Origin of the sequence: Streptomyces sp. ICC4 (genome assembly GCF_003287915.1) — a bacterium.
Lineage (GTDB): Bacteria > Actinomycetota > Actinomycetes > Streptomycetales > Streptomycetaceae > Streptomyces > Streptomyces tritrimontium.
The window spans coordinates 6489407-6545123 of record NZ_CP030286.1 but is presented as its reverse complement, the minus strand read 5'-3'; the positions used below and the strand labels follow the sequence as shown (position 1 = coordinate 6545123).

At 72.3% G+C, this 55717-nt stretch carries 55 protein-coding genes, 1 tRNA gene and 5 pseudogenes (1 of these 61 only partly in view); 36 read left to right on the top strand and 25 right to left on the bottom strand.

Annotation, left to right across the window (positions count from 1 at the left end):
- The 3 genes from DRB89_RS30585 to DRB89_RS30575 form a co-directional block, all read left to right on the top strand.
- Positions 1-608: the final stretch of an MFS transporter gene (locus DRB89_RS30585; RefSeq protein WP_112450829.1), read on the top strand. It extends 931 nt beyond the left edge of the window; the window shows 608 of its 1539 coding nt (coding positions 932-1539); the start codon falls outside the window, past its left edge; the stop codon is at positions 606-608.
- Positions 609-736: 128 nt separating this feature from the next.
- Complete coding sequence (locus DRB89_RS30580) at positions 737-1498, top strand: class III extradiol ring-cleavage dioxygenase (RefSeq protein ID WP_112453738.1); 762 nt, start codon at positions 737-739, stop codon at positions 1496-1498.
- Positions 1491-1889 (top strand): hypothetical protein, encoded by a 399-nt coding sequence (locus DRB89_RS30575; RefSeq protein WP_162688792.1) that lies wholly within the window; start codon positions 1491-1493, stop codon positions 1887-1889. The genes DRB89_RS30580 and DRB89_RS30575 overlap by 8 nt, the downstream gene beginning before the upstream one ends.
- On the opposite strand, the gene DRB89_RS30570 is transcribed toward DRB89_RS30575, so the two are convergent.
- Together DRB89_RS30570 and DRB89_RS45090 are read right to left on the bottom strand one after the other, a co-directional pair.
- Complete coding sequence (locus DRB89_RS30570; protein WP_112450827.1) at positions 1861-2499, bottom strand: Uma2 family endonuclease; 639 nt, start codon at positions 2497-2499, stop codon at positions 1861-1863. The genes DRB89_RS30575 and DRB89_RS30570 overlap by 29 nt on opposite strands.
- Before the next feature lie 138 nt (positions 2500-2637).
- Positions 2638-2844 (bottom strand): annotated as a pseudogene (locus DRB89_RS45090) (GNAT family N-acetyltransferase); the annotation flags it as partial.
- A 216-nt stretch (positions 2845-3060) separates the two neighbouring features.
- Between DRB89_RS45090 and DRB89_RS30565 the strand changes: the two are divergent.
- The 8 genes from DRB89_RS30565 (at position 3061) to DRB89_RS30530 (ending at position 11741) form a co-directional block, all read left to right on the top strand.
- A complete protein-coding gene (locus DRB89_RS30565; protein WP_112450826.1) occupies positions 3061-4038 on the top strand; it encodes a sigma-70 family RNA polymerase sigma factor in 978 nt (325 codons plus the stop codon).
- Positions 4039-4162: 124 nt separating this feature from the next.
- Positions 4163-5857 (top strand): ABC transporter substrate-binding protein, encoded by a 1695-nt coding sequence (locus tag DRB89_RS30560; RefSeq protein ID WP_239516403.1) that lies wholly within the window; start codon positions 4163-4165, stop codon positions 5855-5857.
- On the top strand, positions 5854-6813 hold the full coding sequence (locus tag DRB89_RS30555) for an ABC transporter permease (protein WP_112452189.1): 960 nt from the start codon (positions 5854-5856) through the stop codon (positions 6811-6813). Before DRB89_RS30560 ends, DRB89_RS30555 begins: the two co-directional genes overlap by 4 nt.
- Positions 6810-7664 (top strand): ABC transporter permease, encoded by an 855-nt coding sequence (locus DRB89_RS30550; protein WP_112452190.1) that lies wholly within the window; start codon positions 6810-6812, stop codon positions 7662-7664. The genes DRB89_RS30555 and DRB89_RS30550 overlap by 4 nt, the downstream gene beginning before the upstream one ends.
- The gene (locus DRB89_RS30545) at positions 7661-8707 is read left to right on the top strand and encodes an ABC transporter ATP-binding protein (protein WP_112452191.1); all 1047 of its coding nucleotides are present in this window, start codon (positions 7661-7663) and stop codon (positions 8705-8707) included. The genes DRB89_RS30550 and DRB89_RS30545 overlap by 4 nt, the downstream gene beginning before the upstream one ends.
- Positions 8704-9522: an ABC transporter ATP-binding protein gene (locus DRB89_RS30540; protein WP_112452192.1), complete on the top strand. Its 819-nt coding sequence runs from the start codon at positions 8704-8706 to the stop codon at positions 9520-9522. The genes DRB89_RS30545 and DRB89_RS30540 overlap by 4 nt, the downstream gene beginning before the upstream one ends.
- A 121-nt stretch (positions 9523-9643) precedes the next feature.
- Entirely contained in the window at positions 9644-10789 is a 1146-nt protein-coding gene (locus DRB89_RS30535; RefSeq protein ID WP_112452193.1) for an agmatine deiminase family protein, read from the top strand.
- Positions 10790-11003: 214 nt separating this feature from the next.
- On the top strand, positions 11004-11741 hold the full coding sequence (locus DRB89_RS30530) for a pyridoxamine 5'-phosphate oxidase family protein (protein WP_112452194.1): 738 nt from the start codon (positions 11004-11006) through the stop codon (positions 11739-11741).
- Positions 11742-11845: 104 nt separating this feature from the next.
- Here the strand turns inward: DRB89_RS30530 and DRB89_RS30525 are convergent.
- A tRNA-Leu gene (locus DRB89_RS30525) sits at positions 11846-11933 on the bottom strand.
- A 235-nt stretch (positions 11934-12168) separates the two neighbouring features.
- Between DRB89_RS30525 and DRB89_RS30520 the strand changes: the two genes are divergently transcribed.
- Positions 12169-12543: a hypothetical protein gene (locus DRB89_RS30520; RefSeq protein ID WP_162688791.1), complete on the top strand. Its 375-nt coding sequence runs from the start codon at positions 12169-12171 to the stop codon at positions 12541-12543.
- Here the strand turns inward: DRB89_RS30520 and DRB89_RS30515 are convergent.
- On the bottom strand, positions 12527-13468 hold the full coding sequence (locus DRB89_RS30515; RefSeq protein ID WP_112452736.1) for a beta-ketoacyl-ACP synthase III: 942 nt from the start codon (positions 13466-13468) through the stop codon (positions 12527-12529). The genes DRB89_RS30520 and DRB89_RS30515 overlap by 17 nt on opposite strands.
- Positions 13469-13673: 205 nt before the next feature.
- Between DRB89_RS30515 and fdhD the strand changes: the two genes are divergently transcribed.
- Positions 13674-14507, top strand: a complete 834-nt coding sequence (gene fdhD / locus DRB89_RS30510; protein ID WP_112452735.1) for a formate dehydrogenase accessory sulfurtransferase FdhD — start codon at positions 13674-13676, stop codon at positions 14505-14507.
- 115 nt (positions 14508-14622) lie between these two features.
- On the opposite strand, the gene DRB89_RS30505 is transcribed toward fdhD, so the two are convergent.
- From DRB89_RS30505 to DRB89_RS30495, 3 genes and pseudogenes are all read right to left on the bottom strand, one after another.
- A complete protein-coding gene (locus tag DRB89_RS30505; protein WP_112452734.1) occupies positions 14623-14904 on the bottom strand; it encodes a hypothetical protein in 282 nt (93 codons plus the stop codon).
- Positions 14905-15028: 124 nt separating this feature from the next.
- The gene (locus DRB89_RS30500) at positions 15029-15460 is read right to left on the bottom strand and encodes a (2Fe-2S) ferredoxin domain-containing protein (RefSeq protein WP_112452733.1); all 432 of its coding nucleotides are present in this window, start codon (positions 15458-15460) and stop codon (positions 15029-15031) included.
- Between the two features lie 9 nt (positions 15461-15469).
- A pseudogene (locus tag DRB89_RS30495) lies at positions 15470-16551 on the bottom strand (bile acid:sodium symporter family protein).
- A 43-nt stretch (positions 16552-16594) separates the two neighbouring features.
- Between DRB89_RS30495 and DRB89_RS30490 the strand changes: the two are divergent.
- A pseudogene (locus tag DRB89_RS30490) lies at positions 16595-16942 on the top strand (helix-turn-helix domain-containing protein); the annotation flags it as partial.
- Between the two features lie 48 nt (positions 16943-16990).
- Here DRB89_RS30490 and DRB89_RS30485 read toward each other — a convergent pair.
- Entirely contained in the window at positions 16991-17821 is an 831-nt protein-coding gene (locus tag DRB89_RS30485) for a class I SAM-dependent methyltransferase (RefSeq protein ID WP_112451507.1), read from the bottom strand.
- A gap of 106 nt (positions 17822-17927) precedes the next feature.
- A complete protein-coding gene (locus DRB89_RS30480; RefSeq protein WP_162688790.1) occupies positions 17928-18092 on the bottom strand; it encodes a hypothetical protein in 165 nt (54 codons plus the stop codon).
- Between the two features lie 171 nt (positions 18093-18263).
- On the opposite strand from DRB89_RS30480, the gene DRB89_RS30475 reads away from it, so the two are divergent.
- Both DRB89_RS30475 and DRB89_RS30470 read left to right on the top strand, forming a co-directional pair.
- Positions 18264-19052 (top strand): GNAT family N-acetyltransferase, encoded by a 789-nt coding sequence (locus tag DRB89_RS30475; protein WP_204357857.1) that lies wholly within the window; start codon positions 18264-18266, stop codon positions 19050-19052.
- 176 nt (positions 19053-19228) lie between these two features.
- Complete coding sequence (locus tag DRB89_RS30470) at positions 19229-20641, top strand: amidase (protein WP_112451504.1); 1413 nt, start codon at positions 19229-19231, stop codon at positions 20639-20641.
- Between the two features lie 54 nt (positions 20642-20695).
- Here the strand turns inward: DRB89_RS30470 and DRB89_RS30465 are convergent, their stop codons facing one another.
- Positions 20696-21364 carry a deoxynucleoside kinase gene (locus DRB89_RS30465; RefSeq protein ID WP_112451503.1) on the bottom strand — a complete coding sequence of 223 codons (669 nt, stop codon included), beginning with the start codon at positions 21362-21364 and terminating at the stop codon, positions 20696-20698.
- Positions 21365-21690: 326 nt separating this feature from the next.
- Here DRB89_RS30465 and DRB89_RS30455 point away from each other — a divergent pair, with 326 nt between their 5' ends.
- Positions 21691-22683 (top strand): hypothetical protein, encoded by a 993-nt coding sequence (locus DRB89_RS30455; protein WP_112451501.1) that lies wholly within the window; start codon positions 21691-21693, stop codon positions 22681-22683.
- A 40-nt stretch (positions 22684-22723) separates the two neighbouring features.
- Positions 22724-22972 carry a hypothetical protein gene (locus tag DRB89_RS43255; protein ID WP_162688789.1) on the top strand — a complete coding sequence of 83 codons (249 nt, stop codon included), beginning with the start codon at positions 22724-22726 and terminating at the stop codon, positions 22970-22972.
- Between the two features lie 26 nt (positions 22973-22998).
- On the opposite strand, the gene DRB89_RS45080 is transcribed toward DRB89_RS43255, so the two are convergent.
- The gene (locus tag DRB89_RS45080; RefSeq protein ID WP_239516402.1) at positions 22999-23502 is read right to left on the bottom strand and encodes a hypothetical protein; all 504 of its coding nucleotides are present in this window, start codon (positions 23500-23502) and stop codon (positions 22999-23001) included.
- Here DRB89_RS45080 and DRB89_RS45075 point away from each other — a divergent pair.
- The 7 genes and pseudogenes from DRB89_RS45075 to DRB89_RS45070 all read left to right on the top strand — a co-directional run.
- On the top strand, positions 23453-23716 hold the full coding sequence (locus DRB89_RS45075; protein ID WP_343234624.1) for a hypothetical protein: 264 nt from the start codon (positions 23453-23455) through the stop codon (positions 23714-23716). The genes DRB89_RS45080 and DRB89_RS45075 overlap by 50 nt on opposite strands.
- A gap of 140 nt (positions 23717-23856) precedes the next feature.
- Positions 23857-25068, top strand: coding sequence for a cytochrome P450 (locus tag DRB89_RS30445; RefSeq protein ID WP_112451499.1), 1212 nt, complete (start codon positions 23857-23859; stop codon positions 25066-25068).
- A gap of 47 nt (positions 25069-25115) precedes the next feature.
- On the top strand, positions 25116-25865 hold the full coding sequence (locus DRB89_RS30440; protein ID WP_112451498.1) for a GNAT family protein: 750 nt from the start codon (positions 25116-25118) through the stop codon (positions 25863-25865).
- Complete coding sequence (locus DRB89_RS30435; protein WP_112451497.1) at positions 25862-26638, top strand: isocitrate lyase/phosphoenolpyruvate mutase family protein; 777 nt, start codon at positions 25862-25864, stop codon at positions 26636-26638. Before DRB89_RS30440 ends, DRB89_RS30435 begins: the two co-directional genes overlap by 4 nt.
- A 91-nt stretch (positions 26639-26729) precedes the next feature.
- Entirely contained in the window at positions 26730-27026 is a 297-nt protein-coding gene (locus tag DRB89_RS30430) for a hypothetical protein (protein WP_112451496.1), read from the top strand.
- A 200-nt stretch (positions 27027-27226) separates the two neighbouring features.
- Positions 27227-28147: a dienelactone hydrolase family protein gene (locus tag DRB89_RS30425; RefSeq protein ID WP_112451495.1), complete on the top strand. Its 921-nt coding sequence runs from the start codon at positions 27227-27229 to the stop codon at positions 28145-28147.
- 240 nt (positions 28148-28387) lie between these two features.
- Positions 28388-28834 (top strand): annotated as a pseudogene (locus DRB89_RS45070) (ATP-binding protein); the annotation flags it as partial.
- 276 nt (positions 28835-29110) lie between these two features.
- Here the strand turns inward: DRB89_RS45070 and DRB89_RS30415 are convergent.
- The 5 genes from DRB89_RS30415 to DRB89_RS30400 all read right to left on the bottom strand — a co-directional run bounded on the left by DRB89_RS30415 (position 29111) and on the right by DRB89_RS30400 (position 33427).
- Positions 29111-30799, bottom strand: coding sequence for a PKD domain-containing protein (locus tag DRB89_RS30415; protein ID WP_112463493.1), 1689 nt, complete (start codon positions 30797-30799; stop codon positions 29111-29113).
- A gap of 347 nt (positions 30800-31146) precedes the next feature.
- On the bottom strand, positions 31147-31293 hold the full coding sequence (locus tag DRB89_RS43855; protein ID WP_204357794.1) for a hypothetical protein: 147 nt from the start codon (positions 31291-31293) through the stop codon (positions 31147-31149).
- A 112-nt stretch (positions 31294-31405) separates the two neighbouring features.
- Complete coding sequence (locus tag DRB89_RS30410) at positions 31406-31780, bottom strand: hypothetical protein (protein WP_112463492.1); 375 nt, start codon at positions 31778-31780, stop codon at positions 31406-31408.
- Between the two features lie 134 nt (positions 31781-31914).
- Positions 31915-32619, bottom strand: coding sequence for a class F sortase (locus DRB89_RS30405; protein WP_112450109.1), 705 nt, complete (start codon positions 32617-32619; stop codon positions 31915-31917).
- Between the two features lie 526 nt (positions 32620-33145).
- The gene (locus DRB89_RS30400) at positions 33146-33427 is read right to left on the bottom strand and encodes a hypothetical protein (protein WP_112450110.1); all 282 of its coding nucleotides are present in this window, start codon (positions 33425-33427) and stop codon (positions 33146-33148) included.
- Positions 33428-33711: 284 nt separating this feature from the next.
- On the opposite strand from DRB89_RS30400, the gene DRB89_RS30395 reads away from it, so the two are divergent.
- A complete protein-coding gene (locus tag DRB89_RS30395; protein ID WP_112450111.1) occupies positions 33712-34407 on the top strand; it encodes a hypothetical protein in 696 nt (231 codons plus the stop codon).
- Here the strand turns inward: DRB89_RS30395 and DRB89_RS30390 are convergent.
- Positions 34404-35423, bottom strand: coding sequence for an AraC family transcriptional regulator (locus tag DRB89_RS30390; protein WP_112450112.1), 1020 nt, complete (start codon positions 35421-35423; stop codon positions 34404-34406). The genes DRB89_RS30395 and DRB89_RS30390 overlap by 4 nt on opposite strands.
- 82 nt (positions 35424-35505) lie before the next feature.
- Between DRB89_RS30390 and DRB89_RS30385 the strand changes: the two genes are divergently transcribed.
- The gene (locus DRB89_RS30385; RefSeq protein WP_343234561.1) at positions 35506-36471 is read left to right on the top strand and encodes an NADP-dependent oxidoreductase; all 966 of its coding nucleotides are present in this window, start codon (positions 35506-35508) and stop codon (positions 36469-36471) included.
- 36 nt (positions 36472-36507) lie between these two features.
- Here DRB89_RS30385 and kdpC read toward each other — a convergent pair whose 3' ends face one another.
- Genes kdpC through DRB89_RS46090 form a run of 5 tightly spaced genes read right to left on the bottom strand, consistent with a single transcriptional unit; the run spans position 36508 to position 41122 of the window.
- Positions 36508-37143, bottom strand: coding sequence for a potassium-transporting ATPase subunit KdpC (gene kdpC, locus DRB89_RS30380; RefSeq protein ID WP_112450114.1), 636 nt, complete (start codon positions 37141-37143; stop codon positions 36508-36510).
- A 3-nt stretch (positions 37144-37146) separates the two neighbouring features.
- The gene (gene kdpB / locus DRB89_RS30375; RefSeq protein WP_112450115.1) at positions 37147-39246 is read right to left on the bottom strand and encodes a potassium-transporting ATPase subunit KdpB; all 2100 of its coding nucleotides are present in this window, start codon (positions 39244-39246) and stop codon (positions 37147-37149) included.
- Positions 39243-40907, bottom strand: coding sequence for a potassium-transporting ATPase subunit KdpA (kdpA, locus tag DRB89_RS30370; protein ID WP_112450116.1), 1665 nt, complete (start codon positions 40905-40907; stop codon positions 39243-39245). The genes kdpB and kdpA overlap by 4 nt, the downstream gene beginning before the upstream one ends.
- Positions 40908-40913: 6 nt before the next feature.
- Positions 40914-41003 carry a K(+)-transporting ATPase subunit F gene (gene kdpF / locus DRB89_RS30365; RefSeq protein ID WP_112450117.1) on the bottom strand — a complete coding sequence of 30 codons (90 nt, stop codon included), beginning with the start codon at positions 41001-41003 and terminating at the stop codon, positions 40914-40916.
- Entirely contained in the window at positions 41000-41122 is a 123-nt protein-coding gene (locus DRB89_RS46090; protein WP_275432009.1) for a hypothetical protein, read from the bottom strand. Before DRB89_RS46090 ends, kdpF begins: the two co-directional genes overlap by 4 nt.
- Before the next feature lie 130 nt (positions 41123-41252).
- Between DRB89_RS46090 and DRB89_RS46085 the strand changes: the two genes are divergently transcribed.
- The 3 genes and pseudogenes from DRB89_RS46085 to DRB89_RS30350 all read left to right on the top strand — a co-directional run bounded on the left by DRB89_RS46085 (position 41253) and on the right by DRB89_RS30350 (position 44816).
- A complete protein-coding gene (locus tag DRB89_RS46085; protein WP_112450118.1) occupies positions 41253-41708 on the top strand; it encodes an SDR family oxidoreductase in 456 nt (151 codons plus the stop codon).
- A gap of 90 nt (positions 41709-41798) precedes the next feature.
- A pseudogene (locus tag DRB89_RS30355) lies at positions 41799-42793 on the top strand (IucA/IucC family protein); the annotation flags it as partial.
- Positions 42794-42845: 52 nt separating this feature from the next.
- Complete coding sequence (locus tag DRB89_RS30350) at positions 42846-44816, top strand: ATP-dependent DNA helicase (protein WP_112451529.1); 1971 nt, start codon at positions 42846-42848, stop codon at positions 44814-44816.
- 150 nt (positions 44817-44966) lie between these two features.
- Here the strand turns inward: DRB89_RS30350 and lexA are convergent, their stop codons facing one another.
- On the bottom strand, positions 44967-45758 hold the full coding sequence (lexA, locus tag DRB89_RS30345; RefSeq protein ID WP_112451530.1) for a transcriptional repressor LexA: 792 nt from the start codon (positions 45756-45758) through the stop codon (positions 44967-44969).
- Between the two features lie 478 nt (positions 45759-46236).
- On the opposite strand from lexA, the gene nrdR reads away from it, so the two are divergent.
- Positions 46237-46749, top strand: coding sequence for a transcriptional regulator NrdR (nrdR, locus tag DRB89_RS30340; protein WP_112451531.1), 513 nt, complete (start codon positions 46237-46239; stop codon positions 46747-46749).
- A 141-nt stretch (positions 46750-46890) separates the two neighbouring features.
- Positions 46891-49794 (top strand): vitamin B12-dependent ribonucleotide reductase, encoded by a 2904-nt coding sequence (locus DRB89_RS30335; protein WP_112451532.1) that lies wholly within the window; start codon positions 46891-46893, stop codon positions 49792-49794.
- 147 nt (positions 49795-49941) lie between these two features.
- Here DRB89_RS30335 and DRB89_RS30330 read toward each other — a convergent pair whose 3' ends face one another.
- A complete protein-coding gene (locus DRB89_RS30330) occupies positions 49942-50901 on the bottom strand; it encodes a DUF1152 domain-containing protein (protein ID WP_112453930.1) in 960 nt (319 codons plus the stop codon).
- Positions 50902-50971: 70 nt separating this feature from the next.
- Between DRB89_RS30330 and DRB89_RS30325 the strand changes: the two genes are divergently transcribed.
- From DRB89_RS30325 to DRB89_RS30310, 4 genes are all read left to right on the top strand, one after another.
- Positions 50972-51796 (top strand): arylamine N-acetyltransferase, encoded by an 825-nt coding sequence (locus tag DRB89_RS30325; protein WP_112451533.1) that lies wholly within the window; start codon positions 50972-50974, stop codon positions 51794-51796.
- A gap of 32 nt (positions 51797-51828) precedes the next feature.
- On the top strand, positions 51829-52434 hold the full coding sequence (locus DRB89_RS30320; RefSeq protein WP_112451534.1) for a YdbC family protein: 606 nt from the start codon (positions 51829-51831) through the stop codon (positions 52432-52434).
- A 101-nt stretch (positions 52435-52535) separates the two neighbouring features.
- Positions 52536-53195 carry a histidine phosphatase family protein gene (locus DRB89_RS30315; protein ID WP_112451535.1) on the top strand — a complete coding sequence of 220 codons (660 nt, stop codon included), beginning with the start codon at positions 52536-52538 and terminating at the stop codon, positions 53193-53195.
- 11 nt (positions 53196-53206) lie between these two features.
- Positions 53207-54118: an ADP-ribosylglycohydrolase family protein gene (locus DRB89_RS30310; RefSeq protein ID WP_112451536.1), complete on the top strand. Its 912-nt coding sequence runs from the start codon at positions 53207-53209 to the stop codon at positions 54116-54118.
- Positions 54119-54191: 73 nt separating this feature from the next.
- On the opposite strand, the gene DRB89_RS30305 is transcribed toward DRB89_RS30310, so the two are convergent.
- The gene (locus DRB89_RS30305) at positions 54192-55484 is read right to left on the bottom strand and encodes an AMP-binding protein (RefSeq protein WP_239516399.1); all 1293 of its coding nucleotides are present in this window, start codon (positions 55482-55484) and stop codon (positions 54192-54194) included.
- Between the last annotated feature and the right edge of the window lie 233 nt (positions 55485-55717).

The window sequence follows — 55717 nt, the reverse complement described above, 5'->3', positions numbered from 1 at the left end:
AGACCGGCTTCGCCTTCCTCCCGATGATCGTGGGCATGATCGCCGGCTCCACCCAGATCGGCGCCCGCCTGATGACGCGGGTTCCGCCGCGCCTGCTGATGGGCCCCGGCTTCATGGTCGCCGCCGGCGGCATGCTGCTGCTGACGCAGCTCGAGGTCGGCTCCTCCTACCCGGCGCTGATCCTGCCGGCGCAGCTGCTGCTGGGCCTCGGCATGGGCACCGCGTTCATGCCCGCCATGTCCCTGGCCACGTACGGGGTGAACCCGGCCGACGCCGGTGTCGCCTCCGCGATGGTCAACACCTCGCAGCAGGTGGGCGGCGCGATCGGCACCGCCCTGCTGAACACGATCGCCGCCTCGGCGACGACCGCGTACCTGACCGACCACGCGGCCGAGGCCGCGGCGGGCGGCCCGGCCGGGCAGCTGATCCAGGCCCAGGCCATGGTGGAGGGCTACGCCTCCGCGATCTGGTGGGCCGTCGGCATCCTGGTCGCCAGCTCGCTCATCGCCCTGACCCTCATCACCACGGGCAAGCCGGGTGCGGGCGGCCCGGTCGCCGAGGGCGCGGACGGCGAGGCCGACCTGAAGGTTCCGGTGATCGCCCACTGACCCGGCCGGATCCCGGGTCCTCCCGGGTGCGGGAATGACTGATGGCCCCGCGTTGTTCAAATTTGAACGACGCGGGGTTAGTCTTTTCCCGGCGGACCGCCCGAACACCTCTGGAGCTCCCGATGACGATGCCGGCGCTGTACCTGAGCCACGGAGCCCCGCCGCTGGCCGACGACCCGGTGTGGCCCGGCGAGCTGGCCGCCTGGTCCGCGGACCTGCCCCGCCCCCGGGCGATCCTGATGGTCTCCGCCCACTGGGAGGAGGCCCCGCTCGCCCTCGGCGCCACGGAGCCCGTCCCGCTCGTCTACGACTTCTGGGGCTTCCCCGAGCACTACTACCAGGTCCGCTACGGGGCTCCGGGCGCCCCCGAGCTGGCCGCGGCGGTACGAAAGCTCCTGAAGGCCCCCGGCACCCCGGTCCAGGACATCCCCGACCGGGGCCTGGACCACGGCGCGTACGTCCCGCTGGTGGAGATGTTCCCGGCGGCCGACATACCGGTGCTCCAGATCTCCATGCCGACCCTGGACCCGCGCCGCCTGATGGAGATCGGCCGCAAGCTCGCCCCGCTGCGCGACGAAGGCGTCCTGATCGTGGGCAGCGGCTTCTTCACCCACAACCTCGCCGCCCTGCGGCACACCGGCCCGGGCGTCCCCGGCTGGTCCGCGGAGTTCGACGCGTGGGGCCACGAGGCGCTGGCCGCCGGCGACGTGGACTCCCTCCTGGACTTCGAGGCCAAGTCCCCGGCGGGCCGCCTGGCCCACCCGCGCACGGAGCACTTCGCCCCGCTGTTCGTCACCCTGGGCGCGGCCGAATCCGAGCTCTCGACGGCGTCCACCCCGGTCTCGGGCTTCTGGATGGGCCTGTCGAAGCGCTCGCTGCAGTTTGGCTAGCGGCGACGGGTCCGGCCCCCGGACCCTCTGGTGCCCGAGCGGCTCGGCGTACGCGGCGGAGTCGGTGGTCCTGGCGGTCCGCGAAGGCCTCGACGGACCCCCGGTCTACCTCCCGGCCCCGCGCCCGGCGGCCGAGGCCCTGGCCGGACTCCCGCCCGGCACCGAACCGCGCCGCCTGCTGCGCCTGGCCTCCCACTGCGTCCCGCACTGCCTGAACCGCGCGGGCGAGACCTGCACCCTGGCCACCCGCCTGGCGGCGTCCGCACCCGCCGGGACCTCCGTCCCGTCCTGCCACCTCCGCCCGGCGTGTACGTGGTGGGCCCAGTCGGGCCCCGCGGCCTGCCGCGCCTGCCCCGAGGTCGCTACCCGCCGCCCCGGCCCGGCCCCGTGATGTCCTCGCCGATGGCGAACCCCTTGGCGGGTCCGGCCGGAATCGTGACGGAGGTCCCGTACGCGGCCCGAACCTCGTCTTCGTAGACGGCCTTCTCGGGGTCGGGCGAGGTCAGCACGGTGACGGTGCCGCCGTCGTCGAAATCGTCGATCAGGATGTAGACCGGGATCCCGGCGTGGGCGTAGGCCCGGCGCTTGCGGACTCGGTCGCGGGAGATGCAGTCGCGCCCGGGGGAGACCACCTCGACGACGAGCTCTACGGCCGAGGCCTTGATGCCGATGCCGTCCTCGGTGACGTGTTCTTGCGTGCCCTTCGGAGCGATGAACAGGTCCGGGATCCAGACTTTGCGGCCGTGGATGACGTTCATGTCCTGACGGGCGGCGTAGCCGCCGGCTGCCAGGAAGACCACGAGGGTGTCCCGCAGTTCGTTCACGGTCTCACCGTGGGAGTAGCGACCGGTTGGTGACACTTCGATGGACCCCTCGATGATCTCGGCGCGGAAGCCCTCGGGGAGTTTCTCGACTGCGGCCTGCCATGCGAGCCACAGGGCCTCGTCCAAATCTGAAGGGGGTGTGGCGGTCTCTGTGGTCTCGTGGGCGAGAGCGGTCATGGGTGCAGCACCTCCTCCTCAAGTGTGGGCGTCGCCGGCCGGACCGCACAAGCGACCCCCCGATGGTCGAGCGCCATCTGCGCGTGCCGCAGGGATATGCCAAACCCTCACTCGGAGAGGTGACACGGCCCTGGTCCGCTTTGGCCGGAACACGCTGCTTGTGGTGTATCCGGCGATTCGATCGCCAGTGCAGGCAACCAGAAGCCGGTGCGGACCGTCTTCACGGTGGGAGTGCGGCCGGGGGCGGCGCTGTTCCGGGGCGAAGACGGCCGTGGCGCATGTGACGGCGGTCTCACGGACGTGGTGGTTCCGCAAGTCCGTGAGCGTCTCCGGATCGGCCTCCATCCCGGGCCTGACCTGCACCTCTTCGGGCTCTGGCGGTGTCGCGGATCCGCCCGGGCCGGGGGGTGGCGGGGCAGGATACTGCAAGATCTCGGAAAATAGGGAGCGACGTGGGAATTCTGTCCCGATTCCAGTCGTTGTTTCCTTCGGAAGCGGGCACTCGGGAGAGTGTCCAGGCAGCCGCAGCACCGCGACCGAACTCATCGCAAGGGAGCACGCATGGCAACCCGCGCCGTCGCCCGTCGTCAGTCCACGAGCAGCGCTCGCGCCGTGGGCGGGGAGATCGCCGACCGTGACCTGGTCGGCATGTACCTCGACGAGATCGCCCGGACCCCGCTGCTCGACGCCGCCAAGGAAGTGGAGCTCTCGCAGATCATCGAGGCGGGCGTGTACGCCCGGCAGATCCTCGACGGGGCGATAGAGCGCAAGGGCAAGAAGCCCTCCCACGAGGAGCTGGAGTTCCTGGCCGCCGAGGGTGAGCGCGCCAAGGAGGTCTTCATCCGCTCCAACCTCCGCCTGGTCGTCGCCGTGGCCCGCCGCTACCCGCGCAGCGGTCTGCCGCTCCTCGACCTCATCCAGGAGGGCAATGCCGGCCTGGTGCGCGCCGTCGAGAAGTTCGACTACGCCAAGGGCTTCAAGTTCTCCACGTACGCCACGTGGTGGATCCGCCAGGCCATCACCCGGTCCATCGCCGACCAGTCCCGCACCATCCGCCTCCCCGTCCACCTGGTGGAGGAGCTCGGCCGGATCCGCCGGGTCCAGCGCGAGTTCAACCGGGAGAACGGCCGCGACCCGGAACACGCCGAGATCGCCGCCGAACTGGACACCACGCAGAAGCGCGTCGGCGACGTCCTGGACTGGGCGCGCGACCCGGTCAGCCTCAACATGGGGGTGGACGAGGACGGCGACACGCAGTTCGGTGACCTGCTGGAAGACACCTCGGCCATCTCCCCGGAGCAGTCCGTCCTCTCCCTGCTGCGCAGTGAGGAGCTGGAAGACCTGCTCGGCAAGCTCGACCAGCGCACCGCGTCGATCATCAAGATGCGTTACGGCATTGAGGACGGTCGGGAGCGTACCCTGACAGAGGTGGGCAAGCAGCACGGTCTGACCCGTGAGCGGATCCGCCAGATCGAGAAGCACGCGCTGTTGGAGCTGAAGCGGATGGCCCGGGACACGGGCTTCGACGCGGTGGCCTGACAGCCCCCCAAGAACGAGCCTACCGCCCCGACCCCACCCCTCACGCCCATACACCTCTGCCGCCGCCCACGGCCATCTCTTGGTGATGTCCCCATCCCTGCCCTGGTCCAGAGCAGCCAGGTCCGTGTCCGCGTCCGTGTCCGCGTCCGACCCGTCCCCGGCCGGCCCGCCCGCCGCCCGCCGCCGCTCCGCGCGCGGCCGGTACGCGCTCCCCGTCGCGGCGCTGGCCGCCCTCAGCCTGGTCACCGCATGCTCCGGCCCGCCCAAGGCGGGCGGCGGGACCACGTCGGACGCCGGCTTCAAGCTCTCCGCGGGCACTCCGGCCGCCGCGGGCGAGCTGGACTCCTTCACCTGGGCCCTGTACGCGGAACCCCCGACGCTGGACTACATCTCGGCCTTCGACTACCCGCAGAACACGATCCTGTCGAACGTCTGCGAGAGCCTGATGCGGTGGACCCCGCAGCTCACCATGGCTCCGGGTCTGGCCGAGAAGGCCTCCAACCCCACCCCCCTGACGTGGGTCTACGATCTGCGCGCGGGCGTGCGCTTCCACGACGGCGGCACGATGACCCCCGAGGACGTCGTCTACAGCCTCGGCCGTCAGATGGACCCGGCGAACGGGGCGGCCTGGAACAGCAACTTCTCCAACGTCGAGTCCGTCACCAAGACCGGCCCGCTCCAGGTGACCGTCTCGCTGAAGCAGCCCGACTCGCAGTTCCCGCAGTACATGGCGACGGCGGCCGGCGTGGTCGCCTCCGAGGCCGGCGTGGAGAAGGCCGGCGAGGACTACGGCACCGCCGGCAGCCTCGACTGCACCGGCCCCTTCTCGCTGGGCAGCTGGAACAAGGGCCAGTCCATCGAGCTCAAGCGCTTCGACGGCTACTGGGGCCCCAAGGCCAAGTCCGCGAAGGCCGTCTTCACCTTCCTCACCGACCCCTCGGCCCGTACCAACGCCATGCTGAGCGGCGAGGCGGACGGCGGGTACCTGATCCCCACCGAGAGCTACTCCCGGCTGAGCAACAGCGGCACGGGCAAGCTCTACTTCGGCGAGGGCCTCAGCACCGTCAACGTCAACGTGACCAGCATGAAGGGCGCGCTCGGCGACGTCCGCGTCCGCCGGGCACTGTCCCTGGCCCTGGACCGGCGCGGCTTCGTCAAGGCGGGCCTGGGCGGCGCGGGCACCGTCACCACCTCGCTCACCACCAAGGCCGCCTGGGCCGAGGCTCCCGAGGACGTCCGCAAGGCCGCCTTCGACGGGCTCCCCTCGCCCGAGCAGAACATCGAGGCCGCCAAGCGGATGATCGAGGAGGCGGGGGCCACCGGGAAGACGGTGACCATCGCCACCAGCTCGATCGGCCAGGACGTCTCGCTGCTGGCCACCGCCGTCCAGGACGCCGGCACCAAGATCGGGCTGAAGGTCGTGCTGAAGACCATCGCCCCCAACGCCTTCACCTCGCTGTTCACCGATCCCGCGGCGCGCGAGGGCCTCGACATGTTCCCGGAGACGTACTACGACTCCATCACCGACCCGATGGACCTGCTGAGCAACTTCCAGACCGGGGCCTACCAGAACTACGCCGGCTACAGCGACGAGGCGTACGACGCGCTGAACGACAAGGCCCGGGCCGAGTACGACCCCGCCAAGCGCTTCGCGACCGCCGCCGAAATGCAGAAGAAGGCCGCCGACCAGGTGCTGTGGATCCCGGTCGCCGAGTGGCCGACCGCCGTCTTCCTGAACAAGCGGATCACGGGCGCGCCCACCACCATCTCCTACCTCTACCACCCGTGGGCGGCGGACGTCGGGGCGGCCGCGAAATGAGCTTCCTGCGCTTCGCCGCACGCCGGCTGGCCGAAATGGCGGCCACCCTGCTCGGCGCCTCCTTCGTGATCTTCGGCGCCCTGTACCTGGCCCCCGGCAACCCGGCGAGCTTCCTCCTCGGGGGCCGCTCCGCCTCCCCGGAGGCCCTGCAGGCGATCAACGAGCACTACCACCTGGACGACCCGTTCGCGGAGCGGTACCTGCACTGGCTCGGGCAGGTCGTCCAGGGCGACTTCGGCCGCTCGATCACCTACCGCACCGACGTGTCGCGGCTGCTGGCGGACCGCCTGCCCAACACCCTGATGCTGATCTCGATGGCGCTCGTACTGGTCCTCGTGTTCGGGCTGATCCTGGGCTGGACCGGCGCGGTCCGCGGCGGGAGCACCGACTCGGCGATCCTGGTGACGACCACCTTCGCCATCGGCACCCCGTCGTTCGTCGCCGCCGTCCTGCTGCAGGGCCTGTTCGCGGTGCGGCTGCACTGGTTCCCCACCGGGGGAACCGGCGACGGGTTCGGGCAGATGCTGTGGCACCTGACCCTGCCGGCCGTCGCGCTGGCGCTCTACCTGATCGGCATGCTCGCCCGCGTCACGCGCGCCGCGATGCTCGACGTCCTGGGCCAGGAGCACGTCACGGTCGCCCGGAGCCGGGGGGTCCGCGACAGCCTGGTCATCCGGCGCCACGTGTTCCGCAACGCCCTGGGCACCGTGCTCACCACCGGCGGGCTCATCGTCTCCACCCTGCTCGTCTGCACCGTCCTGGTGGAATCGGCGTTCAGCGTGGGCGGCATCGGCCAGCTCCTCGAACTGTCCACCACCACCAAGGACTTCCCCACCGTGCAGGCCATCTCCCTCATCATGGTCGCGCTGTTCATGACGGTGAACCTCGTCGTGGACCTGCTCCACCCGCTGGTCGACCCCCGGGTCTCCCTCGACCCCTCGAAGAAGGCCGCGTGAGTGCCGTCCTGGTGCGCCGGCCGGGCCTCTCCCGGTTCCGGACCACTCGCGCCCCCCTCTCCGTGCTCTGCGCCGGGTTCGTCGCCGTCGTCGTCCTCGTCGCGGTGCTCGCCCCCTGGATCACCCCCTACGATCCCAACACCGCCGACCTGGGCAACGCCCTCGCGGGCCCTTCCGCCGACCACCTCCTCGGGGTCGACGCCTCCGGCCGCGACACGCTGTCGCGGCTGATCCTGGGAGCCCGCACCTCCCTCCTCGGCCCGCTCGGCGTGGTCGCCTTCTCCACCGCGGCCGGCGTGGCCATCGGCACCGCCGCCGCGTGGCGGGGCGGCTGGCTTGACTCGGTCCTGTCCCGCAGCACCGAGCTGGTCTTCGCCTTCCCCGGCATGCTGCTCGCCATCCTGATCGTCTCGGTGTACGGCGAGGGGCTGCTCGCCCCCGTCATCGCCCTGGCCATCGCCTACCTGCCCTACGTCAGTCGGCTCACCCGCTCCCTCGTCCTGGCCGAACGCTCCCGCCCGTACGTGGAGGCCTACCGGGTGCAGGGCCACTCGGGGGCGCAGATCTGCCTGCGCCACGTCATCCCCGCCGTCATGCCCGTCGTCCTGGCCCAGTCCACGATCAACTTCGGCTACGCCCTGATCGACCTGGCCGGGCTCTCCTTCCTCGGGCTGGGCGTACCGGCCCTGACCCCCGACTGGGGCCGCATGGTCTTCGACGGCAACGCCGCCATCCAGGCCGGGTACCCGCTCTCGGCGGTCGTGCCGTGTGTGGCCATCGTGCTGACCGTGGTCGCCTTCAACGTCGTCGGCGAGCGCTGGGCCGACAAGGTAGCCAGGAGGACCCCATGAGCCCGGTGCACACCCTTGAGATCCAGGGGCTGCGGCTGCGCCTGCCGGACACCGCCCGGCCCGTCCTGGACGGGGTCGACCTCGCCGTCGGCCCCCGCGAGACGGTCGCGCTGGTCGGCGAGTCCGGATCCGGCAAGAGCCTCACCTCGCGGAGCGTGCTGGGGCTGCTGCCCGGGGGCGCCCGGGCGGAGGGCCGGGTGCGGGTGGTCGGCGATGACGTGCTGACGATGACGCCCGCGCAGCTGCGGGTGCTGCGGACCGGCACGGCGGCCATGATCTTCCAGGATCCCCGGGCGGCCGTGAACCCGATGCGCCGCGTCGGCGACTTCCTCACCGAGAGCCTGCGGCTGAACGCCAAGGCGTCCAAGGCGACCGCCGAGGAGCGGGCGGTGGAGATGCTGGAGGCCGTCGGCCTCACGGCGGGGGCGCTGCGCAAGTATCCCGGCCAGTTGTCCGGCGGGATGCTGCAACGGGTCGTGATCGCGGCCGCGTTGATGGGCGATCCCGCCCTGATCCTCGCCGACGAGCCCACCACGGCTCTGGACGTCACCACCCAGGCCGAGGTGGTCGCCCTCCTCGGTGATCTGCGCGAACGCTTCGGCACCGGGCTGCTGTTCGTCACGCACGACCTCGGACTCGCCGCCGCGATCAGCGACCGCGTGTACGTGATGTACGCGGGCCGGATCGTGGAAACGGGCCCGGCCGACGAGCTGTTCACCCGGCCCCGCCACCCGTACACGGTGGCGCTGCTGGACTCCACCCCGCGCCTGGACGGGCCGCGGGGGCGGCTCGCCGCCATCGACGGCCGGCCCCCGGGCCTGCGCGAGGAGCTCACCGGTTGCCCCTTCGCGGCGCGCTGCGCGTTCGCCACCGACGTGTGCACGCGCGAGGCACCGGAGCTCCTCCCGGTCGCCGGCGAGCCGGGCCGGCTGACCTCCTGCCACCACGGCGACCTGGTCGCGCGGGCTGAACGGGACCGCGCGGAGCGTACGGAGCGTACGGACGGCACGGAAGGTACGGAACGGAAGGAACTCCACTCATGACGACGACGACGGCGACCGCGGCGAAGACCGTCCTGGAAGTCGCGGGCCTGTACCGGTCCTTCGGCGGTGTCCGGGCCGTGGACGACGTGTCGTTCGTGCTGCCCGAGGGCGGCTCCCTGGGCATCGTCGGCGAATCGGGGTCGGGCAAGACGACCACCGCCCGCATCGTGGTAGGCCTGGAGCGCGCGGACACGGGCCGGGTCCTGATCCACGGCCGCGACCGGGGCGAGCACCGGCGCGGCAAGGCCGGGCGCCTGGAGCGGGCCCGGGAGATCCAGATGGTCTTCCAGGACCCCTTCCTGTCCCTGGACCCGCGCACCACGGTGGGCGGAGCGCTGTGGGAGACCCTGAAGCTGCACTTCCCCGGCACCGACCACACCCGCCGGATCACCGAACTGCTCGACCAGGTCGGCCTCGGGGCCCGCGAGGCCGACGCCCTGCCCCGACGGCTCTCGGGCGGGCAGCGCCAGCGCGTCGCGATCGCCCGGGCGCTGGCGGTCGAACCGTCCGTCCTCGTCCTGGACGAGGCGGTGGCCGCCCTGGACGTCTCGGTGCAGGCGCAGATCCTGAACCTGCTCTTCGACATCCGCGAACAGACCGGCATCGGCTACCTGTTCATCACCCACGACCTCGGCGTCGTCCGCTGTGTCACCGATGAAGTGATCGTCATGCGGAACGGCCGGATCGTGGAGGCGGGACCGACGGCACAGGTCCTCGCCGACCCCCAGCACCCTTACACGCGCCTGCTCCTGGAGTCCGTACCCCGCCCGGGGTGGGACCCGCGGGGCATCGCCGCCGCGCGCCGCGCCTTGTGAGGGGGCCGTGGGCGCGGCGGCGCCCACGGCCGCCACGCCAGCACGCCAGCACGCCAGCACGCCAGTACGCCAGCACCTCAACGCATTCGACCGTCCACGCACGACTGATCGGAGAGCAGAGATGAACGAGCACACCGTACGGACTCTGGACAGACGGGGTTTCCTGACCGCGGCGGGCGTCACCGCCGCCGGCGCCGCCATCGCGGCGGTCGGCGGGCAGGCCTTCGCGGCCGTCCGCCCGTCGGCTGCGGCCGCCGCCGGGAGCTTCGCCGTCCCGATCGACACCGTCCGGCACACCCGGACCTGGATGGCGTGGCCCGACAGCTCCGCCATCTGGGGCCGCCAGCTGGCCGGCGTACAGGCGAACATAGCCCTCATCGCGAAGACCATCGCGAAGTACGAGCCGGTCGTCATGTGTGCCAACTCCGCGAGCGTCTCCAAGGCCAGGAGCGCCTGCGGTTCGGCCGTCACCGTCATCAGCACGATCCCGGTCGACGACTGCTGGATGCGCGACAGCGGCCCGGTGTTCCGTACCAACGGGGCGGGCGGCCTGGACGCGGTCGGCCTGAACTTCAACGGCTGGGGCAACCAGCAGACCCACGCCAAGGACTCCCTGGTCGCCGGCCGGGTCGCCGCCTACGCCGGAGTGCCGTTCTCCACCGCGGGCTTCATCGGCGAGGGCGGCGCGGTGGAGACGGACGGCGCCGGCACCCTCATGGCCACCCGCAGCTCCCTCATCAACCCGGACCGCAACCCGAGCCTCAGCCAGGCCCAGCTGGAAGCGGCCATGTGCGCCGCCTTCGGCGCCTCCAAGGTCGTCTGGTTCAAGGGCGTCCTCGGCCGGGACATCACCGACGACCACGTCGACGCGACGTCCCGGTTCCTCTCGGAGGGCTCGGGCCTGGTGCAGTGGCCGCTCGCCAGCGACACGGACGCCTGGTCTAAGGACGCGCGCCAGCAGTTCCAGATCCTGTCCACCACCACCAACGCCCAGGGGCACCCGGTCGCGGTCACCAAGATCCAGGGCCCGAACTACGACAAGATCCGCTCCACGAGCCCCGACTTCGTGGCCGCCTACGCCAACTACTACGTGTGCAACGGCGCGGTCATCTCCTCGCAGTTCGGTGACGCGAGCGCGGACGCCGCGGCCAGGGTCACCCTCCAGCGGGCCTTCCCGGGCCGGACCATCGAGCAGCTCAACACCGACAGCCTCGGCGCGGGCGGCGGCGGCATCCACTGCGTCACCCAGCAGCAGCCGGTCCCGTAACGGCGGGCCCCGCCCCGCCACCCGAGGACGGAGCCACCCGACCGCCGGGCCGCCAGGCCGCCGGACGGGAGAACGCGTCTGGCCCCCTGCTGACCACGGGGGGCCAGACAGCCTTTCCGGCCCTTCCGCCGGGTCCGCGCGTCGGACGGGGGCGGAGGCGGGAGGCCGCGTTCTACTGGCAGGCACGGAGATCCGTCCCCGCTGTGGAGGTCGCATGAGCAACGCCCCGGACAGCCCGCCCGCCGCCCCCACGGGGTCGTACGCGCCGACCGACCTGACCGTTCCGGGCCGGATGCGGGAGTGGGCTTCGTACGACCGGAACCTGGTGCACGCGATCCTCGACGAGGCGTTCGTCTGCCACCTGGGCTTCGTCCGCGACGGCAGGCCCGTGGTCCTGCCCACCCTGTACGCCCGGGTCGGCGAACGCCTCTACCTGCACGGCGCGGTGGACTCCCGGCCCATGCGGCTGGCCGAGGCGGGCGGGAGCCGGTCCGACGGGGAGGACTCCGGCCTGGACGTCTGCGTGACCGTCACCCACCTGGACGGGCTGATCCTGGGCCGGTCCGCCTTCCGGCACTCCGTCAACTACCGCTCCGTGGTCGCCCACGGCCGCGCGCACCGCGTGACCGATCCCGAGGAGAAGGGCCGGGCGCTCCGGACGATCGTGGAACACGTCGTCCCGGGCCGGTCCGCGGACACCCGCCCGCCCGACGCGCGGGAGCTCGACGGCGTCGCCGTCCTGCGCCTCGACCTGAACGAGGTCTCCGCGAAGTCCCGCGTCGGCGGGCCGAACGACGAGCCCGGGGACGCCGGCCTTCCGCACTGGTCGGGGCAGGTCCCGCTGATCCGGGGGTACGGCACGCCGGTCCCCGCGGCGGACATCACCCCCGGAGTCGCCCTGCCCGAGTACCTCATGCGGCTGGTCCGCCCCGCGGGACCGGCCACCGCCTGAGCGGCACCGTACGACGGGCCGCACGACGGACCGTACGACCAGTGGATGCTCTTCATCGAGAAGTCCGGAAACGCAAAAGAACCCCACCGAAGTGGGGTTCCTGCTGGTGTCCGAGGGGGGACTTGAACCCCCACGCCCGATAAAGGGCACTAGCACCTCAAGCTAGCGCGTCTGCCATTCCGCCACCCGGACCAGGTGGTCGGCCCCGGTTTCCCGCGGCGACATGGACAACAATAGCAAAGGTTCGGCGCGGTTCCGACCAGGTATTTCACCCGGGCCGAGTCCGACGCGCCGCGCTGACCTGCGGGCATGTCCGGGGGCGGGCCCCGCGGGTCAGGCGAGACGGGGCGTCTCTCGATCGGGCGGCGCCGTGGGTGCGCTCCCCCGCGGCCGGTGCCGGTTCTCGATGCCGACCCACGGGCGCGGGGTGCTCTGGTTTGCGCTCCCCAACGCCCTCTCCGTGCTGTCGGTGACGGCCGCCGGGGTCGCCTGCTACCTGGCCGGGGACACCGCTTTCCGGCTGGTGCCGGGGATCAGGCCGGTACGGTTCCGCGCGCTCGCGGTGGTGCCCGTACTGGCGACCGCGGCTGCGGGCATGCGGCTCGGGGCCGCCTGCCAGCTGACCGGGCTCGTCCTGGTGCTCCTGGGCGCGCTGGCGGCGGAGGCGCGCGCCGTGGGCACGGCCCACGCCGAGGCCCCCGCCCCCGCTCCCGCCCCCGCTCCCGCTCCGGAGGAGCACGGGAGCTCCGCCGGTGCCGCCGGTGCCGGCGGCGGCACCGGGGCGGCTACGGGCAGCGGATGACCTGGCCGGCGTAGGAGAGGTTGCCGCCGAAGCCGAAGAGGAGGACAGGCGCCCCGGAGGGGATCTCGCCGCGCTCGACCAGCTTGGACAGGGCCATCGGGATGGAGCCGGCCGAGGTGTTGCCGGAGTCGACGACGTCGCGCGCGACGACGGCGTTGACCGCGCCGATCTTGGCGGCGAGCGGCTCGATGATCCGCAGGTTCGCCTGGTGGAGGACGACCGCGGCCAGTTCCTCGGGGGTGACCCCGGCCTTCTCGCAGACCTTGCGGGCGAGCGGCGGGAGCTGGCTGGTGGTCCAGCGGTACACGGACTGGCCCTCCTGCGCGAAGATCGGCGGCGAGCCCTCGATGCGGACCGCGTGGCCCATCTCGGGCACCGAGCCCCACAGGACCGGGCCGATGCCGGGCTCGTCACAGGCCTCGACGACGGCCGCGCCGGCACCGTCGCCGGTCAGGACGCAGGTGGTGCGGTCGGTCCAGTCGGTGATCGCGGTCATCTTGTCGGCGCCGATGACGAGCGCGCGGGTGGCGGCGCCGGCCCGGATCGCGTGGTCGGCGGTGGCCAGGGCGTGCGTGAAGCCCGAGCAGACGACATTGATGTCCATGACGGCGGGATGGCCGCCCATGCCCAGCTTGGCGGCGACGCGGGCGGCCATGTTCGGGGAGCGGTCGATGGCCGTCGAGGTGGCGACGAGGACGAGGTCGATGTCGTCCGGGGTCAGGCCCGCGCTCGCGAGGGCCTTGCCGGCGGCCTGGTAGGCCAGCTCGTCCACCGGTTCGTCGGGGCCCGCGATGTGCCGGGTCTTGATCCCGACGCGGGAGCGGATCCACTCGTCGTTGGTGTCCACCATGGCCGCGAGGTCCTCGTTGGTGAGCACTCTTGCGGGCTGGTAGTGCCCTAGCGCCACCACGCGTGAACCGGTCATGGGCGGGGTCCCCCCTCGTACGGCAGTCAGGACGTCCCAGCTTCGCCTGCTACCCATGGGTACGGGGGCGCGTGACCCGACAGGATTCAGTGCCCTGAATTTGGAGCTTCCCGAGGATCTTCCAGCCGGGGACGGTGCCCGAAGCGGATCCGCGAGAATGGGTGGACGAGCCGCACGACAAGGACAGAACAGGTGGGCTGATCACATGGGACGGGTCACCGAACGGCGTCGCGTCGTACGGATCCGGAATGGCGTGGCGGGCACCCGGGCGGACACGCTGGTGGCCGAGGAGCCCCTGGAGATACGGCTGAACGGCAAACCGCTGGCCATCACGATGCGCACGCCGGGCGACGATTTCGCGCTCGCCGTGGGCTTCCTGGTCAGCGAGGGAGTGCTCGGATCGGCCTCGGACGTCGCCGCCGTCACCTACTGCGAAGGCGCGGCGGAGGACGGAACGAACACCTACAACGTGGTGAACGTACGGCTGGCCGCGGGGGTTCCCGTGCCGGACATCTCACTGGAGCGGAACGTCTACACGACCTCGTCCTGCGGGCTGTGCGGCAAGGCCAGTCTGGACGCGGTGCGCACGGCGACCCGGTTCCCGGGGGTCGCGGACGATCCGGTACGGGTGGGTGCGCGGCTGCTCGGTGAGCTGCCGGACCGGCTGCGCGCGGAGCAGAAGGTCTTCGACCGCACGGGCGGGCTGCACGGCGCCGGGCTGTTCACGGCGCGGGGCGAGCTGATCGACGCACGGGAGGACGTGGGCCGGCACAACGCGGTCGACAAGCTCATCGGCCGGGCCCTGCAGGCCGGTCTGCTGCCGCTGACGGGGTCGGTGCTGCTGGTGTCGAGCCGGGCCTCCTTCGAGCTGGCGCAGAAGGCGGTGATGGCGGGCATCCCCGTGCTGGCGGCCGTGTCGGCGCCGTCGTCCCTCGCCGTGGACCTCGCGCAGGAGTCGGGGCTGACGCTGGTCGGCTTCCTGCGGGGCGGGAACATGAACGTCTACGCGGGCGAGGACCGGATCGACCTGTCGGCGTGAGCGCGGGGCCTGGGTGAGGTGCGGCCGGGGTGCGGCCGGGGTGAGGTGCGGCCGGGGTGAGGTGCGGCTGCGGGGCGGGGGCCGGCGTGCGGCCCGCGCCCCGCAGGGGCCGCCGCTACTTCTGGGCCAGGACCCCGGCGCCGGTGTGCGCGGTTCCCGGAGCGGCCTCGATCGTCTGGCTGTACGGGTTGTCCTTGGACGCGGCCTTGATCTTCTGGGCCGGCACGTGGTCGGTGCCCGGGGCGGCCTCGATCGTCTTCTGGAGCGAGGCCTTGCCGCCGCCGTGCCCTCCGTGGCCGCCACCGCCGTCCGCCGCGTTGGCGACCCCGCCTCCGAGTACGAGGCTGCCGAGCAGGACGGCGGCCGAAGTGGCGGCGATGCGCTTGCTGATCTTCATGAGGGGGCTCCTTGCCGTGGGTGTTTCCGACTGACACCCCGAAGGTAGGAGAACCGGGCATTTCGCCGCTCTAACGCTCTGGGCCTCCGGACCCCCTCCGTCCTTACTCCGGCCCGACCGGGCGTCAACGCCCCTTGCGGCCGCGGCGGGAGCCGGGTGTGGCCGGCTTCGGGGCCGGGGGGTCGATGCGGTGGAGGTCGAGGGTCGGCGGGACCGGGGTGACTCCGGGGCCGCCCGACGCGGCCCAGGCGATGACCTCGTCGGTGGCGGTGTCGTCCAGGGCCCAGCCGAACCAGGCCGCGCGGGCGCCGCGGCGCCGGGCCTCGGTGGTGGGCTGGACCACGATGACGTTGGCCTGTGCGCAGGGCCCGAGGCAGTCGCTCGTACGGACCGCGAGGCGGCCCCCGGACGCCGCGGCGGCCTCGCGCAGGCGGGCCAGCTGACCCGCGTGGTCGGTGCCGGGGTTCTTGCGGGGGTCGCCGCAGCAACAGCCCCGGCACACCACCAGGGTGCAGGGGCGTTCGGCGGTGGCGGAGAGCGGGCGTATCCAGGTCACCGCCGAACGCTACCGGGCCCGCGGAGCCCGGTGTCGGACGGCGCGGGAGACCTCCGCCACACGTTCAACGGCGGCGGGTTCGGCGCCGGTCCGCCCCGCGTCACCGCTCTCCCCCGCGTCCTCCCGGGCGTCGCGGGCACGGCGCCGGGCCAGGACCGCGCAGACCATCAACTGCATCTGGTGAAAGAGCATCAGCGGCAGCACGGCCAGGCTCGCCTGCGCACCGAACAGCACGCTGGCCATGGGGAGTCCGGCGGCCAGGCTCTTCTTCGACCCCGCGAACTGGATGGCGATCCGGTCCCCCCGGTCGAACCCGAGGCGCTTGGCCCCGTACCAGGTGACCAGCAGCATCACGGCGAGGACGACGGCCTCCACCACCATCAGCGCGCCGAGGCGCGCGACGCTCACCTGGTGCCAGATCCCGGCGACCATGCCCGCGCTAAAGGCGGTGTAGACGACGAGCAGGATCGAACCGCGGTCCACGCGGCCCAGGACCTTCTTGTTGCGGACGAGGAAGCCGCCGACCCAGGGGCGCAGGGCCTGGCCGAGGAGGAAGGGCAGGAGGAGCTGGAGGACGATCTTCAGCAGGGAGTCGAGGGAGAACCCGCCGGCGCTGTTGCCGAGCAGGCCGGCGGCGAGGAGGGGGTGAGGAAGATGCCGATGAGGCTGGAGAAGGAGCCGGCGCAGATCGCGGCGGGGACGTTCCCCCGGGCGATCGAGGTGAAGGCGATGGAGGACTGGATGGTGGAGGGGACCAGGCAGAGGAAGAGCAGGCCGCTGTAGAGCGGGGCCGTGAGGAGGGTGGGGACCAGGGCGTGGGCGGCGAGGCCGAGGAGGGGGAAGAGGACGAAGGTGCAGGCGAGCACGGTGAGGTGGAGCCGCCAGTGGCGCACGCCGTCGAGGGCCTCGCGGGTGGAGAGCCGGGAGCCGTAGAGGAAGAAGAGCAGCGCCACGGCTCCGGTGGAGGCCGCCTCGGCGAGGGGGGCGGCCGCGCCGCGGGCGGGGAACAGGGCGGCGACGGCGACGGTGGCGAGCAGGCCCGTGATGAACGGGTCCACGGGGAGCCGGGCGGGGAGGTGCGGGCGGCGCATGGGTGCTCGGCAGCGTCAGGTGTGTATCAGAGACAGCCCCCGGGCACTCCAGCGGCTGGACGAACCCCTCACCGTGGAGGACCTGGCCCGGCAGGCACGGATGAGCTCGCGGCATCTGGGCCGCCACTTCAAGTCGCTCACCGGCACCACCCCGCTGCAGTGGCTGCACACCCAGCGCATCCGCCACGCCCAGGAGTTGTTGGAGACCACCGACGCCACCATCGACACCATCGCCACGGCCACCGGCATGGGCACGTCCACCACCCTGCGCCGGCACTTCCACCGGACCGTCGGCGTCCCGCCGGACACCTACCGGCGCACCTTCCGCTCGCACGCTCGCCCCCACCCCGCCCCCTCCGGGCAGCACGAGCAACACCAGCACCAGGCCTGATCGCGCGGGCCCCCGAGGTGGCGGGGACCCGCGTGATCAGCAGCCGGACTACGCGGGCTTGTCGGCCCGATGGGCCGTGACCAGGAGGTACTCCCAGTCCATGGCTCCGTCGACGAGGTGCCGTGCGACCAGGTCGTCGAGGGCCGCATCGAGGGCGGCCACCCGCTCGGGGTCCTCGGCGATGAAGCGGTACGTGGCGATGGTCGGCCCGTAGCAGGCCTTGAAGTACTCCCGGAACTCCTCCGGCCGCGCGAACCGGTCCACGCGCAACGGCTGCCGCCGGGCGTCGACGTCGATCACGCGGTCCCCGAGCAGGGAGTGCACGTGTTCCGGGTCGCCCCACAGGGGCGGCGGCTGGACACCGGGCGGCGGCGGGGGAGCGTAGGGACGCATCGTGGCGAACATCTGCCCGATGAACCCCTCGGGGGTCCAGTTGATCAGGCCGATGGTGCCGCCCGGCCGACAGACCCGGACCAGTTCGTCGGCCGCCTGCTGGTGGTGCGGCGCGAACATGACGCCGACGCAGGACATCACCGTGTCGAACTCGCCGTCCGCGAAGGGCAGGGCTTCCGCGTCCGCTTCCCGCCAGTCCAGCCGGGCCGCTGACGCCTCCGCGAGGTGGCGTCCGGCCTCCAGGAGCTCGGGCGTGAGGTCGGAGGCGATGACGTCGGCGCCCAGGAGGGCCGCGGGGATGGCCGCGTTGCCGGAGCCGGCCGCGACATCGAGCACCCGGTCGCCCTGCCGGATTCCGCACGCCCGCACCAGCTGGCCACCGAGCCCGTGGACGACGTTCGTCGCCACGGAGGGGTAGTCCCCCAGCGCCCACATCGCGCGGTGCTTCGCCTTCAGGGGGTCGGGGGGTGCATTTTCGTTGCTCATGTCCCTATGACTAGCGCCTGCGCACGGCCCGGGGTCAGGGCCATGAGGGTGACACCGTGGCGCCCGCGGACCCCGGGACGCGGTGCCGTACGCCCACGGCCGAGGATCATGCCGTGTTCGCGGCGATGAGGAACCAGGCCGTCAAGAACGCGCACAGCAGGAACAGGCTCCCTGACACGAGGAGGCAGCCGGCCCGCTCTTCCCGTGGCCTGAAGTACGCGATGGCGACGCACCCGGCCAGGATCAGCAGGCCGAAGATCACGAAGGACAAGACAAGACCGAGTGCCGCCATGTTCGTCCCCCCACGGTGACCAGCGCCGATACACCCGCACACCGGATGTCGTGCGGGTTCGGTCGCCAGTCTGCACCACGACAGTCCGGCCCCGGCCGCCGGTCGCACCTCGCCGCCGAACCGGATGGGGCGTCACCGTATTCTGGGCGGGTGATCCTACGCAGCCTCCACGACCGATCCGCCCTGGCCGCCCGCTTCGAACGGGATCCGGCGATGCACCTGATGGAACTCGGCGACCTCGACGACCTGCTGTGGTCCCACACCAGCTGGTACACGGTCTCCGAGGACGGCCCGGTGGCGCTGCTGTACTCGGTCGGCGACATCCCGACGCTGCTCGGCTTCACCCGCCCGGGGCAGGCCTCCGCCCTGGAGGATCTGGCCGGGGCGCTGCTGCCCGTACTCCCCCGGCGCTTCTTCGCGCACCTGACCGGGAGCGCCGGGAAGGTGCTGGAGTCCGCGTACGCCGTACAGCCGCACGGCACCTTGCTGCGGATGGCGCTGACCGAGCCCGACCTGGCCGAGCGGCACCCGGTCGGACCGTGGCTCCCGGCCCCGCTGGGCCGGGAGGATCTGCCGGAACTGCTCGAACTGTTCGAGCAGGCGTACCCGGGCAACTGGTTCGACCACCGGATGCTCGACACCGGCCAGTACGTCGGTGCCCGGCAGGCCGGCCGCCTGGTCGCCGTGGCGGGCGTACACGTCCACTCGGCCGCGTACCGGGTCGCCGCGATCGGGAACGTCGCCACGCATCCGCGGGTGCGCGGGCAGGGTGCGGGCGGCGCCTGCGTCGCCGAGCTGTGCCGTCGGCTGGGGAAGAGCGTGGATCACATCGGGCTCAACGTCCGTGCGGACAACGCCACCGCCGTCGGCCTCTACCGCCGGCTCGGCTTCACCGAGGTCACGGAGTTCGCGGAGGCGGTCTTCACGGCGCGCCCGTAAGAGGCGCGCCTGCAAGCGGCGCGTCCGCAAGAGGCGCGTCCGCAAGGTCCTCTTGCTCACGCGGCATCGGCGACGGCTCGAATGAACGGGCGAACTCCGGGCGAACTCCTCGCGTGTTACCCGACGGTAGGGAATGATGGCGGGCGACCATCCACACCGCGGGGGCTGAGGCAGCAGTGACGAATTTCGACGAACAGGCCATCGTGCACGCGTTCCGGGACGACGCCCTGGGAGAGCACGACGCCGTCGGTCTCGCCGCGGCGATCCGGCGGGGCGACGTCTCCCCCGCCGAGGCCGCCCGGGACGCCGGGGAGCGGGTGCGGGCGGTCGACGCGCGGCTGCGCGCGGTCCAGGTGCACGTCGACGGCCCGGCGCACCCCGCCGGAACGGGCGGCGCCTTCGCCGGAGTGCCGACCTTCGTCAAGGACAACACCGACTACCAGGGACTGCCCACGGGCCACGGCAGCGCCGCCTTCCGGCCGCGGTCGGCCGCGCGGCACGCGCCGTTCACCCGGCAGTTCCTGAGCAGCGGCGTCACGGTCCTGGGCAAGACCCGGCTGCCCGAGTTCGGGTTCAGTCCGACCACCGAGTACGACGGCGCGGAGCCGGTCCGCAACCCCTGGCACACGGGCTACTCGGCGGGCGGTTCGTCGGGCGGCAGCGCGGCGCTGGTCGCGGCCGGTGCCGTGCCGATCGCGCACGCCAACGACGGAGGCGGCTCGATCCGGATACCCGCCGCCTGCTGCGGACTCGTCGGCCTCAAGCCGAGCCGTGGCCGCGTCGTGGGGAGCGCCCTGAGCCGCCCGCTGCCGATCGACATCATCTCCGACGGAATCGTGAGCCGTTCCGTGCGGGACGCCGCCGCGTTCCTCGCCGCCGCGGAGTCGTACCGGCGGAGCCCCGAGCTGGCGCCCGTCGGCCTGGTCGAAGGCCCCTCGGAGCGACGGCTGCGCATCGGGTTCGTGCTGGACTCGCCGAACGGTGTCCACTCCGACGCCTCCACCCGGGCGGCGGTCTTGGAGACCGCGGCGACCCTCGGACGGCTCGGACACACCGTGGAGCCGGTGGAGTTGGGCATGGACCCGAGCTTCACCGACGACTTCCTCACCTACTGGGGGATGATGTCCTTCCTCCTCGGCGTCACGGGCCGGACCCTCGGCGCCGACTTCGACCGCCGTCGCATGGACGGCCTCAGCCAGGGGCTGCGCGAGGAGTACCTGCGGAACTGGCGGCGTACCCCCGGCGTGGTGCGGCGGTTGAAGCGTACGAAGGAGGCGTATGCGGCGTCCTTCCGCGGGCTCGACCTCGTGATGTCGCCCGTGCTCGCCCACACCACGCCGCCGATCGGCCACCTCAGCCCGGCCGTTCCCTACGCGAAGCTGATCGAGCGGATCCTCGCGTACGTGGCGTTCACCCCGGTCGACAACGTCGTCGGCACTCCGTCCATCTCGGTGCCCGCCGCGAGCACGACGGACGGCCTGCCCATCGGGGTCATGTTCGCCGCCCGCCCCGGCGGCGAGCGGAAGCTGCTGGAGATCGCGTTCGAGCTGGAGGCCGACCGGCCCTTCCGGCGCATCCAGGACCAGTGACACCGGGGTGGGCCGGCCGCCGATCCCCGGCGGCCGGCCCGGCACCCGGGACCGTCAGGAGGAAGCCCGGAGCCTGCCCGCCGCCAACGCGTCCTTGACCTCCCGCACCACGCGGGCCGCGTCCTCGGGGTTGTTCACCACATCCGTGTGGTTCATGTCGACGACGAGGACGTCGCTGGCCGAGTAGTGCTTGTGCACCCAGTCGTCGTAGCCGGACCAGAGCGTCCGGTAGTACGCGACGAGGCTCTCGTCCTGCTCGAAGTCACGGCCCCGCAGCCCGATGCGGTGCAGCACCGTCTCGAAGTCGGCCTTGAGGTAGACCATGAGATCGGGTGCCTTGCGGTACGGCAGGCCGTCGATCTCGCGCATCATCTCGCCCAGCAGCCCCTCGTACACCCCCATCTCGAGGGAGCTGATCCGGCCCAGGTCGTGATTGACCTTGGCGAAGTACCAGTCCTCGTAGATGGACCGGTCCAGGACGTTGTCGCCCTGCCGGTACGCCTCCTTGATCGAGGCGAACCGCGTCTGCAGGAAGTAGAGCTGGAGCAGGAAGGGGTACCGCTTGGCCTGGATCTCCTCGGGGCTCGCCGTGTAGAAGAGCGGAAGGATCGGGTTGTCGTCCACGCTCTCGTAGAAGACTTCGCTGCCCAGCTCCTTGGCGAGGAGCTCGGCCACGCTCGTCTTGCCGATCCCGATCATGCCTCCGACGCAGATCACTGCCATACCTCACTTCTCCCTGGGGGTCTTCTGTTCGCGGGCGGTGGGGCTGGGTGCCCCACACCACTGAGACGCGCGTCGGCGGTCACTCGATTCCCGAGATCTTCATGATCAGCGTCACGTGGCCCCCGTCCGGACCCAGGGCCCCGACGCGGGACACCCGCCTCGACCGGCCGGACCGCTCCGCAGTCGCCGCGTACGGCGACGAGCCACCGTCCCGCGGCCGCCCTGAAGCATAAATGACGCTTCGCCCCACGCCCGCCAGCGCCCCCGCTCTCCCTTCACCCCCCTGCAAGCAGGGGCCGCCGAAGGCGGGACGTAGGCTCTCGCGCATGGCCCGCACCACTCCGCCCCGCCCGGTCGACGTGACAGCGCACTTCCCCGAGCTCGCACCACTGGCCCGCACCGCTCTACGGCTGCATCCGCGCGCCGGCGCACCGACGGCAGCGGACAGCTCCATCGGCGGTCCCCTGCTGTGGCCGGCACGGGAACCATGGCCCACGTGCCCGGAACACCGCGGCCCCTCGCAGCACGGCCTGGCGCCCGAGGACGTACGGCTGCGGCGGCGGATTCTCGCCGAGGCATGGCGTCGCCCCAGGGAGAAGGACGCCGACCTGCTGAGCGCGGAGGAACGCGCGACGGTCGACCGCGCCGGCACGGGGTCGCGGATCCCCCTCGACGGCCCGGTCCCGATGGTGCCGGTGGCCCAGTTCTACGCCGCCGACATGCCCGGTCTGCCGCGCCCGGACGGCACCGATCTGCTGCAGGTGCTGTGGTGCGCGTTCGACCACCACGAGGATCACCTGCCCCGGGCCGCACTGCGCTGGCGGACCGCCGCCGATGTCACCGATCCGCTCGGCGCCGCCCCGCGGCCGCCGGTCGTGGGCAGCGACACCTACCTGCCCGAACCCTGCGTGCTGCACCCCGAGACGGTGACCGAATACCCGGCCCCTCACGAGCTGGGCGAGGAGCTGGCCCGTCGGATCGAGGCCTGGGAGGACGAGCACGCCGTCGCCTACCAGTACGACCTCTGCGTGGCCCCGGGCTGCAAGGTCGGCGGCCACGCGCCGTGGAGCTTCTCCGACCCCTTCCCCATGGCCTGCCCCGAGTGCGGCGCCGACGTCCGGCCGCTGCTCACCATCGACGGCAGCGAGTGGGACGGCGGCAGCGGCAGCTGGCGGCCGGTCGAGGACGCCGGCTACGACGGTCTGCACTCCCTCGGCCCGGCGCACGCCACGCAGCTCGACATCGGCCGCGGCTACAGCATGCAGCTGTACGTGTGCACGGCTTCGTACGATCATCCGCACGTGCAGAACATGCAGTGACGCCGGCCGGGGCCGGCCGACGCGGACGCCGTCGGCGACGGTGACGGCGACGGCGACGGCGACGGCTGCCTTGGGCCTGTCCGGCATTCCCGTCCACGGTGCGGCGGCAGCCGAGGGCCGGGGATACATCGTGGTCCTCAAGGACTCGGTGGCGAGCCCGGCGGCCACCGCGAGGAGTCAGATGCGGAGCGCGGGCTGGACGATGACGTCCGTCCACACGCGCGCCGTGCACGGCTACGCGGCGACCATGACCCCGTCCCAGGCCACCGCCCTGGCCAAGGACCCGTAGGTCCGCTTCGTCTCCTCGCAGCGCACCTACCGCGCCTCCCGCCGCGCCCGCCCGTGACGGCCTTCGACTGCCAGGCCTCCCCCGTGGACCGCCAGTGCCAACCGCTGTACCTGGACCGGATCCGCGCCGACCGCTCCTCCACCCGCTCGGGCGACGGCAAGGGCTCCGTCGACGTCAAGGTCGCCGTGTTCGAAGGCGGAGTCGCGGCCGACGTCCCGGACCTCGACGTGCCCGGCGGGGTGGACTGCCTCAGCGGCAGCCCCGTCGTACCGGGCCTCAGCCTCGAAGACCACAACGGGCACGGCAGCCTGGTCGCCGGGATCATCGGCGCCCGTGATGACGGTCAGGGGCTGGTCGGGGTGGCACCGGGGACACCGCTGTGGTCCGTCAGGGTCGCCGATGACGCCGGCGTGATCACCGCCACCGCGATCGCCGACTACGACGGGAAGCCGCCACACGCTCGCGGCCCCGGGCGTGTGCATGGAGAGCAACTTCCCCCTCCCCGCCCACCATGCCGTCGCTTTGGGCACCAGCTTCGCCTCCCCGGTGGTCGCCGGCGTCCTCGCCCTGTGCGTCCACACCCACCGCTGCGGCGCCTCCACCCCGGCGCGCAACCTGCGGACCCTGGTGAACGACGCCCACGCCTCCAACGAACGCCGTCCGGGATACGGATTCTTCGGCGACCTCCACCGCCCCATCCCCGGCCGCCACTACGGGCCGCTCATCGCCGCCGACCGCTACTGAGCAGCTACTGAGCAGCTGCTGAGCCGCTGCTGAGCCGTCATCCCCCGGCTGACCTGCCCGGCATCGCCGCGGCTAGCATGGAGAATTGACGTGCCGACGGACAACGTCGCAAGGCATGCTCGATTCAGGGGGAACGAAACATGACGCACCAGCCCGCCATCGTCGATTTACTGGACATCAGCCCGGACTTCGTGCGCGACCCGTACCCGGTCTACGCGAAGCTCCGTGCACAGGGGCCCGTCCACCACGTGCGCGCACCCGGCGGCCGGGAGACCTGGCTGGTCGTCGGGCACGACGCCTGCCGCGCGGCCTTCAACGATCCACGGCTGAGCCGGGACTGGCGCCGTTCCGGCACCGTCGGCCAGATCATCAACGCCGACCAGGACCACCCCGCGCTCGCACACATGCTGATGGCCGACCCGCCGGACCACACCCGGCTGCGCCGCCTGGTATCCCGCGAGTTCACCCCGCGCCGCATAGCGGCCCTGGCGCCGCGCATCCAGCAGATCACCGACGAACTGCTCGACGCGATGGAGGCCGACCCGCGGCGCCGGGGCGACCTCGTCGACGCCTTCGCCTTCCCGCTCCCGATGACGGTCATCTGCGAGCTGCTCGGCGTCCCGGAGCTGGACCGCGAGGCCTTCCGCTCCTGGTCCAACGAGATGGTCGCTCCGACCAGCCCCGAGGCCGAGGGCGCCGCGTACGCGCAGATGCCCCAGTACCTGAGCGGACTCATCGAGGCCAAGCGCGCCGCCCCCGGCCAGGACCTGCTCAGCGGAATGATCCACGCCGTCGACGAGGGCGGCGACCGGCTCGGCGCGGACGAGCTGATCGGCATGAGCGTCCTGCTGCTCATCGCCGGGCACGAGACCACCGTCAACATGATCGGCAACGGCCTGCGCGCCCTGTTCGACCACCCCGAGCAGTTCGCCGCACTGCGCGCGGACCTCGACGGCCTGCTGGACGGCGCGCTCGAGGAGATGCTGCGCCACGACGGGCCGGTCGAGAACTCCACCGAGCGACTCGCGCTGGAGGACGTGGAGATGGGCGGGGTGGTGATCCCGGCGGGCTCCACCGTGCTGATCTCCATGGCCGACGCGGACCGCGATCCGGCCCGCTTCGAGGACGCGGGCCGCTTCGACATCCACCGCGACGCCCGCGGCCACATCGCCTTCGGCCACGGACTGCACCACTGCCTGGGCGCGCCGCTGGCCCGCATGGAGGGCCGCATCGCGCTGCGCTCCCTGCTGGAGCGCTTCCCCGGCCTGGCCCGCGACGCCGAGGACGAGACGCTGCCATGGGTCCCCGGAATGCTGATCCGCGGCGTACGGGAGCTACCCGTACGCTGGTGAGCCGCCCGGCCGGCCCCCGGCAGGCCCCAGCCAGGAGAGAACAGAACATGCCCTTGCGTCTCAACGAGTACGGCCAGCGTGTCGGTGAACCGGTGCCCCACTGGTCACGGCGTCCGCTGCCCGCCGCGGTCACGCTCGGCGGCGCGTACTGCCGGCTCGAGCCGCTGGACGCGGACCGGCACGCCGCCGAGCTGCACGCGGCCTACTCCAGCGGGCCCGACCCGCGGGACTGGACGTACATGTTCACCGGGCCGTTCACGGACGCGCGGGCCTACCACCGCTACGCCGAAGAGGCGGCGGCCGGCAGTGACCCGCGGCATTACGCGGTGATCGACCTCGGCCGGGGCACCGCGGTCGGCACGCTCTCGCTGATGCGCCAGGATCCGGACCACGGCGTCGTCGAGGTCGGCAACGTGATGTTCTCGCCGCTGATGAAGCGCAGCCCGGTCTCGACCGAGGCGCAGTTCCTGGCCATGCGGTACGTGTTCGACGACCTCGGCTACCGGCGCTACGAGTGGAAGTGCGACAGCCTCAACACCCCTTCGCGCACGACGGCTCAGCGCCTGGGCTTCACCTTCGAGGGCGTCTTCCGGCAGGCCGTCGTCTACAAGGGCCGCAACCGGGACACCGCCTGGTACTCCGTGATCGACACCGAGTGGCCCGCGAACAAGCGGGCCCTGGAGTCCTGGCTGTCGCCCTCGAACTTCGACGACCGGGGGGCGCAGCGCCGGTCCCTCGCCGAAGTGCGCCGCGGGCAGCCGCCCGTCGGCGGTCCGGGTGAGGAGGAGATCCGTTGAGTACCGACTTCCACGCGCTGCACCACGCGGACGGGCCGCTGCTGCTGCCCAACGCCTGGGACTTCGCCTCGGGCGCGGCGCTGGCCGACGCCGGGTTCGCCGCCGTGGGCACGACCAGCCTCGGCGTGGCCGCGAGCAGCGGGCTGCCGGACGCCGCGGGACTGGCCCGCGAGGAGACCCTCGCGCTGGCGGCGAGGCTGGTCCGGTTGCGGTGTCCGGTCACCGTCGACATCGAGGCCGGTTTCAGCAGCGATCCGGGAGAGGTGGGCGACCTCGTGTCCGAGCTCGCCGGCCTGGGCGTCGCCGGGATCAACATCGAGGACGGCCGCGGTGACCGGCTGGCCGACCCCCTGACGCTGGCGGAGTTGATCCGGGTCGTGAAGCACCGGGCGCCCGCGGTCTTCGTCAACGCCCGTACGGACACCTACTGGTCGGGCGCCGACGCCTCGGTGCCCGCGACGCTGGAGCGCGCGCGGCGGTACGCGGACTCGGGCGCCGACGGGATCTTCGTGCCCGGCATGGCCGAAGAGAAGGACATCGCCGCCGTGACGGCCGCCCTGCCGCTGCCCGTCAACGTGTTGTACGACCCCGCCCTCGGCCTGCGCCGCCTGGCCGACCTGGGCGTGCGCCGTGTCAGCACCGGCTCCCTGCTCTTCCGCGCGTCCCTGCACGCCGCGGTCACCACGGCCCTCGCGGTACGCGACGGCGGCGCGTTGCCCACCGGCATCCCCGGCTACGCGGAAGTCGACGCCCTCAGCCGCCGGGGCCTGTGAGCGCGGGCACGGGCACGGGTTCGAGCACGCGCGCCTGCAGATTGGTGGCGCGGTACCCGTCACCAAGGTTGCCCCCGGTCGTTGCCTTCTTATGACCGATTCCATCGTAAAAGTACCGTCCGAGTGGCTTGCCCTGGTATTCCTCTCGCTCCGCCGCTGCACGTCACGGGAGGCCCGGGCGGCGGCGTCGGAGCTGCAGCCCTTCACGGAGAAGCCGGGGCAGCGGGTGCCGGTTCCCCGGGCGACGGTGATGCGTACCGAGCTGGCGCTTCGCGGGGAACTCGAGTGGTCCGAGGACCCGGAACGGCGCGCGCGCTTGTCGGAGCAGGCCGACCATCTGACTCGTGCCCGGCTGGGCGGCAACCGACCGGTTCCCGCCGCCGGGTAGAAGCCGTGCCGCCGGTGCCCGACGCGCGGCTCCCGCCGGAGAGAACCGGTGAACTTGCCGATGCGTGCGCACCGGGTCCACCACCACCGTGTTCCTACCGCCGATTCCCCCGGCGGCAGCCACCCGGTACACCCGGCAGCCGAGGACCGCGGTCCTCGATCCCCCGCCGGCGTGGCTCCCCCACAGCCGAGAGGACCCCCGTGCGACACCTCCCCCTCTTCCCGCGCCGCCGGCCCACCGCGACGGGCCGTTCGCGCACGGTCCGGACGGGTCTGGCCTCAGCCCTCCTGACCACCACCCTGTTCACCGCGCTGATGCCCGGCGCCCACGCCGCCGACAACCCGTACGAACGCGGTCCCGCCCCCACCGTCGCGAGCATCGAGGCCTCCCGCGGCTCCTACTCCGTCAGCCAGACCAGCGTCTCCTCGCTGAGCGTCTCGGGCTTCGGCGGCGGCACCATCTACTACCCGACCTCCACCGCGGACGGCACCTTCGGAGCCATCGCCGTATCGCCCGGTTTCACCGCCGGCCAGTCCAGCATCGCCTGGCTCGGCCCCCGCCTCGCCTCACAGGGGTTCGTCGTCTTCACGATCGACACCAACTCTCGCTACGACCAGCCCGCGAGCCGGGGCGAGCAGCTCCTCGCGGCGCTCGACTACCTGACCGGGAGCAGCGCCGTCCGCGGCCGGGTCGACAGCACGCGGCTCGGCGTCATGGGCCACTCGATGGGCGGAGGCGGCGCCCTGGAGGCCGCCAGGGCCCGCCCGTCGCTGCAGGCGGCGATCCCGCTGACCGGATGGAACACCGACAAGACGTGGTCCGGGGTACGGACGCCCACGCTGGTGGTGGGCGCCGACGGGGACACCATCGCCCCCGTCGCCACGCACTCGGAGCCCTTCTACACCTCGCTGCCCGGCACCCTCGACAAGGCGTACCTGGAGCTCAACGGCGCCACGCACACCACACCGAACACCTCGAACACGACCATCGCCAAGTACAGCCTCTCCTGGCTGAAGCGGTTCATCGACAACGACACCCGCTACGAGCAGTTCCTCTGCCCGCTGCCGCGCCCGAGCCTGACCGTCGAGGAGTACCGCGGCACCTGCCCGCACACCTCCTGACGCTTCCTCACGCGTCCTGACACCTTCTGACACCTTCTGACACCCGACGGTCCGGTCGCCCACGGCTCCGCGCGGAAACGCGTGGAGCCGTGGGCGACGGCCGTACGAGGGAGCGGCCTGTGTTCCCGCACAGCGGACGGCGCATCCCGTTGGGAGCCGGTCCAGTACGTCCGCGGCCGCCGCGTCACGGGCTGACACGAGGCTTCCGGGCCCGGTTACGCGGAAGTAACGTACACGGCCGTGACCTCATCGACGACCGTGCGCAAACCGCTCCCGCTGTACGGCCGGGACAGCGAACTGGCCGCTCTGGACACCCTGTTGAGCCACCTGAGACACGGGCACGGCAGCACGCTCGTACTCAGCGCCCCGCCCGGACTCGGCCGGACCGCCCTCGTGCGGCACGCCATGGACGGCTACCGCGACGGGCCCGTCCTGTACGCCCGCGCCGCGCCCGCCGAACGGCCGCTGCCCTACAGCGGTCTGCACGCGCTGCTCTGCTCGGCCCCCGGCCCGCTCCCCCCGGAGGCCTCCGACGCCCTGCGCGCCGACCTCGCGCCCACCGCGCTCCTCGACCTGCTCCGCACCCTCGGAGCGCGCCGTCCACTGCTGGTCTGCGTCGACGACGCCCATCTCTGGGACCGCGACTCACGGGCGGCGCTCGGTTTCGCCGCCCGTCGACTCGAACCCGGCCGCAGGGTCTCCGCACTACTCACCGAAGGCCAACCTCAGGCGAGCGACGGCCACTTGGGCGGGCTCGACCGGCTACGGCTCGGCCCGCTCGGTGACCGCGCCGCCACCACCCTCATCGACCGGCTGACCGACGGCCGAGCCGCTCCCGCCGTACGGGAGGAGCTGCGGCGCGAGGCTGCCGGGAATCCGCTGATCCTCAGCGCGGCGGCCGGCCGGCTCACCCCCGACCAGCTGGCGGGACGCGGGCCCTTCCCCCTGTCCCTTTTACACCACTCACACGCCCCACCATCCTCCCCTCGCCGACTCGCCCGGCTGCTTGTAGGCGTAGGAGGAGAAGCGGCCGTCGGTGCTGTGCGCGGTGGTGCCGTCACCGAAGTCCACGTCCGCGCTCGTCACCGGCCACGGCGCCGTGGTGCCCGCGGTGTCGACGGAAACGGTCAGCGGCAGGACACCGCTGAGAGGGCTCTGGTTGGTGGGCAGTTCCGGCTTGACCGTGAAGGCCGTGGCCAGCGAACCGGCCGGGGTCACCTTGATCTGCTCCTCGGTGGTGACCTTCTGGCCCGCGGTGTTGGACGCCGTCACCTTGACCACGCACGCGCACGGAGCGGCGTAGGTGTGCGTGGCGATGGCGCCCAGGGTGCCGGGGTCGGCCGGCTTGACGACGACCGGGGCCGTCCCGTCGCCGAAGTCCACGGCGTAGGACATCGCGGTGGGCCAGTCGCTGTCCGAGACGGCCTGGACCTGCACCTTCGTGCCGACCGGCGCCCAGGTCTGGTCGACCAACATCCAGACGGTGCGCAGGCGGTCGCCGGTCTCGTAGGCCCCGCGGTCGACGTACCCGCCGTCCTTGCCGCTGTTGACGACGCGCGGGTCGTCCGCGACCGGGTGTCCGTCGATGTCGCCGGTCAGGAGGGCGCCGGGCGCCGTCGGGTCACCGGAGTCGACGCTCAGGGAGTCGACCTGGCCGGGGTCCGGGGTGGAGAGGTCGCCCGCACCCTGGCCGGTCGCGGTCCGGAACGCCGACAGGGACGTGTAGGCCGTGCCGGCCCAGGTGTACGGGACCTGCGCGAGCCCAGGGGGTCCCACGAAGAGGTTGTGGCCGGCGCGGGTGCCGGAGACCGCGCTCGGCTCCACCACGACGGCCTTACGCGACTTGTCCGCCGGGCACTGGGTGGAGTGGCTCTCGGCCGGGAGCACGTTGTTCGACACCGACGAGCCGGTCGAGGCGCCGCTGAACGAGACGGCCGTCTCGCAGCCGCCGCTGAAGGTGTTGTTGGTGAGCGCCGTACCGGGCGCGTCCACCACCGCGACGGCCGGGCCGAAGGGGCCGCCGACCCGCACGGGACCGTGGATCAGGTTGCGGCTCAGCACGGTGCGCTGGGCGCCGCCCTCGATCCGCGGGTTGCCGAGGACGCTCTGGCTGACGCGCACGTCCGTGCTTCCGTCGCCGATGACGATGCCGTTGAGGATGCCGCGGAAGAAGTTGGACCGCTCCAGCACCACGTCGTGGGAGCGGCTGACGGTGACGCCGGTGCGGACGGACAGCCCGCGGACCACCACGTGGGAGGCGCCGCTGATGGTCAGGCTCTTCTCCACGGCGGCCGTGGGGGAATCCGAGCTGCCCTCGACGGCGAAGGTGATCGGCTTGCCCGGCTCGCCGGACCGGTCGATCGTCAGCGCTCCCGGGTAGGTGACCTGGTCCGCGATCCGCACCGTCTGGCCCGGCTTGACCACCTTGGCCGCCGGCGCGATCGTGCAGAACGGGGCGGCCTTCGTCCCCGCGCCGGTGTCGGAGCAGTGGGAGTCCGCGCCGCCGTTCACGAAGAGGTCGGCCGGAGTCTCCGAGGCGGAGGCGGCGGAGGCGGCCGAGGCGGCCGAGGCGCCGGCGACGGCGGTGGCCGGTATGCCGAGGAGGGTGACGAGGCCTGCGGTGAGCAGGACCGTCGTACGGGTGGGACGCACGGGCAGGGTTCCTTCGACGAAGCGTTGGGGGTCGATCCGGGTGCGGCGCCGTACGGCGGTTGCCCGACCGGTCCCCCCGGCAGCGGTCAGGCACGCGCGAACCCTCAGACCTGTCCATGATCCCTGCCCGATGGCCGAATGTCATCGGGGATACGGGGCTCGGACAGTACTTTCGGCGAGGAAAATCCGGACCATGGGCCGCAGCGGGCGGCTGCCCCCGCGGCCGACACTGGGCAGTGGCGCCGGTTCCCGTGCTCCGTGGTCGAACCTCACGTGACCACTCTCCGTTGCCGACGGCGCGGGAACCGGTGCCACCTCATGTCTTCCCGAAGGTGTACCCGAGGGTGCTACTCGGCCTTGCCCTCGGCGGCCGGCACTTCGGCGGCCGGGGCCGGTTCGGGCTCGCTCTGGCGGACCGGCGGGGCCGGCGGCGAGAAGCGGGAGGCCTCGGCGCGGAGCATGGCGTTCAGGGCGAGGTACGGGTCGAAGGGCATGGCGGAACCTCACGGTGCTCGGGGGTGTGGGGGATGCGCGCGCGGGCGCGCCACTGCTGCTCGCGGCCGGGGGTCGTCGCGCCGCACGGGCGGGACGGCCTCGGGGGCCCGCTCAGCAGCGCAGGACCACACTCCGGACCACCCAGGGGGACGCCGCGTGCGCGGCTCCGCCCGCCGGGCGCGGGCCCGGCTCCTCGAAGCCCGGGTGCGCCGGCCGGAACACCGGCCGCTGCAGGCCGCGTACGCCGGCGAACCCGCGCACGGCCGCCCGTACCGCCTGGCGCACCTCGGGGTCCCCGGCCGCGTCGGCCGGTGCCTCGGTGGGCTCGGCGGGCGCGGTGGGGGCCGGGCGGGCGCCGGCGGCCGTCGCGGGGGACGGCCCGGACTGCCCGGCGCCGAACACGCACAGCAGTACGACGCAGAGCACCGTCAGGGGCACCCTCAGGGCCCTGACCAGTGTCGTCCGCGCACGCCGCGTCCCGTTCATGCGAAGGGTGTGCCCCGACACGCGGGCCGGCTCCCGGCTCGGCCGCCCGCGTCCCCCGACCGGGGGACGAAGTCACCCCCCTCGGCAGACAGGTGGCCGAGGGGGGTGACGGTTCCGCGGGCTGCCCGCCCCGCTCAGCGGGGGGCTCGGCGGTGGCCGGTCAGGCGGGCGAGGACGGCCGTCTCTCCGCTGATCAGCCGCAGTTGGGCCCGGCCGGCCGGGCCGCCGCGTCCGGAGACTCCGGCGGGGGAGACCCGGTACACGGTGAACACGGCCGTACGCCGGTCGGCGCGGGGGATCTCGACCGTCTGTCCGCGCCGCAGTTCGGCGAGGCGCAGGAAGTCCCCGGAGACGACGGCGGTGCCGGCCGAGCCCGGGGCCGGGCCGGCGGAATCCCAGACGGCCCCCTCCGTACGGTCCGGGCCGCCCGCCGGCGTGCTGCCGCCGGGCGATGCGGTGCCGCTCGGCGAAGCGCCGACGCCCGCCGGTGCGTCGGTCCCGGCCGGCCCGCCGTCCGCCGGGCCGGCCGGTGTCGTGCCCGTCAGCGGTACGTCCACCTGCAGGCTCCGGATGACCAGGCGCAGCGGCAGGGACCGCGGCAGGGGTGTGGCGCTCGACCGTACGGGCCGCCGGGCCCCCTTGCCGGTGGTGTGCCCGCCGGAGCTCTCCAGCTGCCGGGCGAGCCGGCGCGGACCGGAGAGCCCCAGGACCCGTGAGGGCAGGGCGTCGCCGGCGGTCGGGGCGGCGGGCCCGCCTCCTTCGGTGGTGCGCAACACCCCGAGGCCGGTGAGCAGCAGAGCCACCGTCAGTACGCCGACGACCCACTTGGCGCGGGGCATGGGAATCCCTCCTGGTCCGGCTCGGGCGGCCGGTGCCTGAGAGCAGTGGACCCTTCCGCGCGCCCCGCCACCGCGCGTAACACGGCCAACTGACGGCGCGTCACCGGTCCGCCGCCCTTCGGGCGGTGCGTCTTCGCAGCTCGCGGCCGGTGGGCCGGGGCGGACCGGGTTGTGGAAGGCGTGCGCCCGAACGGGTGAGAACGTCAAGCGCGGGAACCGGGCGTGTCGGTGCGGCGGCACGTTCTGCCCCATGCGAAAAGCTGTCAAGCGGGCCGATGTGACGGGTCGTCCGCGCGAGTTGCGGGCGTGGGCGGGGCGGCTTGTCCTTGATCCATGAATGATCCATACGCATATGCGTTGGCCATGGGACCCCGTCCGCGGCCCCGTCGCCCCGCGGCCGGGGGAGCCCGGGGATCCGGCGTTGGCGACGGAGACGGAGACGGAGACAGCGGCCGTGGCGGCGGTCGTGGCGGCGGGGGCGGTACGGACCGGGCGCGCGGCTCCCGCCACGGCCGCACGGCCGCGCTCACACCCGCTCCGGCAGCCGGACGGCCGACAGGGCGGGCGCCGCGGCCCGGCTGAGGTAGCGGGCGCCGACCGGCGGGAGGTCCAGCTCGGTGGTGGCCGCCGCCGGCTGCATCCCCGACAGGCGCCGCAGCATCCGCAGGGCCGGCTCCGGCCCGACCGCCCGGACCAGGGCGGCGGCCTCGGTGGGGCGCGCGTGCACCCAGCCGATGTGGCGCAGCCCCGACCAGCCCGGCTGCTCGGCGGCCTCGGCCAGGGCGCGGGCGGCGGGGGCGAGCGGCAACAGGTTGACCGCGGCCGGGGTGCTTCTCGGGCCTCTACCTCACCCACGGCGGCACCCGCACCCGCGCGGCCCTGGCGGCTTGGCTGGCCCAGGACGCGGGCGCCTTCGCCGCCCGCCGCGCCACCTCCGGCGGTCTGCTCGCCGTCCGCGGCGGTACGGGGCTGCGCGCGGGCGCGGCCCGCCCGGCTCCCGCGGCCGGTGCCGAAGCCGGCGTACCCGGCCCCGGGGCGGCGGAGGACGACGTACTTCGGGGGTACGCGCAACTCGCCCACCTGCTCGGGGACATGACCGCCGACGCCGGCCATCACGGGCTCGCGCAGGAATACCACGGCATCGCGCTCGGGCTGGCCCGGCAGGCCGGGGACCGGCGGCTGTACGCGATCACGCTGCGCGCGATGAGCGCGCACGCCGGGCGGGTCGGGCAGCCCGCGCACGCGCTGCGGCTGGCCCGGCTGGCCGTGGAGACCGCGCCCGCCGACGCTGAACCCGGCACGCTGGCCTTCCTCCTGGTCCAGCGGGCGGCCGCGGGCGCCCGGGCCGGTGAGCGGGCGGCGGCCGCCGCGGACCTGGCCGCCGCCGATCTGCTGCACGCGCGCCACGCGGCGAACCCGCGGGGCGGCCCCTTCGACTCGTACGCCCGCGCCGACCTCGACTTCGCCCGGGCCCGGACCCACCTCGCCCTGGGCGAGTTCCCGGCCGCGGCGGACGCGTGGGAGCGGTCCTTGCGCGGGCGTGCGGCCGGACAGCACCGGGCCACCGCGCTCACGCACGCCGCGCTCGCCGAGACGCTGCTGCGCCTGGGGCACCTGACCCGGGCGTGCGCGCACTGGCGGGAGTTCCTCACGGCCGCCCCGGCCGTGCAGTCCCGCGCGGTACGGGAGGCCCTCGGCCGGCTGCTGCGCGACCTGACCCCCTACCGCCGGGTCCGGGAGGCGGCCCCGACGCTCGCCATGGCCCGCGCCCTCGCCGAGCGGCTCTAGTGCTGTGACCGGAAAGGTCCACCGGGTCGCGCCGCCCGGTAGCGGCCCGGGGGGATCCCGTACGCGCGTTTGAAGGCGTGCGCGAAGGCGTATTCCGAGGAGTAGCCGGAGCCGGCGGCCAGGGCCGCGAGGGGGGTGTCGGTGGTGCGCAGCAGGCGGGCGGCCGTGGTCATGCGCCACCACGTCAGGTACGCGAGCGGCGGCCGTCCGACGAGGTCGTGGAAGCGGCGGGCGAAGGCGGCCCGGGACATCCCGGCCCGCGTGCCGAGGGAGGCCACCGTCCAGGGCCGCTGCGGTTCGCGGTGCATGGCGGTCAGGGCGGCGCCGATGCCGGGATCCGCGAGGGCCCCGGCCCAGCCACCCGCACCCGCGCCCGCACCCGCACCCGTGCCCGTGCCCGCACCCGCACCCGCGCCCCCACCCGGGCCGCCGTCCTCGTAGTGGGCCCGCAGGACGTACAGCAGCAGGACGTCGAGCAGCGCGGGCACCAGCGTGTCGGCGCCGAGGCCGGCGCGGGCCGGGTCGGCCTCGCGGGCCAGGAGGGCCACCGCCTCCGCCACCCCGGGGACGCCGTCCGGGCCGCCGGACAGCCGTACGACGGCGGGGAGTTCGCGCAGCAGCGGATGCGCGAGTTCGGCGTCGAGCCGATAGCCCCCGCACAGGGTGACGGTCACCGGACCGGCGCCGGGCTCGCCGACGGTGTCGCTGACCAGCACCGGGCCGCCGCCGGGTCCGGCCGCCGCGCTGCAAGACGGCTCGGCCACGGCCGAATCCGGTGCGCCGAGCAGGGTGTAGCCGTTCCCGTGCGGCATGAACAGGACGTCCCCCGCGCGCAGTTCGACGGCCGGCCCGCCGTCCTCGGACACCAGGTGGCAGCTCCCGCTCAGCACCACCTGGAAGCCGGCCGCGCCGGGGACGGCGGGGAAGCGCTGGCCCCAGGGCGCGTGCCACCGGACGAGCGCCGAGGTGGGCTTTCCGGTCCGCATGAGCGCGATGACATCGCTGAGCACGTCCACGGCAGGCAGCGTAGACGATCGCGCAAGGATCAAGGATCCTGCCGCATTGGAAGTCTTCGATCCCGCTCGTAGCTTCGGTGTCATGACATCGACCACGCGACAAGCACAGGCGAACCCGCGCGCAGCAGAGGCGCCGTCCGGGACCGGCGTCATGCGCGCCGTCCGGTTCCACGCCTACGGCGGCCCCGACGTCCTGCGCCTCGAGGAGGTCCCGCGGCCCGTCCCGGGCCCCGGCGAGGTGCTCGTGGAAGTGGCGGCCACCTCCTTCAATCCCTCCGAACTGGCCCTGCGCGCCGGACTGTTGAGCGGTGTCCTGCCGCTGGAGTTCCCCCACGTCCCCGGCTGGGACCTGGCGGGCACGGTCGTCGGCACCGGTGCCCGCGTCATCGGCCGCCTCGACGCGGGCGGCGCGGCCGCCGAGTACGCCGCCGTCCCGGCCGAACTGCTCGTCCCCGCCCCCGAGTCGGTCTCCCTCAGCGCCGCCGCCGCGCTCCCGGTGGCCGGACTGACCGCCTGGCAGGCCCTGTTCGAGGCGGCGGGCGTCACCGCCGGCAGCCGGGTCCTGGTCAACGGCGCCGGGGGCGCCGTCGGCGGCCTCGCGCTGCAGCTGGCCCGCTGGGCCGGGGCCGAGGTCATCGCCGTCACCACCCCGCGCGGCGTCGAGGCGGCACGGCGGTACGGGGCGGGGCGCGTGCTCGTCGCCGGCGCGGGCCCGCTCCGCGAGGCGGTGGGGGAGGGGCGGCCGCTGGACGCCGTGCTGAACCTGGCCCCGATCGGGCCCGGGGCGGCCGCCGAACTGGCCGCCCTGCTCGACCCCGACGGGCGGGGCCGGGCCGTGTCCGTGGCCACCCCGGTCCCCGGCGGCACGCACCTGGTGGCCCGCGCCGACACCGGGCAGCTGGCCCGGCTGGCCGCCCTGGTCGACGCGGGCCACCTCGATCCGGCCCCCGCCGCGCTGTACCCGCTGGGCGCGCTGGCCGACGTACACGCGCGGGCGGAAGCGGGAACCCTCCCGCCCGGCAAGACGGTCCTCGTGGTCCGGGGGTAGGGGCCGGGGGCCCGTCCGGCCGCAGCTACTTCTCCGCTACTTCTCCGCGAGGGCCTTCAGGGCCACGTTCAGTTCCAGGACGTTGACCCGCGGCTCGCCCATGAAGCCGAGGGTGCGGCCCTCGGTGTGGGCCTTCACCAGCTTGGCGACCTCCGCCACCGGGAGGTGGTTGCGCTCCGCGACGCGGGCGGTCTGGAGCTCCGCGTACGCCGGGGAGATGTCCGGGTCCAGCCCGGAGCCCGAGGAGGTCACCGCGTCGGCCGGGATCTCGGAAGGCCGCGGGGCGTATCCGGGGACGGTGTTGTCGAGGACGACCTTGGCCTTGGCCTCCTCCACCGCCTTCCGCAGCTCGGGGCTGTCCGCCGCCTTGTTGGTGGCTCCGGAGACCAGCAGCTCGTACCGGGTGTTGACGGTGTTCTTGCCGAGGCCCGCGGCCGGGCGGCCCTGGAACCAGCGCGGGTCGTCCCCGTACGACTGGCCGATCAGGGAGGAGCCGACGACCCGGCCGCTCCCGTCCTTGATCTCGGAGCCGTTGGCCTTGCCGCCGAAGGCGGCCTGGGCGATGCCCGTGACGGCGAGGGGGTAGAGGACCCCGCACAGCACGGTCAGGACGAGCAGGGCCCGGAGGCCGGCGCCGAGGAGGCGGGCGGTGTTGCCCACGGAGTTGTTCATGTGTCAGCCCAGCCCGGGGATGAGGGAGATGATCATGTCGATGAGCTTGATGCCGATGAACGGGGCGATGAGGCCGCCCAGTCCGTAGAGCCCGAGGTTGCGGCGGAGCATCTTGTCGGCGCTGGTGGGCCGGTACTGGACGCCCTTGAGGGCGAGCGGTACGAGGGCGATGATGACCAGCGCGTTGAAGATGACGGCCGAGAGGATCGCCGAGTCGGGCGAGTGCAGGCCCATGACGTTGAGCTTGTCGAGGCCCGGGTAGACCACGGCGAACATGGCCGGGATGATCGCGAAGTACTTGGCGACGTCGTTGGCGATGGAGAAGGTCGTGAGGGCGCCGCGGGTGATCAGCAGCTGCTTGCCGATCTCCACGATCTCGATGAGCTTGGTGGGGTTGGAGTCCAGGTCCACCATGTTCCCGGCCTCCTTGGCGGCCGAGGTGCCGGTGTTCATGGCGACGCCCACGTCCGCCTGGGCGAGCGCAGGGGCGTCGTTGGTGCCGTCGCCGGTCATCGCGACGAGCTTGCCGCCGGCCTGTTCCCGCTTGATGAGGGCCATCTTGTCCTCGGGCGTCGCTTCCGCGAGGAAGTCGTCGACACCCGCTTCCTCCGCGATGGCCTTCGCGGTCAACGGGTTGTCGCCCGTGATCATGATGGTCTTGATGCCCATGCGGCGCAGCTCGTCGAAGCGTTCGCGCATGCCCTCCTTGACCACGTCCTTGAGGTGGATGACACCCAGGATCCGGGCGCCCTTCCCGTCCTGGACGGCCACGAGCAGCGGCGTGCCGCCGGAGCCCGAGATCTCGTCCACCTTCGCGCCCGCGTCCGGGGCGACGGTCCCGCCCTGTTCGCGGACCCACGCGGTGATCGAGGAGGCGGCGCCCTTGCGGACCTCGCGGCCGTCCACGTTCACGCCCGACATGCGGGTCTGGGCGGTGAAGGGGATCCACTCGGCGCCCGCGAGCTCGCCCTGGTGGCGCTCGCGCAGTCCGTACTTCTCCTTCGCGAGCACCACGATGGAGCGGCCCTCGGGGGTCTCGTCCGCGAGGGAGGAGAGCTGGGCGGCATCCGCCAGTTCGGCCTCGTCCGTGCCGGTGACCGGTACGAACTCGGAGGCCTGGCGGTTGCCGAGGGTGATGGTGCCGGTCTTGTCGAGGAGCAGCGTCGAGACGTCGCCGGCCGCTTCGACGGCCCGGCCCGACATGGCCAGGACGTTGCGCTGGACCAGGCGATCCATGCCCGCGATGCCGATGGCGGAGAGCAGGGCGCCGATGGTGGTGGGGATCAGGCAGACCAGCAGCGCGGTGAGCACGATCATCGACTGCTTGGCGCCCGCGTACATCGCGAAGGGCTGGAGGGTGACGACGGCCAGCAGGAAGACGATGGTCAGCGAGGCCAGCAGGATGTTGAGGGCGACCTCGTTGGGGGTCTTCTGCCGGGACGCGCCCTCGACCAGGTTGATCATGCGGTCGATGAAGGTCTCGCCGGGCTTCGTCGTGATCTTGATGACGACCCGGTCGGAGAGCACCTTCGTACCGCCCGTGACGGCGCTGCGGTCACCGCCGGACTCGCGGATGACCGGGGCCGATTCGCCGGTGATGGCCGACTCGTCGACCGAGGCCACGCCTTCGACGACATCACCGTCGCCGGGGATGACGTCCCCGGCCTCGCACACGACCAGGTCGCCGATGCGCAGCTCGGTGCCCGGCACCTGCTCCTCGACGGCGCCGTTCAGGCGGCGGGCGACGGTGTCGGTCTTGGCCTTGCGCAGGGTGTCGGCCTGGGCCTTGCCCCGGCCCTCCGCGACGGCCTCCGCGAGGTTCGCGAAGATCGTGGTGAGCCACAGCCAGACGGTGATCGCCCAGCCGAAGAGGTTGCCCGGGTCGGATATCGCCAGCGCGGTGGTGAGGACGGAACCGATCAGCACCACGAACATGACCGGGGACTTGACCATCACCCGGGGGTCGAGCTTGCGCACGGCGTCCGGGAAGGACTTCAGCAGCTGCTTCGGGTCGAAGATGCCGCCGCCGATCCGGGCCCTCTCGGGCTTGTGGCCGGTGGGCAGGTCTCCGTGCGGGGCACGGGTGGGGGTGGCGGTGCTCATGAGGCGAGCCCTTCGGCGAGCGGACCCAGGGCGAGGGCCGGGAAGTAGGTGAGGCCGGTGACGATGAGGATCGTGCCGACGAGGAGGAAGGAGAACAGCGGCTTCTCGGTGCGCAGGGTGCCCGCCGTCGCCGGGACGGGCTGCTGTTCGGCGAGCGAGCCGGCCAGGGCCAGGACGAAGACCATCGGCAGGAAGCGGCCCAGGAGCATGGCCAGTCCTGTGGTCGTGTTGAACCACTGGGTGTTGGCGTTCAGGCCCGCGAAGGCCGAGCCGTTGTTGTTGCCGGCCGAGGTGTAGGCGTAGAGGACCTCGGAGAATCCGTGCGCGCCGCCGTTGGACATCGAGTGGACCGGGGTCGGGAGGGCCATCGCCAGGGCGGTGAAGCCGAGCACCAGGGTCGGGGTGATGAGGATGTAGCAGGCGGCGAACTTGATCTCGCGGGTGCCGATCTTCTTGCCCAGGTACTCGGGGGTCCGGCCGACCATCAGGCCCGCGAGGAACACCGCGATGATCGCCATGATCAGCATGCCGTAGAGGCCGGAGCCGACGCCGCCGGGGGCGATCTCGCCGAGCTGCATGCCCAGTAGTTGGATGCCGCCGCCGAGCCCGGTGTAGGAGGAGTGGGAGGAGTTGACCGCGCCGGTCGAGGTCAGCGTGGTGGCGACCGAGAAGATCGCCGAGGCGCCGATGCCGAAGCGGGCCTCCTTGCCCTCCATCGCCCCGCCGGCGGCCTGGAGCGCCGGGCCGTGGTGGCTGAATTCCGTCCACATCATCAGGGCGGTGAAGCCGAGCCAGATGGTGAGCATCGTGGCGAGGATCGCGTAGCCCTGGCGCACCGAGCCGACCATGCGGCCGAAGGTGCGGGTCAGCGCGAAGGGGATGAGCAGGATCAGGAAGATCTCGAAGAGGTTCGAGAAGGGCGTCGGGTTCTCGAAGGGGTGGGCGGAGTTGGCGTTGAAGTAGCCGCCGCCGTTGGTGCCCAGCTCCTTGATGGCCTCCTGCGAGGCGACGGCACCGCCGTTCCACTGCTGCGGTGCGCCGACGAACTGGCCGACCTGGTGGACGCCGGCGAAGTTCTGGATGACCCCGCAGGCCACCAGCACGATCGCGGCGACCGCCGCCAGCGGCAGCAGGATGCGGACGGTGCCGCGCACCAGGTCGGACCAGAAGTTGCCGAGCTCACCGGTGCGGGAGCGCGCGAAGCCCCGTACGAGGGCCACCGCGACGGCCATGCCCACGGCGGCGGAGAGGAAGTTCTGCACGGCCAGGCCGCCGGTCTGGACGAGCGGGCCCATGGCCTGCTCGCCGGCGTACGACTGCCAGTTCGTGTTCGACACGAAGGAGGCGGCCGTGTTGAAGGCCTGGTCCGGCTTGATGGAGGCGAAGCCGAGCGAGCCGGGCAGGTGGCCCTGCAGGCGCTGGAGCAGGTAGAGGAAGAGGACGCTCACCGCCGAGAAGGCGAGGACTCCGCGCAGGTAGGCGGGCCAGCGCATCTCGGCGTTGGGGTTGGCGCCGATGGCCTTGTACATCCACTTCTCGGGGGCGTAGTGCTTCTTCGAGGAGTAGACGCGGGCCATGTACTCGCCCAGGGGGCGGTGGGCGAGGGCCAGGGCCGCGATGAGCGCGAGCAGCTGGAGCACCCCGGCAAGAACGGGACTCATCGGGGCTCAGAACCTCTCCGGGAACACAAGGGCGAGGACGAGGTAACCCAGCAGTCCGAGGGCGACCAGCAGGCCGATGACGTTTTCGGCGTTCACAGCTTGGCCACCCCCTTGGCGACGAGGACCACCAGTGCGAAGACCGCGATCGTGACGAAGACGAAGGCCAGATCGGCCATCGTGACTCCCGGAGGATTCGGAGGGTGTTTTTCGGACACCTCTGAGTGGAACCCCTCTTCGAGGCCTCACGGGCTCCCTTGACGGGGCCCATACGCCGGGTGGCGCGGCCTTGACGGGTTCCTAACGCGCGATTCGGCGCCGGCATCGCCCGCCGGCGTCGCCCGCCGGCTGGCCGGGGCCGGCATCCGCGTCGTACTGAACTCCGCGCGCAGCGAGGGCGCGGGCAAGGCCCTCGCCGCCGAGCTCCCGGACGCCGTCTACGTACGCGGCGACGTCGCGGACGCGGACGACGCGCGGCGCATCGTCCGGACCGCGATCGACACCTACGGCTCGATCCCGTACGCCGTCAGCAAGGCCGCGGTCAACCGCATGACGCGGCTCCTGGCCTCCCAGCTCGGCCCCGCCGTCCGGGTGAACGCCATCGCGCCCGGCCTCATCGACACCCCCTGGTACGAGGGCGAGGACCAGGTCTGGGAGAGCTCGCGCGAGTGGATCACCGAGAACACCCCGCTGCGCCGCGTGGGCACCCCGGACGACGTGGCCGAGGCCGCGCTCCACCTGGTGAACGCCGCCTACACGACCGGCGACGTCCTCACCGTCGACGGCGGCCGACACGTGGTCTGACCGCCCGGCCGGGCCCGGCACCCCAGTCCCGCCCCAGCCCGAGTGGTTCGTCGGCGGCGGCAGAGGTGTAGAAGAGCCAGCCCGTATACCTTCCTCATCCGGGCCCGCACGCTCCTCGGCCTCGACGGCGCCCCCCTCGGCCACCTGGTCCGCGAGCTCAGCGCCACGCTCGCCGCCGATGCCCGCATCGATCACACCGCGCTCACCGCCGACGTCCTCGCCGACCTCGACTACGCCGCGCTCGAAGGCCACCAGACCGGACACCCCTGGCTCGTCCTCAACAAGGCCGGATCGGGCTGTCCGCCTCCGACACCGCCGCCTGGGCCCCCGAGGCCCGGACCGGCCAGCGCCTGCCCTGGCTCGCCGCGCACACCCCCCGCGCGCACTACCGGGGCACCGCCGGCCTGGAAGACCCGGCACGCCTCTACTCCGTCGAGCTCGACCCCGTCACCCGCGGCGTCTTCGACCGGCCCCTGCGCGAGCGCGGCCTCGACCCGCTCGGCCACCTCTACCTCCCGGTCCACCCCTGGCAGTGGGACGAGGTCGTCCTGCCGCCCTTCGCCCCGGCCCTCGCGGCCGGCACGCTGGTCCCGCTCCCCGCTCCCCGCTCCCCGCACGGGGAGAACGCCGTCGTGATCTTCGACGAGCAGGACGTCCCGGTCCGGCTCGCGGTCAAGGACTTCGTGGACGACGTCAACCTCTGCGCCGAGCCGCTGCCCGAGCCGGCCGCCATGCCCAACGAGGTCCGCGCGGTGCTGCTCACCGAGCCCGCGGACTTCCTGCCGCAGTTCATCCACTCCGGGCTGTTCGTCGGCGTCTTCCGCTACCTCTCCGTCCTCTGCGAGGACCGCCTCGGCGTCCCGGAGGACACCTTCCGGTCCCTCGTACGGGCGGAGATCCTGCGCCACCACGCCCGCTTCCCGGAGCTCAAGGAGCGCTACGCGCTCTTCGACCTCCTCGGCGAACGCATCGGCCGGCTCTGCCTCAACAGGAACCGCCTCTACGAGGACGGCTACCGCGACCGCCCCGACCGCCCGCACGCCGTGCAGCACGGAACCGTGCCGAACCCCTTGTACCGGCGTTGATCCCCCGTCCGTGCGGCCGCTGTCGGTGGCGCCCCGTAGGGTTGGCACTGCTATGACGAAGCCCTCCCTCCCCGACCTGCTGCACGCCGCCGTCTCCGCCGTCGGCGGCACGGAGCGCCCCGGCCAGGTGGCCATGGCCGAAGCCGTCGCCGAAGCGATCGACGGCAACTCCCACCGCCTCATCCAGGCCGGTACCGGTACCGGCAAGTCCCTCGGCTACCTGGTGCCGGCCCTCGCGCACGGCGAGCGCGTGGTCGTCGCCACGGCGACGCTGGCCCTTCAGCGCCAGCTCGTCGAGCGCGACCTGCCCCGGACGGTGGAGGCGCTGCATCCGCAGCTCCACCGCCGCCCGCAGTTCGCCATGCTCAAGGGCCGCTCCAACTACCTGTGCCTGCACCGCCTGCACGAGGGCGCCCCGCAGGACGAGGAGGAGGGCCTCTTCGACCAGTTCGAGGCGGCCGCCCCCACCAGCAAGCTGGGCCAGGACCTGCTGCGCCTGCGCGACTGGGCGGACGAGACCGAGACCGGCGACCGCGACGACCTGACCCCGGGCGTCTCCGACAAGGCCTGGTCGCAGATCTCCGTGTCCTCCCGCGAGTGCCTGGGCGCGACGAAGTGCGCGTACGGAGCCGAGTGCTTCGCGGAGGCCGCCCGTGAGCGGGCCAAGCTCGCGGACGTCGTCGTCACCAACCACGCGCTCCTCGCCATCGACGCGATCGAGGGCGCGCCCGTGCTCCCGCAGCACGAGGTGCTGATCGTCGACGAGGCCCACGAGCTGGTCTCCCGGGTGACCGGAGTCGCCACCGGCGAGCTCACCCCCGGCCAGGTCAACCGCGCCGTGAAGCGGTCGGCGAAGCTGGTCGACGAGAAGACCGCCGACTCCCTGCAGACGGCCTCCGAGACCTTCGAGCGCGTCATGGAGCTGGCGCTCCCCGGCCGCTTGGAGGAGATCCCGGAGGACCTCGGCTATGCGCTGATGGCCCTGCGGGACGCCTCGCGCAGTGTGATCTCGGCGATCGGCACCACCCGCGACAAGTCCGTCCACGACGAGGACGCCGTGCGCAAGCAGGCCCTCGCCGCCGTGGAGAGCGTGCACGGGGTGGCGGAGCGGATCATGGCCGGCTCCGAGTACGACGTCGTCTGGTACGAGCGACACGACCGCTTCGGCGCCACCCTCCGGGTCGCTCCGCTCTCGGTCTCTGGCCTGCTGCGCGAGAAGCTGTTCGAGGACCGCTCGGTGGTCCTGACCTCGGCCACCCTCAAGCTCGGCGGCGATTTCAACGGCGTCGCGGCGTCGATGGGCCTGTCCCCGGAAGGCGTCGAAGGCGACGACGTACCTCAGTGGAAGGGCCTGGACGTCGGCTCGCCGTTCGACTACCCGAAGCAGGGCATCCTCTACGTCGCCAAGCACCTGGCCACCCCCGGCCGCGAGGGCACCCGCGGCGACATGATGGACGAGCTCGCCGAACTGATCGAGGCGGCCGGCGGCCGCACCCTCGGACTGTTCTCCTCCATGCGCGGCGCCAAGGCGGCCGCCGAGGAGCTGCGCGGCCGGCTCGACAACCCGATCCTGCTGCAGGGCGAGGAGACGCTCGGCGAGCTGATCAAGAACTTCGCGGCCGATCCGAAGACCTGCCTGTTCGGCACCCTGTCGCTCTGGCAGGGCGTGGACGTGCCCGGGCCGAGCTGCCAGCTGGTGGTCATGGACCGGATCCCGTTCCCGCGCCCCGACGACCCGCTGATGAGCGCCCGGCAGAAGTCGGTCGAGGAGCGCGGCGGCAACGGCTTCATGTCCGTCGCGGCGACGCACGCGGCGCTGCTCATGGCCCAGGGCGCCGGCCGGCTCGTTCGGGCCACCGGCGACAAGGGCGTCGTCGCGGTACTGGACCCCCGGCTGGCCACGGCCCGGTACGGGAGCTTCCTGCGGGCCACGCTGCCGGACTTCTGGTACACCACGGACCGCAACCAGGCCCGCCGCTCGCTCGCCGCGATCGACGCGGCCGCGCAAGCCGAGGGCAAGTAGACGCAGCCCAAGTGGACGCGGCCCAAGCACGCGCAAGGCAAGCACGCGCAAGGCAAGCACGCGCAAGGCAACCAGGTGCAGGGCAGAAGGCACAAAGCAGCTCCGGGACCGGCGCAGTGGGTCCCGGAGCTGGATGGGGGCGCGGGGAGGTCAGACCCGGCGCAGTACGGCGACGACCTTGCCCAGGATGGTGGCCTCGTCGCCGGGGATCGGCTGGTACGCGGCGTTGTGCGGGAGCAGCCAGACATGGCCGTCCTCGCGCTTGAACCGCTTGACCGTGGCCTCGCCGTCGAGCATGGCTGCGACGATGTCGCCGTTCTCCGCGACCGGCTGGCGACGGACCGTGACCCAGTCGCCGTCACAGATCGCGGCTTCGATCATCGAGTCGCCGACGACCTTGAGGCAGAACAGTTCGCCGTCACCGACCAGCTGGCGGGGGAGCGGGAACACGTCCTCCACCGACTCCTCGGCGAGGATCGGGCCACCGGCCGCGATCCGGCCGACCAGGGGCACGTACGAGGCGGCGGGCTTGCCCGTGGTGTCGGTGGGCTGCGAGCTGGGCTGGTCGGACCCGCGCACCTCGTAGGCCCGCGGGCGGTGCGGATCGCGGCGCAGGAAGCCCTTGCGCTCCAGGGCCATCAGCTGGTGCGCCACCGACGACGTGCTGGACAGGCCGACCGCCTGGCCGATCTCCCGCATCGACGGCGGGTAGCCGCGCCGCTGCACCGAGTCGCGAATGACCTCGATGACCCTGCGCTGCCGGTCCGTGAGTCCGGAGCTGTCGGCGCGGATGCCTGGAGGTCGCCCTGGCATCGAGCGTGCGGGGCGTACGGGCTCCGCCTCCGGGTTCAGGCTTGCGTCATTCATGGCATGCACCGGCTCGAGTCGGCTCTGGGAGCGGTTCTGGGCAGTGATGGTGGCACTGTCTGCGGTGGTGGTCACGTCGGCCCCTCTCGAAATGTTCTCCCTAGCTGGACAACGGTAGTTGCTTTCGAAAGGTTGCGCCAAACACACGTTCGAGTGAAAAAACGCAGATCACCCGGCGTGGTCATACCTGGGGGTGTATGGCTGGCCGTCGGGCCATCCGGACCGAACGCGGGTTCGGCTTCGGGGCCACGGCTTACGGTACCCTTCCGGGTCGGGTCGCCACCGTCCGGGTTCGCGCCCAGTGTGGCACCGAGAGGCCTTGTATCCGGCCATCGGACGCTGCGACACGCGGAGCGCCGTAAATCCACCACAACCCAAGATCTAGTGGTTGGATGAGCGCTGCCACCCAGAAGTTGTGGTCCTCGGTCTGCCGAGGGTCTCGGCATCGCATATGCTTGTGGCTGCTTCCCGAGCCCCCCGACAGAGCTTCGCCTCTGCCGTTCAGGGGTCTCGCGAGGTGATTCAGTCGTGCCAAGAGGAGGGTGAGGGAACCATGCACTGCCCCTTCTGCAGGCACCCCGACAGCCGTGTCGTCGACAGTCGGACCACCGACGACGGCACGTCGATCCGCCGGCGCCGCCAGTGCCCCGACTGCTCCCGTCGCTTCACGACGGTGGAGACGGCCTCGCTGATGGTGATCAAGCGCAGCGGGGTGACCGAACCCTTCAGCCGTACCAAGGTCATCTCCGGCGTGCGCAAGGCGTGCCAGGGGCGGCCGGTCACCGAGGACGCCCTCGCCAAGCTCGGCCAGCGGGTCGAGGAGGCGTTGCGCGCCACCGGTAGCGCCGAGCTGACCACCCACGACGTGGGTCTGGCCATACTCGGCCCGTTGCAGGAGCTCGACCTGGTCGCGTACCTCCGGTTCGCGTCCGTTTACAAGGCGTTCGACACACTCGAAGACTTCGAGACCGCCATCACGGAACTCCGTGTGCCGCGGTCTCACCCCGAAGAGTGCGAGCCCGGTGGGACCGTTCCGGTCCCCGTGCCCGCCTCCGCCGCCGACTGACCGGACAGCCCGCACCGCGCTGCACGCGCATCGCGGAGCGGCCGGCCGGTACGGCGAAGAGACGTAGATACAAGACACAGCACCGTGCCGCGGAATAGCGCTGGCACTTTAGGGCGTTTTGCCCGCATTGGGAGGAACGGCATGACAGAGACGGCGAGCAGCTCGGCACGAGGTTCCCGCTCCAAGGGAACCAAGACTGCCAAGAGCGGCCTGCGTATCGAGCGCATCCACACCACCCCGGGCGTGCACCCGTACGACGAGGTGACCTGGGCGCGCCGCGACGTCGTCATGACCAACTGGCGCGACGGCTCGGTCAACTTCGAGCAGCGTGGCGTCGAGTTCCCCGACTTCTGGTCGGTGAACGCGGTCAACATCGTGACCAGCAAGTACTTCCGGGGCGCGGTCGGCACCCCGCAGCGCGAGACCGGTCTGAAGCAGCTCATCGACCGGATCGTGAAGACCTACACCAAGGCCGGCGAGGACTTCGACTACTTCACGTCGCCCGCCGACGCGGAGATCTTCGAGCACGAGCTGACCTACGCGCTCCTGCACCAGATCTTCAGCTTCAACTCGCCGGTGTGGTTCAACGTCGGCACGGCCCAGCCGCAGCAGGTCTCCGCCTGCTTCATCCTCGCCGTCGACGACTCCATGGAGTCGATCCTCGACTGGTACAAGGAAGAGGGCATGATCTTCAAGGGCGGCTCCGGCGCCGGCCTGAACCTCTCCCGCATCCGGTCCTCCAAGGAGCTCCTCTCCTCCGGCGGCAACGCCTCCGGTCCGGTCTCCTTCATGCGCGGCGCCGACGCGTCCGCCGGAACGATCAAGTCGGGCGGCGCCACCCGCCGCGCGGCCAAGATGGTCGTCCTGGACGTGGACCACCCGGACGTCGAGGACTTCATCGCGACCAAGGTGAAGGAAGAGGAGAAGATCCGCGCCCTGCGCGACGCGGGCTTCGACATGGACCTGGGCGGCGACGACATCACGTCCGTCCAGTACCAGAACGCCAACAACTCCGTCCGCGTGAACGACGAGTTCATGACGGCCGTCGAGAACGGCACCGAATTCGGCCTGCGCGCCCGCATGACCGGCGAGGTCATCGAGACGGTCGACGCCAAGTCGCTCTTCCGCAAGCTCGCCGAGGCCGCTTGGGCCTGCGCCGACCCGGGCATCCAGTACGACGGTGTGATCAACAACTGGCACACCTGCCCCGAGTCCGGCCGCATCACCGCGTCCAACCCCTGCAGCGAGTACATGCACCTGGACAACACGTCCTGCAACCTCGCCTCGCTCAACCTCATGAAGTTCCTGAACGACGATGGCAAGGGCAACCAGTCCTTCGACGCCGAGCGCTTCGCCAAGGTCGTCGAGCTGGTCATCACCGCGATGGACATCTCCATCTGCTTCGCGGACTTCCCGACGCAGAAGATCGGCGAGAACACCCGCGCCTTCCGCCAGCTGGGCATCGGCTACGCCAACCTCGGCGCCCTGCTGATGGCCACCGGGCACGCGTACGACTCGGACGGCGGCCGCACCCTCGCCGCCTCGATCACCTCGCTGATGACCGGTACCGCGTACAAGCGCTCCGCCGAGCTGGCCGCGATCGTCGGCCCGTACGACGGCTACGCCCGCAACGCCGAGTCGCACAAGCGCGTCATGAAGCAGCACGCCGACGCCAACGCCGTCGCGCCGCGCACCGAGGACCTGGACAACATCATCTGGGCCGCGGCCACCGAGGCCTGGCAGGACGTGATCCACCTCGGCGAGAAGAACGGCTTCCGCAACTCGCAGGCCTCCGTCCTCGCGCCCACCGGCACCATCGGTCTCGCGATGTCCTGTGACACCACCGGTGTCGAGCCGGACCTGGCCCTGGTCAAGTTCAAGAAGCTCGTCGGCGGCGGCTCGATGCAGATCGTCAACGGCACCGTGCCGCAGGCCCTGCGCCGCATGGGCTACCAGGAAGAGCAGATCGAGGCGATCGTCGCCCACATCGCCGAGCACGGCGTGGTCGTCGACGCCCCGGGCCTGAAGCAGGAGCACTACTCGGTCTTCGACTGCGCGATGGGCGAGCGCTCCATCTCCGCGATGGGCCACGTCCGCATGATGGCCGCGATCCAGCCCTGGATCTCCGGCGCGATCTCCAAGACGGTCAACATGCCGGAGACGGCGACCGTCGAGGAGATCGAGGAGATCTACTTCGAGGCGTGGAAGCTGGGCGTCAAGGCGCTCGCGATCTACCGCGACAACTGCAAGGTCGGCCAGCCCCTCTCCGCGAAGAAGAAGGAAGAGGAGAAGGTGGAGGTCACCGCCAAGGCGGAGGACACCATCCGGACGGCCGTCGAGAAGGTCATCGAGTACCGCCCGGTCCGCAAGCGCCTTCCGAAGGGCCGCCCGGGGATCACCACGTCCTTCACGGTCGGTGGCGCCGAGGGCTACATGACCGCGAACTCCTACCCGGACGACGGTCTCGGCGAGGTCTTCCTGAAGATGTCCAAGCAGGGTTCGACCCTCGCGGGCATGATGGACGCCTTCTCGATCGCGGTCTCGGTCGGTCTGCAGTACGGCGTCCCGCTGGAGACGTACGTCGCGAAGTTCACGAACATGCGCTTCGAGCCGGCCGGTATGACGGACGACCCGGACGTGCGGATGGCGCAGTCGATCGTCGACTACATCTTCCGCCGCGTGGCGCTCGACTTCCTGCCCTTCGAGACCCGCTCGGCCCTCGGCATCCACTCCGCCGAGGAGCGTCAGCGCCACCTCGACACGGGCTCCTACGAGCCCCTCGAGGAGGAGCTCGACACCGAGTCCCTGACCCTGTCGGCCCCCGTGGCCCCGCTGGTCGCGGTCCCGGCCGCCCCGGCCCCGAAGCCGGTCGCGGTCGCCCAGGTCCCGGCCCCCAAGACGGCGCACTCCAACGCCGAACTGGTCGAGATGCAGCTCGGCGTCTCCGCCGACGCCCCGCTCTGCTTCTCCTGCGGCACGAAGATGCAGCGCGCCGGCTCCTGCTACATCTGCGAGGGCTGCGGCTCCACCAGCGGCTGCAGCTGACACCGGGCGCGGGCCCGTCGGGCGCCACGTCCGACGTAGCCCGCGCAGGCGGCTGACCAGCAGTGCACGAAGGGGACCGGCCGAAGGCCGGTCCCCTTCGCCGTGCGCCGGAGCCCCCGCGCACGTCCGTACACATCCGTACGCGGCTCAGTGCGGGAAGGTCCGGGCCGGCCGGGTGGTGATCTCGTCACGGAAGATCGCGATCTGCGAGCTCACCTGGCGCATCAGGTGGGTTTCCTCGATCCGGTCGAGGTAGAGGCAGCGGGCGGCCAGGCCGGTCAGTTCGAAGGTGAAGCAGAGCGACATCAACGGGTTCACGAAGAGCTCGCCGCCCCGGGTCCGGTCGGTGAAGCGGACGTCCCCGAAGGAGCCGCGGACGGCCGCGGCGATCGAGCCGTTCACGATGCTCGGGCGCTCCGGGGTGTGGTCCTGCGCGTGGGCCACGGCGTCGAGGTACAGCGCGCCCTCCCGGGTGGCGCGGGATATCGAGAACGCGCCGAGGTACGCGCCGTCCCGCTCCAGCGCCGCGATGTTCTCCAGTACCAGCGCGTGGTTCACCCCGTGGTACGCGTCCACGCCGAAGCCGACCGAGACGACCAGGCGCTCGGCCACGTCGTCCAGCGCGGCCAGCGCCGCCACGCTGGCCAGGTCCTCCTCGGGCGTGCCGAGGCCCGCCTCGTCGCCGCGCATCAGGATGTCGGTGCCCCCGTCGACCAGGACCACCGCGTCGATGCGGTGCAGGTCGATCAGCGTCCGGTAGGCGGCCCGCAGGGGCTGCACGCCGACCTGGGGGAAGGCGTACACCGTGGACGGGTATCCGTGGATCTTCAGCCACCGGGCCAAGGTCCGCTCCGGGAAGTACGGCTGGTGCGGCGCGGAGAGCGGGGTGACGGCGGCGAGGTCGGGGGCCACCCAGTGGTCGAGCGGGAGGCCGGCGAGCGCGCTGAAGGAGAGGTTGGCCAGGTACACCTCCTTGCCCTGGTGCAGGAGGGAGAGGGCGATGGGGAGCCCGGAGTAGATGTCGAAGCCGCCGCCGGCGCCGGCGACGAGGATCCGTTCGCACGGGGCCAAGCGGTCGAAGATAGGGGTGGTGTGCAGGGCCGTCATGCCGATCATTGTGTGGGGCGGTACCACCGGGGCGCTCCGTGTTTTTCGTGAAGCGCAGAGCGGGGAAGCCATGTGGAGCGGTGACGAGCTGGACCTGGACGCCTATCTGGCGAGGATCGGCTGGGACGGTGGGGAACTCCGGGCGGACCTGGCGACGTTGAAGGCAGTACACCGGGCCCACACCGGTGCGATCACCTTCGAGAGTCTGGACGTGCTGCTCGGCCGCCCCATCGAGCTGGAGGTCAAGGCGATCGAGGGGAAGCTCGTGCACGCCGGCCGCGGCGGCTACTGCTACGAGCAGAACACGCTGCTGGCCGCCGTCCTGGAGCGGATCGGCTTCGAGGTCTCCGGGCGCGGCGCCCGCAACCGCACCCGGGGGGATTCCCTGCTCGCGGTGACGCACGCGATGCTCGTCGTCACGGTGGACGGGGAACCCTGGCTCTGCGACGCCGGGTTCGGCTGGCAGACGCCGCGCGAGCCCGTGCCGCTGTCGCGCCCCGGCACCGAAGCGCGGCAGGGGGAGTGGGTGTTCCGCGTCCGGGAGGAGGCGGACGGAGTCCTCGTGCTCTGCGTGTCGCGCGAGGGCACCTGGCGCGACCTGTACGCCTTCTCGCCGCAGCCCTACCACCCCGTCGACTACGTGGTCCTGAACCACTACACCTCCTCGCACCCCCGCTCCGCCTTCGTCGGCCAGGTCATCGTCCAGCGCCCGGGCGACTCCGCTCGGGTGGCCCTCGTGGGCCGGGAGCTCACGCGGCTGCGGCCCGACGGGCGGGTTGAGCGGCGGGAAGTCGCCTCGGACGGGCTGCTCGCCCTGCTCGACCGGGAGTTCGGGCTTCGGCTGCCCGAGCGGGACGCGTCCGAACTCCTGCGGATGTACCGCGCCGGGGACTGACCCGGGCCCCGCCGGGACCGTACGATGGCGCAGTGCTGGTCAAGTGGATTCGCTGCACGGTGACGGACCGACGCGGGTTCGAGCGCGGGCAGCGCAAATGGGCGGGGCTGCCTGGCGAACCCGGATTCCGGGGACAGGGCGGCGGCTGGAGCCGGGGCCGGCAGGGGGTGGCGCATGTTTTCGCGTTCTGGGAGAGCCGCTCCTTCTACGACTCCTTCATGGCCCGCTCGCACGACAGGCTGGCCGCTTCCCAGAACGGCACCTACACCGACGCGCGGGTCACGCTCTTCGACCACCGCTTCGATGTGAAGACGGGCTTCGAGCCCCGCTTCACCGACGCCGACGTCGTCCGGGTCGCCCACACACGGGTGCGCGAGGGCCGGGTCGACCACTTCGCCCTCATGCAGGAGAAGGTGTGGAACCCGGCCATGGCAGGCTCGCCCGGCATGGTCCGGGGCCTCTTCGGCGAGGCTCCCGGCCGGGAGTTCCTGGTGCTGTCGATGTGGCACGCGGCGGCCGAGCACGGCAAGTACCGCCAGGAGCGCGTGGAGCGGCTCTCCCTGCGCGCCCAGATCCAGGCCGACGTGGAGGCCCTCACGGGAGACGTCGTCGACCTCGAGCCCTCCTGGACGGTCTGACCGCGGGCAGACCGGTCCGACAAGCCGACTGTATGGTCGCCGTCCGGCCGACCGGCGTGCCCCGGTCGGCGTGCCCGCTGATGGCCGAATAGGGTCGTGGGATGGTTCGACCACGGCGCATCGTCCTTGTCCGACACGGGGAATCGGAGGGGAACGCCGATGACACGGTGTACGAGCGGGAGCCCGACCACGCCCTGAGGCTGACCCGCGCCGGCCGCGAGCAGGCCGCGGAGGCCGGCGTCCGGCTCCGGGAGCTCTTCGGCGGCGAGCACGTCAGCGCGTACGTCTCCCCGTACCGCCGGACCCTGCAGACCTTCCGGGAGCTGCGGCTGGACCCGGCGCGCGTCCGGATGCGCGAGGAGCCGAGGCTGCGCGAGCAGGACTGGGGCAACTGGCAGGAGCGGGAAGACGTACGGCTGCAGAAGGCGTACCGGGACGCGTACGGCCACTTCTTCTACCGCTTCGCGCAGGGGGAGTCGGGCGCGGACGTCTACGACCGGGTCGGGGCCTTCCTGGAGAGCCTCTACCGCAGCTTCGAAGCCGAGGACCACCCGGAGAACGTCCTGCTGGTGACGCACGGTCTGACGATGAGACTGTTCTGCATGCGCTGGTTCCATTGGTCCGTGGCCGAGTTCGAAGCCCTCTCCAACCCCGGGAACGGCGAATACCGGGTCCTGCTGCTCGGACCCGACGGGCGGTACCGGATGGACCGCCCGTTTGAGCGGTGGACCACAGCCGAGCCCTACGACCTGGACGGCTAGAGTGAAGCGCGATGACCTCTGACTCCTCTTCCGAAAGGCGCTACGCACGCGCCATGGCCAGCCTTCGAGGCCTGGCCCTGGGTGACGCCCTGGGCTCCCAGTACTTCGTCCCCGTGAACTACCCGCTGCTCAAGCGGCGCGAGCTGCCCGCCGGAACCGATCCGTGGCAGTGGACGGACGACACCGAGATGGCCTGCTCGGTGGTGGCCGTACTCGCCGGGCACGGACGGGTCGACCAGGACGCGCTGGCCGCCTCCTTCGCCCACCACCACGACTTCGACCGCGGCTACGGGCCCGCCGTGAACCGGATGCTGCGCCTGATCCGCGAGGGCGCGGACTGGCGCACGCTCGCCGCCGAACTGTTCAACGGGCAGGGCTCGTGGGGCAACGGCGCGGCCATGCGGGTCGCCCCGCTGGGTGCCTGGTACGCCGACGACCCGGAGCAGGCCACCCACCAGGCGGAGATCTCCGCCTACACCACCCACCAGCACCGCGAAGCGGTGTGCGGGGCGATGGCCGTGGCCGCCGCGGCCGCTCTGGCCGCCGCTCCGGACGGGCCGCCGAAGGCCGCCGACCTGCTGGACGGGGTCATCGCGCTGGTTCCGCGCAGCGCGGTGGGTGCCGGTCTGCGCAGGGCGCGCGGCATGCTGGACTACGACGACGCGACGACCGTCGCGGCCGTCCTGGGCTGCGGGCGGCGCACCAGCGCCCACGACACCGTGCCCTTCGCCCTGTGGTCGGCGGCGCGGAGCCTGGACGATTACGAGCGGGCCTTCTGGACCACAGCCCAGGTCGGCGGCGACGTGGACACCACCTGCGCGATCGTCGGCGGGGTGCTGGGCGCGCGCGGGGACGCGGTGCTCCCGCAGGCCTGGCTGGCACGGACCGAGGCCCTGCCTGCCTGGCTGCCGGACATCTCCTGACCGGCCGGTCGCCGTCGCGGTCACCGCTGGTGTGGCCGGGGCTCGGAGCTGGGGAGATGTCCCGATCCGATTGTCACGGTCCTGACACAGAGCTCTTTTGATCCTGTTCAAAACATCCCTCCACCGGCCTACTCTGTCCGCTGCGCCGCCCCCACTGGGAAGCCGGGGGCGGCTGGACAGGGGAGGGAAGCGATGTCGGACAACACCGGCAGGAGCACCGGCGGGAACGCCGGCGAGAGTGCGGGCGGCCAGGGCGGCCAGGGCGGCCAGGGCGGCCAGGGCGACGGGGGTGCCGCTGCCGGCGCCGCCGAGAGCGCCGCACAGCAGGCCGCAGCCGCAGCCGCGCCCGCGCCCGCCGCGGGAGCGGGGCAGGGATGCCGCTTATACACAAACATAGTAGGTCGTCGGCAGCGTCAGATGTGTATAAGGGACGACCCTCGCGCAGTGCGTCGAGCCAGCTCTCGGCCACGGCGGGCAGCACCGACGTGACGGTGACCCGCTCCCGTTCGATGACCGGAAGGCATGCGTCGGGTCCCGGGTCCTCGGCCAGGACGACGGTGCCGCCCGCGGAGAGGGTGCCGAGGATGCCGGGGCAGCCGAGGGCGAAGTGGGACGCGGCGGGCAGCGCGGCGAGGTACACGTCGTCCTCGGTGAGCGAGACCAGCTCGGCGGCGGCCCGCGCCTGGGAGGCGTAGTCGTTGTGGGTGCGCGGTACGAGCACGGGCTCCCCGGCGGCACCGTCCGCGAGCAGGAGGAACGCCACCTGGTCGGCGCGCTGCACGAGCGGCTGCTCGGGCGGGGAGTCGAGGGAGGCCAGCGGGAAGTAGTGGCAGCCGGACGGGTCGGTGGTGAAACCGCCGTACGGGGACGCGGCGCCCGGCGCCTCCAGGGGGAACACCCTGCGCAGGAAGGGCCCTTCGGCCGCGATGTCCGCGGCCATCGCCGTGTGGTCGAAGCCCCGGTACGTCGAGGGGCCGACGTAGCCGGTGGCCTGGCTGACCCGCACGATGTGCGACAGCTCGGCCGCGCGGTGCGTGACCGGGCACAGCACGGGGACCACGCCGGCGCGCATCAGCGCGAAGACGGTGGTGACGAACTCGGGGACGTTCGGCAGCTGGACGACGACCCGCTGCCCGCGCCGCAGGCCACGCAGCCGGAACCCGGCGGCCATGCGGTCCGCCCGCCGGTTCAGGGTGGCGTACGTGATCCGGTTGTCGCCGTGCACGAGCGCGGTCCGCGGCCCGAACCGCAGGGCCCAGCCGCGCAGCAGGCTGTCCAGCGTGGTGCCGCGCCAGTGCCCGGCCGCCCAGTAGCGGTCGACGAACTCCTCGGGCCAGGGTGTGTAGCCGTCCGGCATGGGTGTCATGCGCTTCCTTCCGTCCCGTCGGTCTCGGCACCGGGGAGCGACCCGACCCTGCCGTCCTGATCTTGGCCATCCAAGCCGTGGGCACCCCCTCGCGCGCAATGCGCTTTCCCGACCAAGGACGCCGGATTCCCTCAGCAGAAACCCCAACACACACCGCTGACCAGCAGGTATGTTCGATCTGGGAAGATCGGGCCTTGGTCCGAGCCCACATGTGCGTCTCCGTCTCCGTCTCC

Excerpts from the sequence above, each read along its gene's own strand:
- DRB89_RS30580 (WP_112453738.1), top strand. The coding sequence starts at position 737 with ATGCCGGCGCTGTACCTGAGCCACGGAGCCCCGCCGCTGGCCGACGAC.
- DRB89_RS30570 (WP_112450827.1), bottom strand. The coding sequence starts at position 2,499 with ATGACCGCTCTCGCCCACGAGACCACAGAGACCGCCACACCCCCTTCA.
- DRB89_RS30565 (WP_112450826.1), top strand. The coding sequence starts at position 3,061 with ATGGCAACCCGCGCCGTCGCCCGTCGTCAGTCCACGAGCAGCGCTCGC.
- DRB89_RS30555 (WP_112452189.1), top strand. The coding sequence starts at position 5,854 with ATGAGCTTCCTGCGCTTCGCCGCACGCCGGCTGGCCGAAATGGCGGCC.
- DRB89_RS30545 (WP_112452191.1), top strand. The coding sequence starts at position 7,661 with ATGAGCCCGGTGCACACCCTTGAGATCCAGGGGCTGCGGCTGCGCCTG.
- DRB89_RS30540 (WP_112452192.1), top strand. The coding sequence starts at position 8,704 with ATGACGACGACGACGGCGACCGCGGCGAAGACCGTCCTGGAAGTCGCG.
- DRB89_RS30535 (WP_112452193.1), top strand. The coding sequence starts at position 9,644 with ATGAACGAGCACACCGTACGGACTCTGGACAGACGGGGTTTCCTGACC.
- DRB89_RS30530 (WP_112452194.1), top strand. The coding sequence starts at position 11,004 with ATGAGCAACGCCCCGGACAGCCCGCCCGCCGCCCCCACGGGGTCGTAC.
- DRB89_RS30515 (WP_112452736.1), bottom strand. The coding sequence starts at position 13,468 with ATGACCGGTTCACGCGTGGTGGCGCTAGGGCACTACCAGCCCGCAAGA.
- fdhD (WP_112452735.1), top strand. The coding sequence starts at position 13,674 with ATGGGACGGGTCACCGAACGGCGTCGCGTCGTACGGATCCGGAATGGC.
- DRB89_RS30505 (WP_112452734.1), bottom strand. The coding sequence starts at position 14,904 with ATGAAGATCAGCAAGCGCATCGCCGCCACTTCGGCCGCCGTCCTGCTC.
- DRB89_RS30485 (WP_112451507.1), bottom strand. The coding sequence starts at position 17,821 with ATGAGCAACGAAAATGCACCCCCCGACCCCCTGAAGGCGAAGCACCGC.
- DRB89_RS30465 (WP_112451503.1), bottom strand. The coding sequence starts at position 21,364 with ATGGCAGTGATCTGCGTCGGAGGCATGATCGGGATCGGCAAGACGAGC.
- DRB89_RS30455 (WP_112451501.1), top strand. The coding sequence starts at position 21,691 with ATGGCCCGCACCACTCCGCCCCGCCCGGTCGACGTGACAGCGCACTTC.
- DRB89_RS45075 (WP_343234624.1), top strand. The coding sequence starts at position 23,453 with ATGGAGAGCAACTTCCCCCTCCCCGCCCACCATGCCGTCGCTTTGGGC.
- DRB89_RS30445 (WP_112451499.1), top strand. The coding sequence starts at position 23,857 with ATGACGCACCAGCCCGCCATCGTCGATTTACTGGACATCAGCCCGGAC.
- DRB89_RS30440 (WP_112451498.1), top strand. The coding sequence starts at position 25,116 with ATGCCCTTGCGTCTCAACGAGTACGGCCAGCGTGTCGGTGAACCGGTG.
- DRB89_RS30430 (WP_112451496.1), top strand. The coding sequence starts at position 26,730 with ATGACCGATTCCATCGTAAAAGTACCGTCCGAGTGGCTTGCCCTGGTA.
- DRB89_RS43855 (WP_204357794.1), bottom strand. The coding sequence starts at position 31,293 with ATGCCCTTCGACCCGTACCTCGCCCTGAACGCCATGCTCCGCGCCGAG.
- DRB89_RS30410 (WP_112463492.1), bottom strand. The coding sequence starts at position 31,780 with ATGAACGGGACGCGGCGTGCGCGGACGACACTGGTCAGGGCCCTGAGG.
- DRB89_RS30405 (WP_112450109.1), bottom strand. The coding sequence starts at position 32,619 with ATGCCCCGCGCCAAGTGGGTCGTCGGCGTACTGACGGTGGCTCTGCTG.
- DRB89_RS30395 (WP_112450111.1), top strand. The coding sequence starts at position 33,712 with ATGACCGCCGACGCCGGCCATCACGGGCTCGCGCAGGAATACCACGGC.
- DRB89_RS30385 (WP_343234561.1), top strand. The coding sequence starts at position 35,506 with ATGACATCGACCACGCGACAAGCACAGGCGAACCCGCGCGCAGCAGAG.
- kdpC (WP_112450114.1), bottom strand. The coding sequence starts at position 37,143 with ATGAACAACTCCGTGGGCAACACCGCCCGCCTCCTCGGCGCCGGCCTC.
- kdpB (WP_112450115.1), bottom strand. The coding sequence starts at position 39,246 with ATGAGCACCGCCACCCCCACCCGTGCCCCGCACGGAGACCTGCCCACC.
- kdpA (WP_112450116.1), bottom strand. The coding sequence starts at position 40,907 with ATGAGTCCCGTTCTTGCCGGGGTGCTCCAGCTGCTCGCGCTCATCGCG.
- DRB89_RS30350 (WP_112451529.1), top strand. The coding sequence starts at position 42,846 with ATGACGAAGCCCTCCCTCCCCGACCTGCTGCACGCCGCCGTCTCCGCC.
- nrdR (WP_112451531.1), top strand. The coding sequence starts at position 46,237 with ATGCACTGCCCCTTCTGCAGGCACCCCGACAGCCGTGTCGTCGACAGT.
- DRB89_RS30335 (WP_112451532.1), top strand. The coding sequence starts at position 46,891 with ATGACAGAGACGGCGAGCAGCTCGGCACGAGGTTCCCGCTCCAAGGGA.
- DRB89_RS30330 (WP_112453930.1), bottom strand. The coding sequence starts at position 50,901 with ATGACGGCCCTGCACACCACCCCTATCTTCGACCGCTTGGCCCCGTGC.
- DRB89_RS30325 (WP_112451533.1), top strand. The coding sequence starts at position 50,972 with ATGTGGAGCGGTGACGAGCTGGACCTGGACGCCTATCTGGCGAGGATC.
- DRB89_RS30315 (WP_112451535.1), top strand. The coding sequence starts at position 52,536 with ATGGTTCGACCACGGCGCATCGTCCTTGTCCGACACGGGGAATCGGAG.
- DRB89_RS30310 (WP_112451536.1), top strand. The coding sequence starts at position 53,207 with ATGACCTCTGACTCCTCTTCCGAAAGGCGCTACGCACGCGCCATGGCC.
- DRB89_RS30305 (WP_239516399.1), bottom strand. The coding sequence starts at position 55,484 with ATGACACCCATGCCGGACGGCTACACACCCTGGCCCGAGGAGTTCGTC.